The sequence below is a fragment of the Lachnospira intestinalis genome (assembly GCF_040095895.1).
Classification (GTDB): domain Bacteria; phylum Bacillota; class Clostridia; order Lachnospirales; family Lachnospiraceae; genus Lachnospira; species Lachnospira intestinalis.
This window is the reverse complement of sequence record NZ_JBBMFS010000008.1, coordinates 1-57,671: the sequence shown is the minus strand read 5'-3', so window position 1 is coordinate 57,671 and position 57,671 is coordinate 1. Positions and strand designations below refer to the sequence as shown.

52 protein-coding genes (1 of these 52 running past the window's edge) are annotated in these 57,671 nt (G+C 37.1%); 44 read left to right on the top strand and 8 right to left on the bottom strand.

Annotation, left to right across the window (positions count from 1 at the left end; genetic code table 11):
* The 11 genes from WMO37_RS10025 to WMO37_RS09975 all read left to right on the top strand — a co-directional run.
* Positions 1 to 901, top strand: partial view of a hypothetical protein gene (locus tag WMO37_RS10025; RefSeq protein WP_349154927.1) — the 3' end only. Its footprint begins 1,799 nt before the window's first position; 901 of the gene's 2,700 nt are visible here — the last part of the coding sequence; the start codon falls outside the window, past its left edge; it ends in the stop codon at positions 899 to 901.
* Positions 902 to 918: 17 nt separating this feature from the next.
* Positions 919 to 1,716, top strand: coding sequence for a glycosyltransferase family 2 protein (locus WMO37_RS10020; protein ID WP_349154926.1), 798 nt, complete (start codon positions 919 to 921; stop codon positions 1,714 to 1,716).
* Positions 1,717 to 1,748: 32 nt separating this feature from the next.
* Positions 1,749 to 2,891 (top strand): glycosyltransferase family 4 protein, encoded by a 1,143-nt coding sequence (locus tag WMO37_RS10015; protein WP_349154925.1) that lies wholly within the window; start codon positions 1,749 to 1,751, stop codon positions 2,889 to 2,891.
* Between the two features lie 2 nt (positions 2,892 to 2,893).
* A complete protein-coding gene (locus tag WMO37_RS10010) occupies positions 2,894 to 3,832 on the top strand; it encodes a glycosyltransferase family 2 protein (protein WP_349154924.1) in 939 nt (312 codons plus the stop codon).
* Positions 3,833 to 3,968: 136 nt separating this feature from the next.
* Complete coding sequence (locus WMO37_RS10005; RefSeq protein ID WP_022433124.1) at positions 3,969 to 4,748, top strand: ABC transporter permease; 780 nt, start codon at positions 3,969 to 3,971, stop codon at positions 4,746 to 4,748.
* Entirely contained in the window at positions 4,748 to 6,010 is a 1,263-nt protein-coding gene (locus WMO37_RS10000) for an ABC transporter ATP-binding protein (RefSeq protein WP_349154923.1), read from the top strand. The genes WMO37_RS10005 and WMO37_RS10000 overlap by 1 nt, the downstream gene beginning before the upstream one ends.
* Before the next feature lie 178 nt (positions 6,011 to 6,188).
* Positions 6,189 to 7,286, top strand: coding sequence for a UDP-galactopyranose mutase (gene glf / locus WMO37_RS09995; RefSeq protein WP_022433122.1), 1,098 nt, complete (start codon positions 6,189 to 6,191; stop codon positions 7,284 to 7,286).
* Between the two features lie 70 nt (positions 7,287 to 7,356).
* Positions 7,357 to 9,222 (top strand): glycosyltransferase, encoded by a 1,866-nt coding sequence (locus WMO37_RS09990; protein WP_349154922.1) that lies wholly within the window; start codon positions 7,357 to 7,359, stop codon positions 9,220 to 9,222.
* 26 nt (positions 9,223 to 9,248) lie between these two features.
* Entirely contained in the window at positions 9,249 to 11,012 is a 1,764-nt protein-coding gene (locus WMO37_RS09985) for a right-handed parallel beta-helix repeat-containing protein (RefSeq protein WP_349154921.1), read from the top strand.
* Positions 11,013 to 11,086: 74 nt separating this feature from the next.
* Positions 11,087 to 12,643 (top strand): glycoside hydrolase family 25 protein, encoded by a 1,557-nt coding sequence (locus tag WMO37_RS09980; protein WP_349154920.1) that lies wholly within the window; start codon positions 11,087 to 11,089, stop codon positions 12,641 to 12,643.
* Positions 12,644 to 12,645: 2 nt separating this feature from the next.
* Positions 12,646 to 13,662, top strand: coding sequence for an acyltransferase family protein (locus tag WMO37_RS09975; protein ID WP_349154919.1), 1,017 nt, complete (start codon positions 12,646 to 12,648; stop codon positions 13,660 to 13,662).
* 86 nt (positions 13,663 to 13,748) lie between these two features.
* On the opposite strand, the gene WMO37_RS09970 is transcribed toward WMO37_RS09975, so the two are convergent.
* Both WMO37_RS09970 and WMO37_RS09965 read right to left on the bottom strand, forming a co-directional pair.
* Entirely contained in the window at positions 13,749 to 17,174 is a 3,426-nt protein-coding gene (locus WMO37_RS09970) for an RICIN domain-containing protein (RefSeq protein WP_349154918.1), read from the bottom strand.
* Positions 17,175 to 17,217: 43 nt separating this feature from the next.
* Positions 17,218 to 19,278 carry an acyltransferase family protein gene (locus tag WMO37_RS09965; protein ID WP_349154917.1) on the bottom strand — a complete coding sequence of 687 codons (2,061 nt, stop codon included), beginning with the start codon at positions 19,276 to 19,278 and terminating at the stop codon, positions 17,218 to 17,220.
* Positions 19,279 to 19,522: 244 nt separating this feature from the next.
* On the opposite strand from WMO37_RS09965, the gene WMO37_RS09960 reads away from it, so the two are divergent.
* The 22 genes from WMO37_RS09960 to WMO37_RS09855 all read left to right on the top strand — a co-directional run bounded on the left by WMO37_RS09960 (position 19,523) and on the right by WMO37_RS09855 (position 42,890).
* Complete coding sequence (locus WMO37_RS09960; RefSeq protein ID WP_349154916.1) at positions 19,523 to 20,860, top strand: SGNH/GDSL hydrolase family protein; 1,338 nt, start codon at positions 19,523 to 19,525, stop codon at positions 20,858 to 20,860.
* A gap of 121 nt (positions 20,861 to 20,981) precedes the next feature.
* Positions 20,982 to 21,932 carry a magnesium transporter CorA family protein gene (locus WMO37_RS09955; protein WP_349154915.1) on the top strand — a complete coding sequence of 317 codons (951 nt, stop codon included), beginning with the start codon at positions 20,982 to 20,984 and terminating at the stop codon, positions 21,930 to 21,932.
* Between the two features lie 233 nt (positions 21,933 to 22,165).
* On the top strand, positions 22,166 to 23,575 hold the full coding sequence (locus WMO37_RS09950; RefSeq protein WP_349154914.1) for a sugar transferase: 1,410 nt from the start codon (positions 22,166 to 22,168) through the stop codon (positions 23,573 to 23,575).
* 61 nt (positions 23,576 to 23,636) lie between these two features.
* On the top strand, positions 23,637 to 25,445 hold the full coding sequence (locus WMO37_RS09945) for an aminotransferase class I/II-fold pyridoxal phosphate-dependent enzyme (protein ID WP_349154913.1): 1,809 nt from the start codon (positions 23,637 to 23,639) through the stop codon (positions 25,443 to 25,445).
* Between the two features lie 34 nt (positions 25,446 to 25,479).
* Positions 25,480 to 26,328, top strand: a complete 849-nt coding sequence (locus WMO37_RS09940; RefSeq protein WP_349154912.1) for an NAD-dependent epimerase/dehydratase family protein — start codon at positions 25,480 to 25,482, stop codon at positions 26,326 to 26,328.
* Positions 26,325 to 27,311 (top strand): WaaS/CpsH family glycosyltransferase, encoded by a 987-nt coding sequence (locus tag WMO37_RS09935; RefSeq protein WP_349154911.1) that lies wholly within the window; start codon positions 26,325 to 26,327, stop codon positions 27,309 to 27,311. The genes WMO37_RS09940 and WMO37_RS09935 overlap by 4 nt, the downstream gene beginning before the upstream one ends.
* A gap of 21 nt (positions 27,312 to 27,332) precedes the next feature.
* Positions 27,333 to 28,379 carry an acyltransferase family protein gene (locus tag WMO37_RS09930; RefSeq protein WP_349154910.1) on the top strand — a complete coding sequence of 349 codons (1,047 nt, stop codon included), beginning with the start codon at positions 27,333 to 27,335 and terminating at the stop codon, positions 28,377 to 28,379.
* Positions 28,380 to 28,383: 4 nt separating this feature from the next.
* A complete protein-coding gene (locus WMO37_RS09925) occupies positions 28,384 to 29,229 on the top strand; it encodes a glycosyltransferase family 2 protein (RefSeq protein WP_349154909.1) in 846 nt (281 codons plus the stop codon).
* Between the two features lie 21 nt (positions 29,230 to 29,250).
* On the top strand, positions 29,251 to 30,405 hold the full coding sequence (locus WMO37_RS09920) for a CDP-glycerol glycerophosphotransferase family protein (protein ID WP_349154908.1): 1,155 nt from the start codon (positions 29,251 to 29,253) through the stop codon (positions 30,403 to 30,405).
* A gap of 13 nt (positions 30,406 to 30,418) precedes the next feature.
* Positions 30,419 to 31,375 carry a glycosyltransferase gene (locus WMO37_RS09915; RefSeq protein WP_349154907.1) on the top strand — a complete coding sequence of 319 codons (957 nt, stop codon included), beginning with the start codon at positions 30,419 to 30,421 and terminating at the stop codon, positions 31,373 to 31,375.
* Between the two features lie 51 nt (positions 31,376 to 31,426).
* Positions 31,427 to 32,332 (top strand): glycosyltransferase domain-containing protein, encoded by a 906-nt coding sequence (locus tag WMO37_RS09910; protein WP_349154906.1) that lies wholly within the window; start codon positions 31,427 to 31,429, stop codon positions 32,330 to 32,332.
* Positions 32,333 to 32,340: 8 nt separating this feature from the next.
* Positions 32,341 to 33,858, top strand: a complete 1,518-nt coding sequence (locus tag WMO37_RS09905) for a lipopolysaccharide biosynthesis protein (RefSeq protein ID WP_349154905.1) — start codon at positions 32,341 to 32,343, stop codon at positions 33,856 to 33,858.
* A 21-nt stretch (positions 33,859 to 33,879) separates the two neighbouring features.
* The gene (locus tag WMO37_RS09900) at positions 33,880 to 35,094 is read left to right on the top strand and encodes an O-antigen ligase family protein (RefSeq protein ID WP_349154904.1); all 1,215 of its coding nucleotides are present in this window, start codon (positions 33,880 to 33,882) and stop codon (positions 35,092 to 35,094) included.
* Between the two features lie 17 nt (positions 35,095 to 35,111).
* The gene (locus WMO37_RS09895) at positions 35,112 to 36,101 is read left to right on the top strand and encodes an acyltransferase family protein (RefSeq protein WP_349154903.1); all 990 of its coding nucleotides are present in this window, start codon (positions 35,112 to 35,114) and stop codon (positions 36,099 to 36,101) included.
* A gap of 46 nt (positions 36,102 to 36,147) precedes the next feature.
* Positions 36,148 to 37,212, top strand: coding sequence for an acyltransferase (locus WMO37_RS09890; protein WP_349154902.1), 1,065 nt, complete (start codon positions 36,148 to 36,150; stop codon positions 37,210 to 37,212).
* A gap of 45 nt (positions 37,213 to 37,257) precedes the next feature.
* Positions 37,258 to 38,382, top strand: coding sequence for a GHMP family kinase ATP-binding protein (locus WMO37_RS09885; protein WP_347996581.1), 1,125 nt, complete (start codon positions 37,258 to 37,260; stop codon positions 38,380 to 38,382).
* 15 nt (positions 38,383 to 38,397) lie between these two features.
* Positions 38,398 to 39,120, top strand: coding sequence for a nucleotidyltransferase family protein (locus WMO37_RS09880; RefSeq protein ID WP_347996582.1), 723 nt, complete (start codon positions 38,398 to 38,400; stop codon positions 39,118 to 39,120).
* Positions 39,121 to 39,157: 37 nt separating this feature from the next.
* Positions 39,158 to 39,637: a hypothetical protein gene (locus WMO37_RS09875; RefSeq protein ID WP_349154901.1), complete on the top strand. Its 480-nt coding sequence runs from the start codon at positions 39,158 to 39,160 to the stop codon at positions 39,635 to 39,637.
* A 26-nt stretch (positions 39,638 to 39,663) separates the two neighbouring features.
* Positions 39,664 to 40,833 (top strand): hypothetical protein, encoded by a 1,170-nt coding sequence (locus WMO37_RS09870; RefSeq protein ID WP_349154900.1) that lies wholly within the window; start codon positions 39,664 to 39,666, stop codon positions 40,831 to 40,833.
* Positions 40,833 to 41,360: an RICIN domain-containing protein gene (locus WMO37_RS09865; RefSeq protein WP_349154899.1), complete on the top strand. Its 528-nt coding sequence runs from the start codon at positions 40,833 to 40,835 to the stop codon at positions 41,358 to 41,360. The genes WMO37_RS09870 and WMO37_RS09865 overlap by 1 nt, the downstream gene beginning before the upstream one ends.
* 184 nt (positions 41,361 to 41,544) lie before the next feature.
* Positions 41,545 to 41,790 (top strand): IS66 family insertion sequence element accessory protein TnpA, encoded by a 246-nt coding sequence (gene tnpA, locus WMO37_RS09860; protein WP_349154898.1) that lies wholly within the window; start codon positions 41,545 to 41,547, stop codon positions 41,788 to 41,790.
* Between the two features lie 128 nt (positions 41,791 to 41,918).
* Positions 41,919 to 42,890 (top strand): hypothetical protein, encoded by a 972-nt coding sequence (locus WMO37_RS09855; RefSeq protein ID WP_349154897.1) that lies wholly within the window; start codon positions 41,919 to 41,921, stop codon positions 42,888 to 42,890.
* A gap of 124 nt (positions 42,891 to 43,014) precedes the next feature.
* On the opposite strand, the gene WMO37_RS09850 is transcribed toward WMO37_RS09855, so the two are convergent.
* Both WMO37_RS09850 and WMO37_RS09845 read right to left on the bottom strand, forming a co-directional pair.
* Entirely contained in the window at positions 43,015 to 44,313 is a 1,299-nt protein-coding gene (locus WMO37_RS09850; protein ID WP_055164152.1) for a tyrosine-type recombinase/integrase, read from the bottom strand.
* An 83-nt stretch (positions 44,314 to 44,396) separates the two neighbouring features.
* The gene (locus WMO37_RS09845) at positions 44,397 to 45,020 is read right to left on the bottom strand and encodes a helix-turn-helix domain-containing protein (RefSeq protein WP_008396996.1); all 624 of its coding nucleotides are present in this window, start codon (positions 45,018 to 45,020) and stop codon (positions 44,397 to 44,399) included.
* Positions 45,021 to 45,257: 237 nt separating this feature from the next.
* Here WMO37_RS09845 and WMO37_RS09840 point away from each other — a divergent pair, with 237 nt between their 5' ends.
* Both WMO37_RS09840 and WMO37_RS09835 read left to right on the top strand, forming a co-directional pair.
* Positions 45,258 to 45,491: a helix-turn-helix domain-containing protein gene (locus tag WMO37_RS09840; RefSeq protein WP_008396997.1), complete on the top strand. Its 234-nt coding sequence runs from the start codon at positions 45,258 to 45,260 to the stop codon at positions 45,489 to 45,491.
* Positions 45,492 to 46,545: 1,054 nt separating this feature from the next.
* A complete protein-coding gene (locus WMO37_RS09835) occupies positions 46,546 to 48,111 on the top strand; it encodes a MobA/MobL family protein (protein ID WP_015559481.1) in 1,566 nt (521 codons plus the stop codon).
* A gap of 74 nt (positions 48,112 to 48,185) precedes the next feature.
* On the opposite strand, the gene WMO37_RS09830 is transcribed toward WMO37_RS09835, so the two are convergent.
* Genes WMO37_RS09830 through WMO37_RS09820 form a run of 3 tightly spaced genes read right to left on the bottom strand, consistent with a single transcriptional unit; the run spans position 48,186 to position 50,832 of the window.
* Positions 48,186 to 48,752 carry an accessory gene regulator B family protein gene (locus tag WMO37_RS09830; protein WP_008397001.1) on the bottom strand — a complete coding sequence of 189 codons (567 nt, stop codon included), beginning with the start codon at positions 48,750 to 48,752 and terminating at the stop codon, positions 48,186 to 48,188.
* The gene (locus WMO37_RS09825; protein WP_015559482.1) at positions 48,749 to 49,483 is read right to left on the bottom strand and encodes a LytR/AlgR family response regulator transcription factor; all 735 of its coding nucleotides are present in this window, start codon (positions 49,481 to 49,483) and stop codon (positions 48,749 to 48,751) included. The genes WMO37_RS09830 and WMO37_RS09825 overlap by 4 nt, the downstream gene beginning before the upstream one ends.
* Complete coding sequence (locus tag WMO37_RS09820) at positions 49,480 to 50,832, bottom strand: ATP-binding protein (protein ID WP_008397004.1); 1,353 nt, start codon at positions 50,830 to 50,832, stop codon at positions 49,480 to 49,482. The genes WMO37_RS09825 and WMO37_RS09820 overlap by 4 nt, the downstream gene beginning before the upstream one ends.
* A 337-nt stretch (positions 50,833 to 51,169) precedes the next feature.
* Between WMO37_RS09820 and WMO37_RS09815 the strand changes: the two genes are divergently transcribed.
* The 9 genes from WMO37_RS09815 (at position 51,170) to WMO37_RS09775 (ending at position 56,698) form a co-directional block, all read left to right on the top strand.
* Positions 51,170 to 51,691 (top strand): matrixin family metalloprotease, encoded by a 522-nt coding sequence (locus tag WMO37_RS09815; protein ID WP_008397006.1) that lies wholly within the window; start codon positions 51,170 to 51,172, stop codon positions 51,689 to 51,691.
* Positions 51,692 to 51,706: 15 nt separating this feature from the next.
* Positions 51,707 to 52,378: a hypothetical protein gene (locus WMO37_RS09810; protein ID WP_008397007.1), complete on the top strand. Its 672-nt coding sequence runs from the start codon at positions 51,707 to 51,709 to the stop codon at positions 52,376 to 52,378.
* A gap of 229 nt (positions 52,379 to 52,607) precedes the next feature.
* Positions 52,608 to 52,754, top strand: a complete 147-nt coding sequence (locus WMO37_RS09805; protein WP_015568874.1) for a cyclic lactone autoinducer peptide — start codon at positions 52,608 to 52,610, stop codon at positions 52,752 to 52,754.
* A gap of 18 nt (positions 52,755 to 52,772) precedes the next feature.
* The gene (locus WMO37_RS09800) at positions 52,773 to 53,192 is read left to right on the top strand and encodes a hypothetical protein (protein WP_008397010.1); all 420 of its coding nucleotides are present in this window, start codon (positions 52,773 to 52,775) and stop codon (positions 53,190 to 53,192) included.
* 54 nt (positions 53,193 to 53,246) lie between these two features.
* Entirely contained in the window at positions 53,247 to 54,077 is an 831-nt protein-coding gene (locus tag WMO37_RS09795) for an ABC transporter permease subunit (RefSeq protein ID WP_008397012.1), read from the top strand.
* Positions 54,064 to 54,864, top strand: coding sequence for a hypothetical protein (locus WMO37_RS09790; RefSeq protein WP_008397014.1), 801 nt, complete (start codon positions 54,064 to 54,066; stop codon positions 54,862 to 54,864). The genes WMO37_RS09795 and WMO37_RS09790 overlap by 14 nt, the downstream gene beginning before the upstream one ends.
* Before the next feature lie 14 nt (positions 54,865 to 54,878).
* Entirely contained in the window at positions 54,879 to 55,514 is a 636-nt protein-coding gene (locus tag WMO37_RS09785) for an ABC transporter ATP-binding protein (protein WP_015559483.1), read from the top strand.
* Complete coding sequence (locus WMO37_RS09780) at positions 55,514 to 56,197, top strand: hypothetical protein (RefSeq protein ID WP_008397017.1); 684 nt, start codon at positions 55,514 to 55,516, stop codon at positions 56,195 to 56,197. Before WMO37_RS09785 ends, WMO37_RS09780 begins: the two co-directional genes overlap by 1 nt.
* Before the next feature lie 138 nt (positions 56,198 to 56,335).
* Entirely contained in the window at positions 56,336 to 56,698 is a 363-nt protein-coding gene (locus WMO37_RS09775; RefSeq protein WP_008397018.1) for a hypothetical protein, read from the top strand.
* Between the two features lie 180 nt (positions 56,699 to 56,878).
* On the opposite strand, the gene WMO37_RS09770 is transcribed toward WMO37_RS09775, so the two are convergent.
* On the bottom strand, positions 56,879 to 57,121 hold the full coding sequence (locus WMO37_RS09770) for a DUF6061 family protein (protein ID WP_008397019.1): 243 nt from the start codon (positions 57,119 to 57,121) through the stop codon (positions 56,879 to 56,881).
* Between the last annotated feature and the right edge of the window lie 550 nt (positions 57,122 to 57,671).

The window sequence follows — 57,671 nt, the reverse complement described above, 5'->3', positions numbered from 1 at the left end:
GAAAGAGCAGAATCGGTTCAAGAATACCTGCTGGCGGATTTTTGTATGGGTATTTGCAGCGGCAGGACTCGCAGCATGCCTGCTGGTAATGAAAAAAAGTGCGTATCCGTCAGCCTATATGACAAGCTATGCGTATCTGTTAAGCAGTGGTATAATACTCATGCCGGTGATTTTTATCGCGGCCTTTTTACGTCCGTCATGGTTTAAAAAGAAGGATTCTATTGTACTTTTGACGGCAATGTTTTATTATTGTGTTATCATTTATTCAGCCGTATTTAAGAAAGAAATACTACATTATTATTACTATGGAAGATATATTGTGCCATATATAGCAGTAATCGTTGTACTGGGGGCGTATATATTGTCACGGACGGCGGAAAGTATGGCTCATATCCGGCTTTTAAGGGACGGATACGGTATGCTCTGTGCCGCGGCGGCGCTTGCGGTGGCAGCAGTTCTGATTCCGTATGCGGGGATTGTAGTGAACGGTCAGGATCAGACCCAGCTGCAGTGGAAAATTCTTACAGAGCTTGCAGAAACCGTAGATGAAAAAGACAGTGTGGTGGTACTTGGGGAAGAAGTCGTTCCACAGCTGATGGTTTCGTTAAAATATATGACAGACTGTCCGGTATATCCGTTAAAGGAAGATAAAGAAGCGGCAGCAGTGCAGTGTGCAAGGTTAAAAGACCGTTACAGCCATGTCTATGTAATCAGCGGAGAACCTGAATCCGGAGCGGTAGCGGATAGCGGGATGGACACCGTTTATCATAAAGATAATAAAATACAGATGGATGTAAAGATGCCGGAAGAACTGGACGGTATTGCAGCGTGGATTCCGTATGCACAGGAATTTGTAAGCAGCATACAGCCGGTGGCGGTATATGAATATATATCTGAATAACAGGGTATTGGAGAAGTATGTATCAGTTAAGGGGAAAATTATCAATTGTCATGCCGGCCTATAATGAGGAGGCACTGATTTATAACAGTATTATGCAGACACTATCCATCGTGGAGCAGTTTGCACCGGATTTGGAGATTATTGCCGTCAATGACGGCAGTAAGGATAAGACAAAGCAGGAAATTGAGCGTGCCATACGCGATGATGCGAAACAGCCGCACCCGGTTGTGCCGGGCATGCGGGTGTCCGGTACACGCATAAAGCTGGTGACATCCAATAAAAACCGTGGCAAGGGCAATGCCATTATTTCAGGAATCAGTCAGGCAGAGGGCAATTATATTGCGTTTGTGGATGCGGATTTAGAGTTAAATCCCGCACAGCTTGAGGGCTATTTAAAGAAAATGCAGGAAAGCGGAAGCGATGTTGTGATTGGATGTAAGTTCCACAAGGATTCTGAACTTCACTATCCGTTTGTACGCAAGGTGATAAGCCTTGGCTACTATATGATGCTTCTTGTGCTGTTTCATCTGAATGTGCGTGATACGCAGACCGGATTAAAGGTTTTTAAGGCAGAGGCTGTAAAGCCGGTGGCACATCTGGTGCGGACGTCCGGTTTTGCATACGATATTGAACTTTTAGTAGCGGTTCACCGCAGAGGGTTTAAAATCGAGCAGATGCCGGTGAAGGTTGTCTATGTGCGGGATAAGAATACCCGAAGAATCGGGATGTCCGATATTGTAAAGGCATTCCGGGATACGTGGGCGATTTTCTACAGGGTATATTTTAAACATTATTACGATGAGCCGTCCGAATAAACGGCATTAAAAATATGAATGTGGTGAGAATGATGAAAGAGGATGAACAGAAAAAAATACTGCTTAATTATATATATTTGAGCCGTCAGCATGCCGGGGGAAAAGACCAGGTTGCGATAAATCTGCTGGAAGGCATTTGTAAAAATAAAGACATGGGTGCGTGCGTTGTGCTGTGCTATGACTATGCAAAGGCTTATCTGGAGCAGATTGCACCCGGAGTGACGGTGATCACGGTAAAACCGCCGAAAAAAGAGTCGGAGCTTGTACGTCTGCTGGATATTGAACGGGTAAATACATGGATTGTGCCGAAAGTCATCCGTAAATACAATATCGGGGTTGTCTTTCATGCCAGCTGTACCAACGGACTGAGAAAACTGAAGGTACCGACCGTCATGATTCCACACGATATTAAAGCGGTATCGCACCGGGTAATGGGCAGTGTGAAGGTGGCATGGTATAAATATCTGTTATACAAAGTCATGTATGCAGTGGATTTTAAGCACGCAGATAAAATTATTGCTATCAGTAAAGCAGACCGCTCAGAAATCCAGAATTATTATGCGCGGTATAAAGATAAGATTGTGCAGATTTATAATCCGATTAAGGTACATGTCAATGACGTGATTCCGCCGACGCCAAAAAAAGGTGATATTGTTGCAATTAATCTGCAGTTTCACCATAAAAATATTATTACGCTGATTAAAGCATTTGAAATGATTGCAGACTGCATTGACAGGAATCTGGTGCTGGTGGGCAATGTGCCAAAGCGCGTAGCGTATTTAAAGGAGTATGTAGAGCAGCATAACCTGTCCGGGCGTGTCATTTTTACGGGTTTTGTGGACGGAAAGAAAAAAAGAGAGCTTCTGGTAAACAGCTGCCTGTATATTAATCCATCCCTGTTTGAGGGCTTTGGCATGACGGCGGTGGAAGCGATGATTTTAAAGGTGCCGACATTGCTGTCCAGAGTATCCGCAAATTATGAGGTGACAAAGGGACTGTGCCATTATTATGAACCGGCGGATGATGTGGAAGCACTTGCCACAGCGATTCTGGCTTTTTTTAAAGAACCGGAGAACGGTGAGGCGCTTGAAGATAAAAGCAAGGAAATGCTGAAAATGTATGATTACCAGAAAATCGCGGCGCAGTATATGGAATTATTCAGGGAGTGTCTGTAAATATGAATGAAATCAAAGTAAGCATTATTACTCCGTTATATAAAGGAACAGACTATATTCCGGGTCTGATGGCGATGATACGAAAAAATGCAGAGCTGCTTCCGGCTGCGCAAAAAGGTAAAAATGTGCCGAAGGCAAAACTGGAATTTATTCTGGTCAATGACAGTCCGGCAGACGGCCTTTTGAAGGAAGAAGAACTGATACGAAATTATGTACCTGACCAGGCTTTTGAATTGACTGCCGTCAACCACACGGAAAATCAAGGGATTCATGCGGCAAGACTGACAGGGCTTTCAAAAGCACAGGGAGAGTACATTTTATTTTTAGACCAGGACGATGCCATTTCAGACAGTGCGGTACGGACATTACTTACAGCGGCAGAGCAGACCCACGCAGATGTTGTGGCGGGCAATGGCTGCCGCTTATTTTTTACGCCGGAGCATATTTTAGAAAAACAGATTCCGATTTATGCCAAAAAGGCGGTACTAAAAGAAGTGGGGCATGAAAAAATGTATCTGTATGGCACAGATATGATATTTTCACCGGGACAGTGCCTGATCCGTAAAGCTGTGATACCCAGGGACTGGTGCAAACGCCGTCTTACCGTAAACGGCTGTGACGATTTTCTGCTGTGGCTACTGATGTTTCACGAAAAAAGAAGCTTCTGTGCCATAGAGGATAAAATCTATATCCACAATGATACCGTAAACAGTTATTCATCATCGTATGAGGCAATGGAGCGTTCTTTTTATGCCGTCTGCGAATTTCTGGAACAGACAGAAGGATATGATAAAAAGAAAATACAGATTCTGCGCCGCCGCTATGCGTTAAAATCAAAGCTAAAACAAAATGGAAGTAAACGGCAAAAAATAAGTGTAGTACTGATGAATCTGGACATTCTTTATTATACTTTAAAATACAAAATAAAGGGATACTATTAAAAATAAAGAGATATCCTATAAAAATGCAAAGGGTTATCAAAGATTTGTATTGTGTAGATATTACAAATGTGTTACGATTAGGAATGGTTTATTACAAAGAATTAAAATTCTTGCAATATGAAAGGATAGAATCTTCATGAAAGAACGAATCAAAGACATTATTTCCTACAGCGATATGATAGGAAGTCTTGTGAAAAAGGATTTAAGAGGGAAATATAAGGGTTCCGTATTAGGATTTTTATGGACGTTTATCAATCCGCTTTGTCAGATTATAGTATATACAATTGTGTTTTCAGTGATTGTCCGAAGCAACCTGGACAAGTTTTATGTTTACATGATTGTGGGCATGATTCCGTGGCTGTTTTTTGATATGTCACTCCGGCAGGGGTCCGGCTGTGTACGGTATCAGGGGGATATGATTAAAAAAATCTATTTTCCGAGGGAAGTCCTTCCGGTTTCCTGTGTGACCTCTAATTTTATCAATATGCTGTTTTGTTTTGTCATTGTATTTGCCGTATTATTTATTTCAGGAATCGGTGTGCGCATAGAGGCACTGCTTTACCTGCCGCTTATTATGGCAATCGAATATCTGCTGTCACTGGGCTTTGCCCTGATTGTATCGGCAGGAACCGTATTTTTTAAGGATTTGGAACACATTACAACCGTTGTTTTAATGGCATGGATTTACGGAACACCGATTATGTATTCCCTGGAGATGATTCCGGCGAATATCAAGTGGCTGTTTAAGGTGAATCCGATGACTGCGGTTATTGAGTCTTATCACAGAATTTTATACTGGAAAGAGCTTCCATTAGGAAAAGATATATTATATTCAGCCGTATTTGCGATTGTCATGGTGATTATCGGAGAACTCGTATTTGCCAAGCTGGATGATAATTTTGCGGAGGAATTATAATGAGTGAAATACAGTATTCCGTAGAAGTAAAAGATGTTGAAAAGCATTTTAAGGTTTATATGGACAAGGGAAGCACGCTCAAGGAACGTGCAATATTCCACAACAGAAACCGCCACGAAAACAGACAGATTCTAGACGGCATTTCCTTTGAGATTCCAAAGGGACAGGCAGTGGGACTGATTGGGCGTAACGGCTGCGGCAAAAGTACAACATTAAAGCTGCTCACAAAGATTTTAAAGCCGAATTCCGGCACGGTAAAGGTCGAAGGCAGGGTATCGAGCCTGATTGAGCTGGGTGCGGGATTTCACCCGGATATGTCCGGCAGGGAAAACATTTATATCAACGCGACTATTTTCGGTCTGAAAAAAGAAGAAATTGACGAGCGGCTTGAAGAAATTATCCGCTTTTCGGAGCTTGAAGAATATATTGACAATCCGGTGCGTACCTATTCGTCCGGTATGTATATGCGTCTTGCATTCGCTGTTGCAATTAACGTCAATGCCGATGTACTGCTGATTGATGAAATCCTTGCCGTTGGTGACGTCAGCTTCCAGAAGAAGTGTTTTGAACGCTTAAAAGAGATTAAAGAGCAGGGAACGACCATTGTTATTGTATCACATTCCATGGAGCAGTTATACAGCATCTGTGACCGTTTAATCTGGCTGGAGGAAGGCAAAATCAAAGAGGACGGCAGTCCGAAGCTGATTGGCATGCATTATCTGGATTCGATGGAAGATGAGCGTATTGCAAGGCTGGCAGAGGAGAGCAAAGAAAAGCTTTCCGATGAAAGAGGACGCTCGATTCTTGAACTGACACAGAATGTCCACCCGGAAGCGCGCCGGGACGGAAGCCATGAGGTGCGGTTTACCAAAGTGGATTTATACGACAAAGACGGAAATCCATGCCAGACCTTTAGTACAGGCGATAAGGTTGTTTTAAAGTTTTCATATGCGACAGCCTTAAAAGGCATTGCCGTCAATTTCAATATGGATTTTGTCCGCGATAACTGGCAGTACTGCTACGGCAGCTGCTTTGCAAAGCCGGGAGATAATCTTCCGGTATTGGAGAAAGAGGGAACCGTTACATTTACGATTGAAAAGCTGATGCTGCTTCCGGGCAAGTATTATCTGGATATCGGTATCAACGGCGAACACGGAGAACTCTACGACAATGTCCGCAACATTATGCAGATTACGGTACGCGATTATGTCCACAATGAATTTGGACCGTGTACATTTGAACACGATTGGGAAATAGTGTAAAAAAACAAAGTGCTATGATGGCAGATGGAAAATAGGAGGTAAAATCCGCTGCTCCTGCCTGGGGCAGAATGTGAGTAAACTCACATGGCATTTTGCTTCGCAAAACAAGGAGGTAAAATCCTCTGCTCCTGCTTGGGGGCAGTCGCATTTTGCTTCGCAAAACAAGGAGGATTAAAAAATGAAGTATGATTATTTAGTAGTAGGTGCAGGTCTTTACGGTGCAGTTTTTGCATATGAAGCCAAAAAGAAGGGAAAGACCTGTCTGGTGATTGATAAGAGAGACCATATTGCAGGTAACATTTACTGTGAGAATGTATCCGGCATTAATGTGCATAAATACGGTGCGCATATTTTCCATACATCTGATAAGAAAATCTGGGAATATGTCAATCAGTTTGCGGAATTTAACAACTATATCAACTCACCGGTAGCAAGATATAAGAATGAACTCTACAATCTGCCGTTTAACATGAATACCTTCAGCAAAATGTGGAATATTGCAACACCACAGGAAGCAAAGGACATTATTGCATCACAGATTGCAGACTTAAATATTACAGAGCCAAAGAACCTTGAAGAACAGGCACTTTCCTTAGTCGGAAAAGACGTTTACGAAAAGCTGATTAAGGGTTACACCGAAAAGCAGTGGGGACGTGACTGCAAGGATTTACCGTCCTTTATCATCAAGCGTCTTCCGCTTCGTTTTATCTATGATAACAACTACTTCAACGATAGATATCAGGGTATCCCGATTGGCGGTTACACAAAGATTGTAGAAAAGATGTTAGACGGCATTGAAGTCCGTTTAAATACGAATTACCTTGACAACAGAGAAGAATTTGATGCAATGGCAGATAAGATTGTATACACCGGTATGATTGACCAGTTCTATGATTATAAGCTGGGTGTACTTGAATACCGTTCCGTACGTTTTGAAACAGAAGAACTGCCGATGGAAAACTATCAGGGAAATGCCGTTGTCAACTACACAGAAAGAGAAGTGCCGTATACAAGAATTATTGAGCATAAGCACTTTGAATTCGGCAAGCAGCCGACAACCATTATTTCAAGAGAGTACTCAAGCGAATGGAAGAAGGGCGACGAGCCGTACTATCCGGTCAATAATGACAAGAACAACGCCCTGTATCAGCAGTACAAGGAGCTTGCCGACAAGGAACACAAGGTCATCTTCGGCGGACGTCTTGGCGGATACAAGTATTACGATATGGATAAGGTGATTGCCGCAGCACTTGAAATGTGCGAAAAAGAACTGTAAAACAGGGAAAGATAAAGATAAATACTCCAAAAGCGGAGTGGATTAGATAGAATGGGAGAAATGAATTAAGATGAAGCTTCAGAAAATACTTTGGCCGACAGAGGGATTATGCACCGAGGAAAAATTATATCTGCACACCAATGTGATTGATGATGATTTTAACATCAACAGAGATGAGAATCATTTAAAAAGCGATTTAAACTTTATCAACCGCAGCAAAGTCTATATGATGCCGGGCGGAGGCTTTTCGCTGGATAAAGGCGGTAAAGTGGAATTTGATACTTATTTTAACGGATTTTCCATTGAAAAGTGGAGAAAGTACACACAGGTTAAAGAAGTATCCGTCAATCTGGAATTACAGGGTGATGTACTGGTGACACTTTCAAGCAAGCTGTTTCTTCACGGAGAAGTTTTAAAGAAAGAGCTTGTAAGACAGGAAGTGCATACGACAGAAAGAAGCTCCTATTCATTCCCATTCGGCAATGAAGAAAAAGGCATGCTGTACTTTGAAGTAACCGCACTGTCAGACGGCGCTGTGCTTTACGGCGGCTATTATGAGGATACAGCGATTGAAAAGCCGGTAAGACAGCCTAAAATCGGGATTGATATCTGTACCTTTAAGCGTGAACGTTATATTGAAAAGAATATCGGACTGTTAAATGCGCATGTATTTAACAATCCGGACAGCCCGTTACAGGAGCATCTCGAGGTCTTCATATCCGATAACGGACAGACATTGGATATTGACAAGCTTGGCAGTGACAAAATTCATATCGTACGCAACAAAAATACCGGCGGTGCAGGCGGATTTACAAGAGGTCTTATGGAAATCTTAAAGAACGGCAATCCGCATGGCATTACCCATGCGCTGTTAATGGATGATGATATTACAATCGATACAGAATCCATTGAAAAGACCTATACGATTCTTTCGCTGTTAAAGGATGAATATGCCGATGCGTTTATCGGCGGTGCAATGCTTCGTATTGATAAGCCGAATATACAGGTGGAATCCGGTGCATCATGGAATGCCGGGAATTTGATTTCCAATAAGTCCAACTTAAACATGAATGTGACATGGGACTGCCTCTTTAATGAAATTGAAGAATATACGGAATTTAATGCATGGTGGTACTGCTGTTTCCCAATGGACGTCGTAACAGAGGAAAATCTGCCGCTGCCAATTTTTATCCGTGGCGATGACCTTGAATACGGCCTGCGCAACATGAAGCATCTGATTTTGATGAACGGTATCTGCGTATGGCATGAGCCTTTTGAAAATAAATATTCTTCGTTTTTGGAATATTACATTATCCGTAACAGACTGGTGGACAATACATTCCACTTCCCGGACTGGGGCAAGGCACAGTTAAAGAAGGCAGTCTGGGGACAGTGGCGCAGAGAGTGTAAGTTCTACCGTTATAAGAATGTAGATTTACATACCAGAGGTGTAAAGGATTTCTTAAAGGGTGTGGATTTCTTCTTAAATACAGACGGTGAAAAACTGCACAAGGAAATTATGGCAGCAGGCTATAAGGCAGTGCCGATGGACCAGATCAGTGTGCCGTTCCACTATAAGACATACGAGGCATCCAGAACGACAAAGTTAAGCATACTGCACAATACCCTGCGTAAGCTGACCTTAAACGGTTATCTGCTTCCGGCGAAGCATATCCGTATTGTATCCATGGCACAGGTAACATTCCCGGCAGTATGGAGAGCAAAAAAGATTGTATTTTACGATGTAACAGCCAATAAAGCATTTGAATGTGAAAGAAGCTGGGGTCAGGCTGTTGCAAAGTTTTTCCAGGTACTGGGACTCACCATTCAGATTGACTTTAAATACAATAAAGCGAAAGAAGATTTCTTAAAGCGTGGAAATGAGATCAAAAACATTCAGTTCTGGAGTAAATATCTCGGACTGGATAAGCAGTAAAATGTCTGCGGTATGGAGGAGCAACATTGAAGAAGCGAAGAAATAAAAAGAGGATAATTATTGCGGCGGTGATTGTATACCTTGCGGTTATCGGCATTGTGGCAGTCTGGGAATCCGGCAGACAAAAGCCGGCAAATCCCGATACCGCGGCGGCACAGGAGGAAGCTTATAACCGTAAGAAAGCAGTGATTGATGCACAGGAGGCAGCAGAGCAGCAGGCTTATGATAAAGCGGTACAACTGCTGGACTATGACGTGGACGGTGCAGCAATGAAAATATCACCGTCAGACTGTTACAGCATTATGACAGCCAACAAGCTTCCGGCATTATCGAGAATGGCAGCAGAAGATTCAAAAAAATATATGGGGAATCTTCAGGTGTTACAAAAGATTGAAAAGCTCGGTATTGATACGGCGTCCTTTGAAACACCGGAACTCAACTGGAAAAATGTATACAACCGGGTTTCAGACACAATGCAGAAAGAAAATACATTTTCAGATAAAATTTCCTTTACAGGAAGCACAGCTTCCCAGTTAAATACCCTGATTGCACAGAGTACGGATGCATATATTACAATTGAGAGCAGTACGGTACGGATGGATGAACCAATCAGCATGAAATCCGGTATTGCGCTGGATGCAGCAGGAGTTACATTTACAGGAAGCACGGATGACCGCGTGGCACAGGCAGTAATTGCAGAAGACTGTACGAATTTTGCACTGTATAACCTGAATCTGACAGCGGGCTGTTATGAGTACGGTATTTATATTATCAGAAGCAATACATTTACAATCGAAAATTGTACCATTTCCAATGCTCTTTATAAGGGACTGGTTATGATGGGTGAAAACAAGAATTTCACAATCAGAAACAATACGGTTTCGTATAATGGTAACGGCGCAGTTTTTCTGAATGGAAATATCAGTAATGGTATTATTGCAGGAAATGATGTCGTTGATAATTACGGCACCAGAAACCTGACAGCCGGGATTGTCATGACTTCGATGGAAATTGACGATTACTACACGGCATACAATGAATTTAAAGATGAGCATTTATACAATCTGTTAGATACGCCGCATGATATTGTGTTATATCAGAATAATGTAAAACATAATAATTCATCAGGTATTTATTCCGATGGGGCATATCAGATTTATATTGTTGAAAATATTATTTATCAGAATGATAAAGAGGGTATGTGTCTGGATTACGGTACATTCGGTGCGTATGTCAGCAACAATATTGTCAAAGAAAACGGCGGACGTCTAAGACAGTCCGATGAAGATTTAGAAGCGGACTTTGTAACGACGTTTGGACGTCTCTCAGACGGTTCGTCACCGGCAAAGCTTCCGGGCATTTCGATTGATAATTCGGCATATAATACGATTGTCAATAACAATGTTACGCAGAATTACGGAAGCGGTGTGAAGATGGTGCGTTCCGCATACCGCAATATTATTATGGAAAATTCTGTATCAGATAATAATAAAGGAAAAAGTGATGATTTCCATTTCTTTGGAATTGAAATTGGACATGAAAGTACGCCGGATGAACCGGTTAAAGGACTGGACTTTACAGCTTCCTATGAAAATATTGTATGCAGAAATATAGTGACGGGAAGCAATTATGCCGGTGTGTTTTTAGCAGTGGAATCTTATTGTAATGACGTATTTGACAATACGATTCTTGGCAGTGAGTGGTATGCAATTGAGTGCCACAGTAATATGTTTAACAGTATGCCAAACAATATTATGGACCAGGAGATCCTCAATTTGTATGCACGCTGATTACATAAAGGGAAAATGTAGATAGTGTTTGACGGGCATGGAAATTGCGATATTTCATGCGGAAAAGAGGTAAGATGAAAAAGACATTCGTAGGCGCAGTGGCTGCACTGTTGTTTATGTTTTGCTTTAGTTTGCATCCGGTAAGCGCGCAGGCGGCAGAACATATGCTCCAGATGGAAAATGATGAATGGGTATGTTATACCGCTGGACAGCGTGATAATTCTTATACCGGGATGGCTGTTAATGAATATGGCTGGTGGTATCTGACAGATGGTGAAATTGACTGGGATTATACCGGAATGGCATGTAATGAATACGGCTGGTGGTATATGAACAATGGTGCATTGGATTTATCTTATACGGGTATTGCTGATGTAAACGGTGAACCGTGGTATGTAGTCAATGGCACAATTGATTTCAGTTACAATGGCATGGTAAATGCAAGCGGCAGCTGGTGGTATCTGAATCAGAATAAAGTAGATACAGATTTTACCGGTCTTGCATTAAATGAATACGGCTGGTGGTATATAAATGCTGGTGAAATTGATTTTTCATATACCGGACTTGGATATAATGAGTATGGCTGGTGGTATGTTGATAACGGTACTGTAGATTTATCGTATACAGGCATGGCACAGTTAGGATATGACTGGTGGTATGTGACAAATGGTGTCTTAGACAGAGATTATACCGGAATGACTGTTTATGATGGAAACTGGTACTATCTGATAAATGGTTTCCTTGACAGAAGCTATGAAGGCCTTGCAGATAACGAGTATGGCTGGTGGTATATTTCGAACGGAACAATTGACTTTACATATAATGGAATGGCAGCAAATGAGTATGGCTGGTGGTATGTAAGCAGCGGCGGAGTCGATGGCACTTTTACGGGTGTTGCTTCAAACAGCTATGGTTCATGGTATTTTGAAAACGGTACAATTAATTATAATTATGACGGTGAATATACCTATGTAGGAATTACATATATTGTTAAAAATGGTCTGGCAACGCCGCTTCAGAAGTCATCCGTCGGAATTGATGTATCAAAGCACAATGGAGAAATTGACTGGGATGCCGTAAAAGCAGATGGGATTAAATTTGCCATTATCCGTGTCGGTTACGGTAATGATGATACAGATCAGGATGATGTATGGGCAGTACGCAATATGCAGGAATGCGAACGCGTAGGTATTCCGTATGGCGTATATCTGTATTCGTATGCAGTCAATGAAGATGAGGCAAACAGCGAAGCAAATCATATTTTAAGAATGTTACAGGGATTTAATCCGGTATTGGGTGTGTATATTGATATCGAAGATACAGAATATTATAACAAATATAATATTGATCCGTACAGCTCAGAGGGCAGGGAACTGATTACCCGTATAGCAGTCACTGTAATGGACAGAGTCAGCCGCGCAGGTTATACTGCCGGTGTGTATGCTAACTGGAATTATTTCCAGAATGTATTGATCCAGAGTGAGATTCAGGCTTATAAGTGGCTCGCATGGTATCAAGAAGATACATCTGAGGTTCCGGAAGGTGACTGGATTATGTGGCAGTATACAAGCACCGGACATGTAAACGGTATAGAAGGTAATGTTGATATGAACTTCTGGTATGGATTTTAAAGATGGAAAAAACAAAACAAAGAATAAGCTGGATTGATGTTACAAAAGGAATTGCCATATATCTGGTGATTCTCGGACATTCGCTGATTGGCCTGAAGGTAAATGATTATATTTTTGCGTTTCATATGCCATTATTTTTCATTGCTTCAGGACTGTTATTCCGCGAAAAGAGTATCAAAAAAACCATTGCAGGCAATATTAAAAAGCTGCTTGTCCCATATTACATTACGAGTATATGTGTAATTCTTGGAAGGGCAGTCAGTGCGTACTTACAGGGCTGGACGGTTCAGAATATCCGGAATTTGTGCTTAAATACGATGATTGGTGCAGTTTTTGGATATGGTGTAGATGGAAGTAAATGGTTCTTTACAGTCTGGATGATCGGTGCAATCTGGTTTTTATGGGCGTTTTTCTGGAGTGACATTATTATACATGTAGTATTTCGTTATACAAAGAACTGGCAGGAATGGCAGAGAGCGTTTTTAATCATAGGAATCTCGGCAGTTTCTTATATTGTAGGACAGTATATCTGGATTCCAACGAATTTAGATGTGGGCGGATTTGCAATTTTATTTGTTTATATCGGCTATCTGCTCCAAAAAATCCGGATATGGGAGCAGGGAAAGCTTCCGTGGATTTGCTGGATTCTTTGTGTAATTGTATGGGTCTATGCTTCCCATACGGGCGGGATTAATATGGTAATCCGTGCCGTGCCAAACTTCGTCGTTTTATTCGGTGCAGTTGCAGGAAGTGTCATGACGATGAAGCTTGCCATACAACTGGATAAAATTCCGGGAATCAGCAGATGCCTTTCCTGGTTTGGAAAGAACAGCATGAAAATCTTATGTGTGCATTTATTTGAAATATTGATTCTTTCGTGGGATTTTATAGAAGTGAAATGCCATGTGCCGGTTACAAGACTGACAACCATTATTTTAAGGACAATATTTATTGTGGTTGTTGTTTTATGTATCAACGGAGTGCAGGGCATATATAAGAAACAAAAGAAACAGAAGTAAAAAAAGGGGCAGCGGCTTTACAATTATTGTAGAGCCGCTGCCTTTTTTAGGTGCGCCCGATAATAAGCGCTGTGTTTGAATGGGAGCTAGTTTAAAGTAATATTGTTTTTTACAGTACTGCTCATAGATGAGAAATCTGCAGCGCCAAATGTATAGGCTGATGAGAACTTATTGTACATAATGACATTTTCACAAGAAGAACCACCGTTATTTGCAGTATCATCATCGGCAATAAATACACCGAAATCGTGTGAACCTGTTACGGTATTATTTAAAACAACATTCCAGTTGCTTCCTAAACCATCAATATAACCGAGGTTTTCGGTTTCAACAGCAAGCGGTTCAATATCAATACCGGAACTCTTTGCACCCATCTGGTTGTATGCATTATCCGTACAGATATTGTTTACGATAATATTACCCAGACCGGTACGAACCAGTTTAATACCACTGCAGCTGTTGTTATAGACGTTATTGCTGTCAACAATATTGTAAATACCATTATCAATAGATACACCCGGGAGTCCGCCTGCAATACCGTTGTTTACAACTTCATTGTGGGCAAAGTAGTTGCCGATACAGCCGCTGTCAAGGCATACGCCTTCAAGGATACTGTCACGCAGTGTATTATAAGTGATATATGTCTTATAAGAACCGATGCAGTATAAAGCTTCACCGCTGCAGCCTGAAATAACATTTCCGGTTACAATGATATCATGAGGACCGGTTGTTTCGTTATCAACACGGATCTGCTGACCGTTCTGCAGACAGCTGATTGCAATACCTGCAAAACCTTTTGCACCTGAAATACGGTTGCTGTCAATCAAAAGGTTTGAATGATTGCCATAAACGGCAATAGCGTCATCGCCGACATTGTTAATGGTGTTGCCGCGGATGATTCCGTTTACGGTTGAACCGTATTCGTCAGAAATCATGATACCGCTCTTAGTAGCATTATTTAATGTATTGTTTTCAAGCAGAATATTGTCAGCACTGAATACATTAATGCTGTTTACATAAGGAATGTCGGTAGATAAATTCTTTACGCCGCAGTTTGTGGATGGAATTACACCATTTTTATACACATATAATACAACACCGACATCAGGGGCTTCAGTATAACCGGCTTTCATAACAAGGCTGTGACCGTTTCCGTCTAAAATTGTATCAGATGGAACCATGATAATACCAAAAGAACCATTGGTGTTCTTATACACCTGAATGTCCTGTGTAAGCTGTACAATCTTTCCGGTGTTGTTTTGTAAGAACTGATTTAAATCGTCTACGTCAGTTCCGGTATACTGTACAGTCTGTGTAGGTAATCCGCTTAATGCACTCTGAATATTTGTATTCAATGAAGTCATATTGGCTTCCGGGTTCATAAGGTCAGAACGGGAAAGTCCTAATGTGTGTAATCTTGAAATAACCTGGATGCCGTTTAAGGAATCCAGCGCATTCAGTGCAGATAAATCGTATTTCACGCTGTAATCCGTTACAGAAGCATTCAGATCAGAAATTGAAATATTTTCTGCGTTGCTGCTTAAGCCTGCATCAGATGTCATATAAGTCTGATGTGCGGCAGACTGGAAAACATATCCGTCAGAAGTCTTTGTTACCAGCCATTTTGCTTCCGCAGCGTCAGAAGATGCCGCAAAATACATAGAACCATTACCGTTTGCTGCACAGAATCCGTTCTGTGTTAATGAATATACGGTATAAACGCCGTTTCCTAAAGAAGAAATACGGTAATTGTTATTACCGAAAGAGTAAATACCGGTTGTTAAAGATTCCTGACCAAAGGATTTTGGTGTCAGAACAAAACGCTGGGCAGAAGTATCATGTCCGATGGCCTGCTGCAGTGAAGTTCCAAAAGCAGCTGCACCGCTTAAAGTTAAGTACTGATAGCTGTTTGCGGAAATAAAACTGTAAGTGCCGTTTGTGTTTTTCTGGATATACCATGTCTGGTCAATATTATCAGTACCCTGCGCCTGCATTACGGCAGTGCCGATAGAAATAGAACCCTTTGTATACACAAAACGCTGTGAATTGGCATTTTTAATTTTATAAAGACCCTTTGAAGAATCAATACAGTTGATATAGAATAACTGTTCAGAACCTTCAGAAGCGTCAGCCAGTGTAATCGGTGTATCGTCTTTTACAGAAGCATCCTTTGCAGAAAGCATCGCAGCTGTGTTATCAGAAGCAGCGATGGTATAAGCACCGTCAGCAAGAATCTGTGTATACGGAGATACAAAGTTAAAGGTCTGTGTTCCTGCATTAGACCATAAAGCGGTTCCTACATTGGAATTATCCTCGCTGGTCATGTAGAAGGTATAATCCGTACGCGCAATAGCAATCGTATATACACCTGCAGAAGTTTCAGTAACCGTCCAGTTCTTTGTTCCGTTTACGGAATCAGAAGTAACCTGTACATTGTCTGTAAAAGCATTGGTTCCCCAGCCGTGGTTGTAAGAATTAATCAGCCACTTGTGTGATGCATCATCTCCGTTGGCATCAATATAAGCAAGGGACATGAAACAGTAGGTTGAGCTGGCTTCATCTTTAACAACAAGGAATTTCTGGCTGTTCGCGCCGGTAATCTTAGACATTACCAGATTGTAGCCGCCTTCTGCAGTAGCGGATTCCTCTACTGTTAGGGCATAGTTTGGATTGCTGTTGCTGCGGATCATATACACGCCGCCGGTGAGTTCTCCTGTAGCAGCATTGCCGACACGGAAAATGTCTTCACGCGGAACGGCAAAACCGCCGGTAACATCATAAGTCATACCGTTAAAAGTGAATTCGCCGTTGAAATTAAAATCAATTACGCCGTTATTGTAGTACCAGTAACCGTATGCGTTACTGCCGATGCCGTGGAAACTTAAATCCAATGCACCGTTGGTGATATACCACCATCCAAAATCATTGGCAGCCATACCGGTGTAGTTCCAGTTTAAGGCACCGTTAGTCATATACCACCATCCAAAATCGTTGGCAGCCATACCGGTGTAATTCCAGTCTAAGGCACCGTTAGTGATGTACCACCATCCAAAATCGTTGGCAGCCATACCGGTGTAATTCCAGTCTAAGGCACCGTTAGTCATATACCACCATCCGAAATCATTGGCAGCCATACCGGTGTAATTCCAGTCTAATACACCGTTGGTGATATACCACCATCCAAAATCGTTGGCAGCCATGCCGGTATAATTCCAGTCAATTGTACCACCGGAAACATACCACCATCCGAATTCGTTGGCAGCCATACCGGTATAATTCCAGTCAATTGTACCGTTGGATACGTACCACCAGCCAAAGTCATTCTGGGCAAGACCGGTGTAGGATGTATCAACGACACCGTCTACATAGTAGTACCAGGTATTGTCCACAGGATTCAGGTACAGCCAGCCGCCGCCGGCAGCCTGTGCAGTATTTGGTTTTGCAAAAAGGCAAAGCGCAAATACAAATGCAGCAATAAAAGCTGCACACATTTTTTGTACTGCTTTCTTCATAGAAATCCTCCTTTAGTAAATAAATTTATATTTTAAAAAACCGTCACCTGGCAGTTTTTAAAATAACAGATTGAAAAAATGTTTTTATGGCAATCCACAATACCAGCGTAGCACAAATACAGATCATACGCATTAAAAACTGCATAAAAACATCTGCATTCAAAAGAAGTCCTTCCCAGTGGATAAATTGTGCTTCAATACAGTGAATGCCTAAAACAGCAAGGCTGTTTCTGCCAAAAAACTTCAAAACCGCCGTCGGTATCGTGTAACGGCTGAGCATCTGACAGCACAGGCATAAAATGACCGTTCCGCATACAGCACCGGCAAGACTCAGTGGAAAAAGCGGGTAGGAACGTATGGATAATTCAATTCCGCCTTTTTGTATCTGCAAAAGCCAGATACAGCCGGTCAGCACAATGCTTAAAGGATAGCGTTTTAAATATTGCCAGACAGAATATTTGTTTAAAAGATATCCGGCATAAATGAACGCAGCTGCGGTCATGGAAACATCAAAACTTTCCGGTAAAAATGCAACATGCGTGCCGATATACCAGCCGGTGATGGTGACGGCAGCCACCAGAATGCATGTAAGTGCTTCTTTTTCGCGTGAAAGCTTTAAAATGGCAATAAAAAGCATCCGGGCAAAGAAAAGGCAGATTACAAACCAGATAACAAATACACTGCCAATGTCCGTAAAAACAGAAGACGAGTAACTCATGCCAAACAGTGCAATCTTTGCCTGCATGCGTAACAGTGAAACGGTTGTATCCATGCTGATTCCGACATAAAGCCATTGGCGCCATACACGGACAAATGCAACCAGTACTTCAATGCCAAAGTAAGGCAGAAGAAGCCCTTTCCATGTGCTTTTAAAAAAGTGCTTCCAGGAACAGTTTTTGGTAAAATAGCCGCTTAACAGCATAAAAGCCGGCATATGGAAAGAAAATATAATCTGGCGGATATTGCTGTCAATTGGCATATGTGCATAAAGCATAAGCAGAATACAGGTGCCTTTTGCCATATCAACCCATTCTACGCGTTTGCTTACCGGAGCTGCACCGGATTCTGTGGTCAGTGTATTTTTCCCGTGTCCGGCAGGATGCAGCCGCCGGAGTAAAAGGTATATCAGCAGTCCGCCGGTTATCAGCAGGATATGGATTACAAAAAACAGTACAGACTGTACATAAGTATTTGTTATCCGGTGTTCATTGAAGCAGATCAGTAAAGAACTCCATGGAAAACAGTTCAGTTCGGTTAAATGCAGACAAAAAATAAGCATAAAGTGCGAACCAATCCGGTTTCCGAGGGCGGTTAACCGTGGACAGTGCTGCTCAATAAGCATTGCTGCATAAAAAAGAAAAATGCAGGCACAAAAAGCAGCCAGCCAGTCCCAGATGCCATAGCCGTAATTGTTATTTACCATGAATAACCTGCCGCCGCCTTTGGCGATGTATACCGCAGAAAGAACAAAACAGACAGCCGGAATAAAAGGTGCTTCTTTTAATCTGGCAAGGATATTCTTTTCGCGGAGCATAAAGCCGCAGAATACGAAAATGGTTCCTGTCATAGCAGTCTGGATACTATAAGGAAGCCAGAAAATCCGGCTGGTAGCAAAACCGGCAAGTGCAGTCAGTACAATGCCGATGACGGCATACCGGGTACGCAGGCACAAATGTGTAATATTAACGGCAAAAAATAATGCCGGAAGAAAACACAGCGAGCCGATCATGCGGATATATGCAGGTGTAAAGTAATCCACACCGGAGCCGTAAAAGGCTGCCCATACCCATAACAGCAGCTCATGAAAAGACTCTGTAAAACCGGATCCTGTAAAAAAAATACGGACTGCCATAATAGCAATAATGACCGCACAGGTAATAAAATACGGAATCATCAAAGTGCGGAAAGTATAAAGCAGTGTCTGCCGGGTGCTTTTAATTTCTAAAAAATATCCACTGATAATAAATAAGACCGGAATATGAAAAGTGAAAATAATCCGGGTTATAATATCAGGACATAAATACCATTGACTGCCTACGATAATACATAAAATTGTAATGCCAGACACAATGTTAAAAAGTGGTTTTGAATCAAGCTTATCCATTGTAAATTTTCCTTTGCAGATATACTAAAATAATATTTATATTGTTATGTACAGTATACCGTAAAAACAAGGAATTCTCAAGAAAATTAACAGGTATTTACAGCGGATATTGAACCGTAAACCGCGTTGTGTTATCATTTGCAGAATACGAAAGCTTTACGGGGAAGGAATTCGTATATTAATAAGAAGGCAGATTTTTGCAAATGCCTAAGCAGGGATTTAAAGAAGAAAGGAAAAGATACAAGTGAAAAAAATATTTCGAAAAAAGAAGGCAGTTGTATGGATTGCCGCAATAGCAGGGATGATAGCAGCATTTGGCTGTTTTACAGAAAAAGCGCAGGCAGCGGGATTTTCCGGCATGACCTTTTATCACCGCTTTTTGATTAACTGCTGGGGTGACTCGATGACAGCGGGACAGGGCGGAAACGGTGTAACTTATCCGCGGGTATTAAAAGAATTGACGGGATTTCCGGTCAATAATTTTGGTGTCAGCGGGGAAAACACTTATGAAATCGTAGACCGTAGTGCAGAATACGGAGATCAGTCCGGTAACATCATGATTATCGAGATGGGGGATAACGGAACATGGGAGAATATGGATGATTTAATTGAGCAGTATCAGAATATGCTTGATGAGGCAGACTGTTCTAATTATATCATCATCAGCTCGACAGATGATCCCAATGATACCGACCAGATATGGGGAGAGAGCGGTTATGAACCGGGTATGCAGGATACATGGTATGAGGCAGCATTAAAAGATGCATTTGGGGAACACGTGGTTACGGCAAGAAAGTATCTGATTGAAAACGGGCTTTCAATTAACGGACTGGATGAAACAGACGAGGACAGGGAACGTGCCGAAAAGGGGCTGATTTCGTTACAGTTAAGAAATTACTGGATTGATAACACTCATCTGAACGGATATGGATACCGTGCGCAGGCTTATGCCGTATATGAAAAAGGCATAGAACTGGGATACTGGTTTGCGAATGGCGGAGATGTTACTTCTGACAGCTGGGTAGTTGTAGAGGATGATGTCATTCAGGCAGATTACACAGGAATGGCATCCAATGAATACGGCTGGTGGTATTTTAACGATGGAACACTTGATGAAAGTTATACGGGAATGGCAGCAAATGAATACGGCTGGTGGTATATGACCAATGGCGCCTTGGATTTAAGTTATACGGGAATGGCGTCCAATGAATACGGCTGGTGGTACATGACCAACGGCGCCTTGGATTTAAGTTATACAGGAATGGCACTAAATGAATACGGCTGGTGGTACATGACCAACGGCGCACTGGATTTAAGTTATACGGGAATGGCATTAAATGAATACGGCTGGTGGTACATGACCAACGGCGCACTGGATTTAAGTTATACAGGAATGGCATTAAATGAATACGGCTGGTGGTACTTTAACAATGGGCTGCTTGACTTAAATTATACAGGAATCGCATCCAATGAGTATGGCAGCTGGTATTACAGAAACGGAATCATTGCTTATGATTATTCGGGAACCGTAGCGGATAATGGAAAGACATATACCGTACAGAACGGATTTGTTATCGCTTAAAAAGCGCAGAATTAGAGTTGTAAAGGCGGCAGTACCATGCACGGTATTTGCCGTCTTTTTGCGGTTAAAACACCGGAAAAGGGGAAATACTGTTGCTGTATGATACAGGAGCTTAGGGAGTATGAGTTTCAGGGGAATGGAGACCAGTATGCAGGATGGCGTGTTTTATCAGATTGTATCGTCCGGTCTGAAAACGGTTTGTGAAGATGAATTCTGGGAACAAAAAGATACAATTGCAGTAATCGATGCGCATAAACTGGAAAACAGCCAGTCATTTGGACAGTTTTGCTGTGGATGCAGCGGAGGGGAATATATCCGCGGGTGTAGGGTGATACAGGATAAAAGCCATACGCTGATAGAATGGCATGTGCCGGAAAAAACAAAAAAGAATGTGTCGTGGCATTTTGCAGTTTTTATAACAGCAGAAAAAATTGTCTGTATACAATATACAGGCTCAGCCGGAAAAGTGCAGGAACTTATAAATACGTTTCTTCATAAAGAAGCCTATACCAAAGAACGTTTTTTGTATGAGCTGTTTGGTGCAATGACCGCAGATGATCTGCAGTATATGGAAAAACTGGAAAGGACGTTATCCGTATTAGAAGAAGAAGTGTTTCGTGCGGGCGGAATGGATTTTAACAGCAGTATGTTACAGGTAAAAAAGAAAATTTTTCAGTTTTACCGTTATTACAGCCAGTTCATTGAAATCGCAGCTGCGCTGGAAGAAAATGAAAATGCTGTTCTGGATGCACAACACACGGCTTATTTTGCAAGAATCAAAGAAAAAGCACAGCGGCTTGCCGCAGAAACACAGGTGCTTAGGGAGTATGCGGTGCAGGTACAGGAGGTTTATCAGTCGGAACTGGGAATCCGCCAGAATCACATTATGAAAATACTGACGACAGTAACAACGGTGTGCCTGCCGCTGTCACTGATTGCCGGCTGGTACGGCATGAATTTTTCTTATATGCCGGAATTATCGTGGCGGTACGGTTATCCGATGGCAGCAGGAATCAGCGCGCTGGTACTGGTTTTGCTGCTGTGGCTATTCCGCCGGAAGGGGTTTTGGTAGGGGAAAAAGATATTGTACATCATCTATCTGAAATAAATTGTATCAAAAAAAATGCAGGGGGGGGGGGTATAAGTATGCCCACCCCTTTGCATTTTGGGAAAATCAGATGAAAACAGCCGCAAAATTGTTGCAGACAAGGCAGTTTATACAATTGACAAGAATAAAGAGTTGGGATAATATAGAAAAGATAGGAAAAATACCTACAGATTAGAAAAATTAGTTGAGGATAAAAGATGAATCAGGGAGAAGAAAAAGTTCAAAACGCCCTTCTGTTTATCACAGATATCATCGGATTAATTGCAAGTTATTATATCGCCGGGTATCTTTGGCTGGCACTGTGGAAAAATGTATCAATACCGGTCTATTTTTCTCAGATGGGGGACAGTCTGGTATCAGTAGTGGTATCCTATATGCTTGCGTTTTTATTCTATTCAAAGAATAATGATTTTTTACAGAGGGGAAAATTTGAAGAACTAAAAGCGGTAGTACATCTGAACGTTATAATGGCATGTATTATTGCCATTTATGAATTATTAAAAAGAACAAACCAGCAGTTTCCGAGAGGGGTCTACGTGCTGGTGGTTGTGTTTAATGTTATATTGGCATTTATTATTAGAAGAATCGTGAGAAAATCCATTTTAAGCCATGCAAAGCTTGGAAAATCCGTAAACCGGGTGGTGGCAATTACGACAAGTGACCGTGTGGATGGATTAAAAGAAATTGAAAAATGGAATACAACAAAGCAGATTTCAGGCATTATTATTGTTGACCGGGATATGCGTGGAACGGAAATAAACGGCATACCGGTTGTAGCAGATGTACATGACATGATTCAATACATAAAAGGCGGGATAGTAGACGAGGTGTATATTGATCTGAACACTGCCCGGATGGAAAAAATCACATCCCTTGTGATGGAACTGGAAGAAATGGGTGTGGTTGTTCATCTGCACTTAAATACGCTTGAAAATTATAAGGACTTTGATATGAGCCTTGGAAAGCTCGGCAATATTCCGGTTGCGACATTTGCCAACCGTTTCTATGATTATAAGGAACTGGCATTTAAACGGGCGATTGATATTGTCGGTTCGCTCGTTGGACTCTGCATTATGGCAGTTGCCATGATTTTTGTTGTCCCGGCAATCAAGCTGGAATCTAAGGGACCGGTATTTTTTAAGCAGAAACGTGTCGGAAAGAACGGACGGTATTTTTATGTATACAAGTTCCGCTCCATGTATATGGACGCAGAAGAACGTAAAAAAGAACTGATGGCACAGAATGAAATGCAGGGACTGATGTTCAAGATGAAAGACGACCCGCGTATTACAAAGGTCGGAAAGTTTATCAGAAAGACCAGTATTGATGAACTGCCGCAGTTTATTAATGTATTAAAGGGCGATATGAGCCTTGTGGGTACACGTCCACCAACGGTGAATGAATTTAAGCAGTATCAGGGACACCACAAGCGCAGACTGTCCATGAAACCGGGCATTACCGGCATGTGGCAGGCGTATGGCAGAAGTACGGTAAAAGATTTTGAACAAATTGTAAAAATGGATTTGGATTACATCGACCACTGGAGCCTCGGACTGGATATGAAGATACTTTGCAGAACGGTTGTGGCAGTGTTTCAGGGGGGATGAGAAACGAGTGCTTATAATCAATAATTTATAGTGGTAGATTGTTAAAAGTAAGGAGAAAATAATGCAGGCAATTATTTTAGCTGCCGGAATGGGCAAAAGATTAAAGGAATTAACAAGTAATGCGACAAAGTGCATGGTTGAAGTAAATGGTGAGATGATGATTCATAAGACTTTGATGCACCTTGAAAAGTTAAATTTAAACAAAATTGTGCTTGTTGTAGGATATGAAGGACAGCAACTGATGGACTATGTTAATTCACTGGGATTAAAGACACCGGTAGAGTATGTTGTCAATGACGTATATGATAAGACCAATAACATTTATTCTTTATATCTGGCAAAGGAATACCTGTTACAGGATGATACATTATTACTGGAATCCGATCTTGTATATGAAGAAGCAGTTATCAGAAAGCTTGTAGACACGCCGTATCCGTCACTGGTGCTGGTAGATAAGTTTGAAAGCTGGATGGACGGAACCTGTATTACGGTTGATGAAGACGACAATATTACGTCATTTGTCAGCAAACGTGAATTTGATTTTACAAAGACAGATGAATATTACAAGACAGTAAATCTTTATAAGTTCAGCAAAAATTTCTCGGAAAAATATTACGTACCGTTTTTGGAAGCATACTGTAATGCAATGGGACTGAACGAATACTATGAACAGGTATTAAAAGTAATCACATTTTTAGGTGATTTGGAAATTAAAGCGGTTAAGTTAAACGGTGAAAAGTGGTATGAAATTGATGATGTGCAGGATTTAGATATTGCAGAATCCCTGCTTGCCGGAAAAGAAGAAAAGCTGGAGAAAATGCAGAAACGTTTTGGCGGTTACTGGAGATATCCGAAGCTGATAGACTTCTGTTATCTGGTAAATCCGTATTTTCCGAATAAAAAGCTGGTTTCTGAAATGCAGACCAATTTTGAACGCCTGCTGGGTGAATATCCGTCAGGAATGGGTGTAAACAGTCTGATTGCCGCAAAGATTTTCGGACTGCATGCAAGTCAGGTGATTGTTGGAAATGGCGCAGCAGAACTGATCAAGTCCCTGATGGAGCGTTTTACAGGCAGACTTGGCATGGCATTTCCTACATTTCAGGAGTATCCGAACAGAAAGGCAGAAAAAGATGTTGTTCCGTATTTTGTAACCAATGACGAATTCCGTTATACTGCTAAAAATCTGATGGATTTCTATGAGGATAAGGATATTGAGGTGCTGGCACTGATTAATCCGGACAATCCATCAGGAAATTATATCAGACGGGAAGATGTTTTAAAGCTGTCTGAGTGGTGTGAAAAGAAAAATATTCGTTTTGTTGTTGATGAATCCTTTGTGGATTTTGTCGATGAAGAAGAAACGACGACATTATTAGATGCAGAAATTTTAAAAGCAAATCCGAATCTGATTGTGGTAAAGAGTATTTCAAAATCTTATGGTGTGCCGGGACTGCGTCTGGGTGTACTTGCAAGCAGCGATGAGGAACTGATTGCAGAGATGAAAAAAGATGTTGCCATCTGGAATATCAATTCTTTTGCAGAATTTTATCTTCAGATTTATGAAAAATATGCAAAGGACTATGCCAAGGCAATTGAAAAATTCAAGCAGACAAGAGCTGCATACATCAAGGATTTACAGGCATTGTCCGGTTTAAGAGTGCTGCCGACACAGGCAAATTACGTACTGTGCGAAGTGACTTCCGGTGTTACAAGCCGTAAACTGGCAGAAGACCTTTTAGAGGAGAATATTCTGATTAAAGATTTATCCACAAAGAAGGGATTTGACGGGAAAAATTATATCCGTCTGGCAGTCCGTGATGAAAAAGACAATGCAATTTTAGTTGAAGCATTAAAGAGATACTTATAAAATAGTTTAGTGGAGTGAATAAGGAGATAGTTCAATGCGTGTTTTGGTTACAGGTGCAAATGGATATTTAGGGCAGGGAGTTGTTAAGCAACTGCTTGATGACGGAGTAGAAGTTGTTGCAACAGATTTCAAGGCGGATTATATTGACGAAAGAGCAGATATCAGATGTGCAAATTTATTTGAAATTGATGAGCCATATGAATATTTTGGAAAACCGGACATTGTACTGCACATGGCATGGAGAGATGGTTTTGTTCATAATTCAATGAATCATATTAATGATTTACCAAAACATGTTGACTTTATTAATAAAATTTCTAAAAGTGGTATTCAACGGATTGTTGTAATGGGAAGTATGCACGAAGTGGGATTTCATGAAGGCAGTGTGAATGAAGAAACCGTGTGCAGACCGTTAAGCTATTATGGAATTAGTAAGGATGCCCTGAGAAATATTGTAAAACTTATTGCAAAAGAAAATCATATAAACTATCAGTGGTTACGAGGATTCTATATTGTAGGAAATTCAGAATGTGGAAGTTCTATTTTTTCTAAAATTACACAGGCGGCGCATGCGGGTAAAAAGGAATTTCCTTTTACATTGGGGCAGAACCAATTTGATTTTATTAATTATGATGATTTCTGTCTTCAGGTTGCAGCAGCAGTGGAACAGGAAGAAATATGCGGAATTATTAATATCTGTAAAGGCTGGCCTGAAAAACTGGCAGACAGGGTTGAACGATATATTCAGGAGAATGGATACGATATTCATTTGAATTATGGGGCATTTCCTGACAGACCATATGATTCAAAAGCAATATGGGGAGATGCGGGAAAGATAACAATGATATTAAATAATAGAAAAAGAAGAACGGAGTATAAATGAGAGTATTAGTAATTTCTCCAAATTTTTTTGATTATCCTCAGGTTATTTGTGAGCAGCTTGGTAAAATGGGAATTGAAGCGGACTGGTTTGATGACAGACCAAGCTCAAATAGTTTTGTGAAAGCAATTATTCGAATCAATAAGAATTTTATTTCTAAATTTATTGAAAAGTATTTTCAAAATGTGATGCAGATAATTGGAGGTAAAAAATATGATAAAGTGCTGATTATATCAGGACAATCATTTTCTTTTAGCGAAGAAATGGTACAACAACTAAAAGAAAAACAGTCACAGGCAGAATTTATACTTTATCAGTGGGATTCGCTTGAGAACTTTCCGTATATTGAAAGAATGCACAAATTTTTTGACCGTTGTTATTCTTTCGATAGAAAAGATGTGCAGAAGGATACCTATATTCAGTTTCTGCCGCTGTTTTATAGCGAGAGGTATGAACGAATAGCTACACAACATAAAAAAGAATATAAATATGATTTAAGCTTTGTGGGAACGGCTCATCCTAAAAAGTATAAATATGTAAAAGAGATGGCTTTAGAATTAAAAGGTGTTTTTCCAAAACAATTTATATATTTCTTTTTCCCATCAAAACTTGTATATATTTATAGGAAAATTAAAAATGTAGAATTTAAAAATGCAAAGTATTCAGAATTCAATTTTAAAGCATTAAATGGTGCTCAGATGGATGAAATTGTTACAAATTCAAAGTGCGTTTTAGATTCTGCACAAGCGAATCAAAATGGATTGACTATTCGTGTAATTGAGATGCTGGGGGCAAAAAAGAAAATAATTACAACAAATGAAGATGTTGTGAATTATGATTTTTACCGACCGGAAAATGTTTATGTATATAATGGCGGATTTGATTCAAATAATGTATTTTTCAAAAGCCCTTATCAGGAAATTGAAGATGAAATATACAAGAAATACTCATTGGAAAGCTGGCTGAAAACGTTACTCAATCTATAAAATGTAAAAAGGAGATTATAAATGAGCAGCAAAAGCGGCAAAATACAGTCAATAGAATTTTTAAGATTTTTAGCATTATTAGGAGTTTTTTTAGTACATTATCTTAACGAATACAGTAATAATAATGTTAAAATTGACATACCAATTGTATCTGGCGGAGTTGGTGTGGCATTTTTTTTTGCTATTAGTGCATATCTGCTGGTTAAGACAACAAAAAAGGAAACGGGACTGCTGCGCTCTATATTAAAAAAAATTGTTGTATTGCTGCCAGCGTATGAATTTCTTATTGTTTTAATATTTTTGGCATGGATAGCTGCGCCATCATTATTTAAAACATTTGACATCAATAGTAAATCACTATTGATGAGTATGTTTTTAATTCCATACAAAACACAAGGAATTCCATTTTGCTGCCCTATTTTACCGGTAGGCTGGACTTTAGAAATTCAGATGGCAGTTTTTATTGTATATTACATATTGTTTTATATATTTAAATCTCAAAAGAAAACAGTTTATGGAATGTCAATCGTAATAGGCGCTGTTATGTGTTGGAATTATATTGGCAGAGGTGACAATATAATAACATTTGCCTATGGACAGTTTTATATGGTGTATTTTGTAATTGGCTTTTTGGTTGCGTTATATGATGATAAAATTAGAAGTCTGATACATGCAAAACGTTTTGATAATAATGAGAAAAAGACAAATTTATTGTTTTTGTGCATATGTGTTGCTGTATTTATTACATTCTCTTGTATCTATAAGGAAAATATTATATGTGCAGCAATAATTGCATTTACTTTTATAGCGGCAGTTACACTGTTTGAAAAAAGAACTTTTCCTAAGAGTATACTCTTTATGGGAAAAATCAGCTATTCCTTTTATTTGATACATTATCTGGTTGTTAAGTTTTATTTAAGAGTAGTATATTTTGGAACCAATAGTTTGTTAATTATTCTAGGACTGTTAGTGTGCTTTATGGTTACGGTTGGTTTATCATGGATATATTGGAATATTTTTCAAAAGAGAATTCCAAGCCGGTTATTAATGTTTATAAGTGGGAGATGAAAATATGGCAGATATAACAGCAATTATATTGACAAAAAACGAAGAGGTAAATATTGGTGATTGTATTAAATCTATTCGCGGAATTGTAAAGAGAATCGTAGTAGTTGATAGTTTCAGTACGGACAGAACAGTTGAGATCGCAAAAGCGGAAGGAGTAGAAGTATATCAGCATAAATTTTATAATTATGCAAAACAGTATATGTATGGTGTCGAAGTTGCCAAAGCAGATACAGTTTGGACTTTACGAATAGATGCAGATGAACGGCTTACGGAAGAATCAGCAAAAGAACTTGAAAAATTATGTGATCAGAATAATCATACAGATGTGTCAGGAATTGTTTTACGTTATAAGAAGAATTTCCTTGGAAAGGATTTATATCATGGCGGAGTGTATCCGTGGAAAAAAATGAACTGTTATAAAACGACAGATGGTGAAATTGAAGACCGTTCAATGGATGAACACATTGTATTATCAAAGGGCAGTGTTATAGAGATGAAAGAAGACAGTCTGCATTTTGATTTTAAAAATTTAGAGTGGTGGATTGGAAAACATAACTGGTATTCTTCAAGAGAAACGGTTGATTATTTTGAAAATATTTCGGTGAAAAAGAAAGCGGGAAATATTCGTACATGGATAAAAATGAATATTTATTATAAGCTGCCAATGGGAATGAGGGCCCACCTGTATTATTTATATAGGTATTACATAAGGCTGGGCTTTTTAGACGGAAAAGAAGGTAAAATATATGCGTTTTTACAGGCATACTGGTATCGTTATTTAATTGATGCTAAGATATATGAGTGTAAGGTAATGAATACAAAATACGACGGAATTGGTGAGTTGAAATAGGAAAGGGAATGTAGAGAAGGCATGAGTTTTAAATCTATAAAAAAAATGTTGGAAATTAGAATATTGAGAGTATTCATGACAGTATTGCACATTTTTCCAATAAAACAGAACAGAATCATATTGAATAGTTATACGGGAACACAATATTCATGTAATCCTAAATATATAACAGAAGCAATTTTGAAAAGATTTCCGGATAAATATGAAATAATATGGACATTTAAAGAACCGGATAAGTTTCAGTTCTTAGAAGAAAAAGGAATCAAAGTGGTGAAATATGCCTCAATAAAGAGATTCTATTATGAGGCGACTGCGAAAGTCAGCATTAATAATATAGGCTCATATTCCTGGCAGCCAATTCGTAAAGGACAGCAGCATGTTAATACATGGCATAGTGCATTGGATTTGAATAATTGTGCTTTAATGGAAAGTGCAAATGACAAAATAATGAAAAAAACGATATTTATGAATGCGAAGGAAACAAGTTTATTTTTATCAGCGAACAGATTCTTTACAGAGTTTTGTATACCAAAAGAATTTGGATATAATGGGAAAATACTTGAGTATGGTCTGCCAAGAAATGATGATTATATAAATGGTAATGCTGAAAAGATAAAAAAAGAAGTACGTAAAAAATTAAATATTGCAGAAGATGCAGTTGTTGTTATGTATGCGCCAACATGGAGATACGGAAAAGCGAAGGATGCTCCGAAAATTGATTTAGAATTATTGAATCGTGCAATGCAAAAAAGATTTGGGCAGAATTATCTTATTCTGTTCAGAGCGCATCATTTTGCAGGTAATATCAGTGTTGAAAAGCTGGAACATGTTAAAAATATGACAGAGTATCCGAGTATTCAGGAATTAATAATGGCAACGAACATTTTAATTACAGATTATTCATCCGTAATGTGGGATGCCGCTTTAATGGGTGAATATGTACTGCTTTTTGCGCCGGATTTAGAAAAATATTCCAAAGAAAGAGGGTTATATATTCCAATAAATGAATGGTGTTTTCCGGTAAGCTTAAATAATAAAGATTTGGCTGCGGAAATTGAAAAAGTCGATTTGGAAAAGGGCATCGAAATATCAAAGAAACATCTTGAAAAGTTTGGAAACTTAGAAACAGGAAGGGCAGCAGAAGAATTTTGTAACTGGCTTGAGGCGATAGAATAAGTGAGGTATGAGTGTGCAAAAAAAAGTCAATATTATAATGAGTACATATAATGGTGAGCATTTTTTAGTAGAGCAGCTGGACAGTTTATGTAATCAGACATATGAAAATATAGATATTTATATAAGAGATGATGGTTCAACAGATAATACTCGAGAAATCTTAAAAAAATATATTGCAGAAAATGAGTCATCAAAGCGTATTATATATGTCGATGATGAAAATGGGCTGAGATATCCGAAATGTTTTATTAAATTATTGCTGGAATCAGAAAAAGCCGATTATTATGCTTTTTGTGACCAGGACGATGTGTGGAATTCTGACAAAATCGAGAAGGGTGTAAAAGAATTAGAAAAATTCGAGAATGAAAACAATAAACCGCTTCTGTATTATACAGCAGTTGATTATTATGATGAAAAACTGAATTTTGTACGGCATTCGAAATTTGCATCTCATTTAATAAAAGATACACAGGACTTAAATCTTCAGGATTTTCTGTTTGGTGGGGAACCGCTGGGAATGACGTACATGTTTAATAATCCTGTTCGGGAAGCATTACGGAAATTATACAATCAGGGTGACACTGAAAAAAAAGATATATTTATCAAGATTTTTGCCGCAGCAACGGGACACGTGATTTATAATAAAGAACCAAGTGCTAAATACCGTAGACATTCTGGGGCAACAACAAATGATTCAAATCCAAGTAATCTTATTTCAAGGTATTTTTCGATGTTCAAAATGTTGTTTTTAGAGAAAAATACTTTCGATGAAATGAAAGATATTATTAACTACATAAATAAAGAGTATAGTGCCTGTATGAATGAACAGGAAAGAAAGCTGATTGCTCTTTTTTCAGGTAAAAGTGGATTAAAAAAAAGAATGCAAAAGGTATTTTGGCACGGAAGATTTCGAATGGTTTTTATGGAAGAAATCGGATATAGGATGTTGTTTTTAATTGGAAGGATATAGAATATTATGTATTATCGGAACAATATAGATGAAACATTATATGCGGAACATATGGATTTGCTAAAAAAAATGAATAAAGAATATATAGAAATCCGCAGAGGACAAGAATATAAAATCGGTATGTACATTATCAAATTAAAACAGGAATTAAAACATTTGAATTTATCGGAAATAAAAAAGAATGTTGAAAAGCATAGAAATATCAAAAGAGCGGGAAAATTAGAAAGTCATATAAAAATGGTTTCTGAACAGGATAAAGCGCGCAGTTCCAATTATTTCAGTACAGAACGGGTGGCAGTTTACACTTGTATTTTTGGAAATTATGACGGTGTGAATGAACCTGTTTGCTGTCCGGATAATTGTGACTACTATATTATTTCGGATACGGTGAAAGCACAGAAAAATTCAAAATGGAAAATCGTAGACATCACAGAATTTGCAGGTGCTTTAGAAGGCTTGAGCAATACAGAAAAAAACCGATATTTTAAAATGCATCCTGACAAGGTGTTTAAAAACTATAAATATTCTATATATATTGATGGAAATGTAAAAGTAATCACAGATTTAACGGAAATGGTAAATAAAATAGGATCTTGTGGAGTGGCGATTCATAAACACGGAAAAAGAGATTGTGTGTATGATGAGGTCAATACTATTTTAGCCATGAAAAAAGATACAAAGGAAAATTTAGAAAAACATATTGAATTTTTAAAAAAGATAGGTTTTCCAAAGCATTATGGATTATTGGAATGTAATATAATTGCGCGGGAACATTTTAATCCGACTTGCCAGAAACTAATGGATATGTGGTGGCAGGATTTTATGACATTGTCTAAGAGAGATCAGATGTCTCTGCCATCGGTACTATTTAGAAATGATATTCCGGTATCGGAAGTCGGAGTGTTAGGAACTGGAGTGGAAAACGATTATGCAATTAGAGTAGAAGGACATAGATAAGGATTTATATGGGAAGAACAAGAAGAGCATTTGTAAATATTATATGGGGCTTTATCGAAAAAATGATTACATTGATTTGCCCATTTATTATCAGAACAATTATGATATATAAATTGGGAAATGAATATCTGGGATTAAATGGTTTATTTACATCTATATTGCAGGTATTGAGTCTGGCTGAATTGGGCTTTGGAGATGCCATTGTATTCAGTATGTATAAGCCAATTATTGAAAATGATAATAAAATGCTGTCGGCACTTTTAAATCTATATAAAAAAGTATATAGAATAATTGGTATGGTTATATTATGTGTCGGTCTTCTGATTCTTCCTTTTATCACAAAATTTGTAAAAGGCGGATATCCTAGTGAGGTAAATATTTATGTACTATACTGTATTTATTTATTTAATACAGTTATAAGCTATTTTTTATTTGCATATAAAGAATCCTTGTTGAAAGCACATCAGAGAAATGATGTAAACAGCAGGATACTATCCGGTTGTAATATTGTTATGTACGTATTACAGATTATAGTTTTACTATTGTTTAGTAACTATTATTTGTATATTGTTATAATGCCGGTTACAACGATTGTTTTAAATTGCGTACGTTCACTCTTTGTTAAAAAGATGTATCCTCAGATTGTATGTGAAGGTCATATCGAAAAAGATGCTGTAATAGGGTTGTCAAAAAGAATAATTGGTCTCACATTAAATAAGCTGGCGCAGGTTTGTAGAAATTCATTTGACAGTATTATTATTTCGTCGTTTTTAGGATTAGTAATATTGGCAAGATATCAGAATTACTATTATATTATCAGTGCCTTGACAGTAATGGTATCGATAATTACAACTGCAGTGGGGGCAGGAATAGGGAACAGCATTGCGGCAGAAACAGTAGAAAAAAATTACAGCGATTATAAAGAATTTTTATTTATTTATAACTGGATTGCATGTTTTTGTACGGTGTGTATGTTGTGCCTGTATCAGCCGTTTATCGAATTGTGGGTAGGTAAAAGCAATGTGCTTCCGTTGTCAACAGTAATTTTATGCTGCATATATTTCTATACAATGAAATTGGGAGATATTGCGGCAGTATACAGACAGGCGGCCGGAATCTGGTGGGAAGATAAATTCCGCCCCATTGTAGAATCGGTGGTAAATCTGGCAGTTAATATTGTACTTGTAAAATATATAGGTGTTGATGGAGTATTAGTGTCAACGATTATTTCAATTGTGTGTATTAATATTCCGTGGGCAACGTATGTATTATTTAAGGTATATTTTAAAATGTCGATAAAAGAGGTGTTTTTTAAATATATAAGATATTTTATTGAAACAACAGTATTGTGTGCAGTTGTGTATGGAATTTGCAGCCGGATAAATGGAAATCTTCTAGTTGTGCTTGTTGTGAGGACAATTATTTGTATAGGCCTGGTCAATGCGGGGCTATATATTATTAGTTATACAAAACCGGAATTTGTATCTGCAAAGAATAGAGTTTTTAGAAGAAAAAAGCGTATGTAGAATGGTATATGGGTGATAAAAATGAATTATAAATTGAAAATAGAAAGAAAAGACAGCGTAGAGTGGATGTTTATAATTAGTTCAATTATGGCGGTTATTGCACCTAGTACAATATGGGGATATACAGGTATTATGCTATTTTTGTCATTAATAGCATTAAAAGTAATGATTAATAGAAAATATGCATATTCTGTATATTTTTTATTTGAAGCAGCATTTATTGTTTATGCAGTTTTTCAATATCTTTATATAGGAGTATTGTCATCACAGTACCATTTTGTGTATATAAAAACCATGACGATTACACTGGTATTTAATATAGGGCTATTTTTATTTATACAATTATATGGATATGTCAAGGCAATTTTAGATTACTGTGTAGGTATTTCCATAGGTTTTTTAGTTTTAATTGTTCTATGTACAAAATCGATTTTTCGAGGTGGTCTGGCAGCAGTAGAATATCAGCATTTCTATATTTTTAAGATAGGTGGTGTTACATCCGTATATTTAGGCTGGATTGCTGCAATTGGATTTATACTGGTGTATTTTTTATATTTAGAAGAAAAGAATACGTTTCGGTTTATTTTAAGTCTTTTCTTAGCAATAACAGTTATACTGACCGGCAGAAGAAAGATTTTATTGTTTTTGGCAGTTGCTGTAATAGGTGGAAAGTATTTTAGAGATGCGCAAATGAGTGCGGCAAAAAAAATCAGATGGATATTTGTAACAATATTAACGGTGTTAATTGGGTATTATTGTTTAACGAAAATTCCGGTGCTGTACAATTTTATAGGTAAAAGATTAATTGATGCAGTACAATATATTTTTGATGATTCAATAACAATAACGGACTCATCATTAAGGACAAGAGCAACGCTGTTGACACGTGCAGAAAAATTATGGAGAAAGAATAAGGTATGGGGACAGGGGTTTGGTAGTTTTATATTACTAAATAAAGATATTGGATATTATTCACATAATAATTATTGGGAGTTATTAGTAGGTAATGGTATTGTAGGGCTTGTCCTGTATTATATTAAATATATATATTTGTTATTTGTATGCTTTAAGAAGAATAGAAAACATACGAATTGGCGCTATAAGTATCTGTTTGTGATGGTAGCTGTTTTTATGGTGCTGGAGTATTGGCAGATAACATTTATGTATCGACATTTAACGGTATTTCTAATAGTTGTATTAGGTATTCTGATGCAAAAAGAGAATAGTAAAAAATAAAGCGTGGATGAAATTTTATGAAAAGAAATAGACAGATAGATGGGTTGAGATGTATAGCATTAGTAATGATTATAGCATTCCATTATTTTTATAGATATAATCAAATATATAATGCAGGCAATGGAGAAATTCAGATATTTAAATATTTTGGAGTATTTGGTGTCAATATTTTCCTGTTGATTTCTGCATGTTTTATGTATATTCCACTGAAGACGAATGTGGATGTTGATTTAAAAAATTATTATAAAAAGAAATTATTAAGATTGTGGCCGGTATATTTGTGCAGTATTGTAATGATATGTATAGTACTGTATATTATTCCGCTGCCGGGTCGAATGGTAAGTGGAAAAGATTTTATATATAATGTTTTTATGATTAATGGATATATTGGGACACCGTATGTTGATGGTGCACATTGGTATCTTACAACATTAGTTACATTTTATTTTATACAGGGTATTTTATTAAAAGCGAGAAAATTAGAGAATATTTATTGTCTGGCGATATGGCTTCTGCTGGATATTTTATGTAATATTTTAAATGTTCCTGTTTTTAAAGTGGTAATGGGAAATACATATGCAGGTGCAGTGATTATAGGAATATTAGCAGGCAAGGCTGTCTATAAGCGGTCAAAATTATCAAAAGCAGAATGGATTATTTGTTGTATAGCGGTTGCTGAAAGATTGCATTTTGGCGGGATTGTAAGTTGCATAACTTTGTTGGTAGCAGCAGGGCTTGTTTGGTGTTGTATAGCTGGAAAAATTCCATTTCTAGAAAAGAAAGCTTTTATTTTAGGCGCTGAGATATCCTATTGCTTGTATTTAATTCATCAAAATATTTCATATTCGATAATGTATAACCTTGAAAAATATCATGGCAGTAGTATTATTAATGTAATGGTTGCTTTTGGAGTGGTGCTCCTTATGGCGGTTTTATTACATAAGTTTATTGAAAAACCAGTGCAAGCGAAATTAAAAAATATTAAATATATAGTCAGTGTGAGATAATATCGATAATTAGATATAAAATGTATAACTCAAGGAGAAAGTAGAAATGGACCAGTATAAAAAAAGAGATGCTAATATCGAATTAATTAGAGATATTGGAATGTTATCGGTAATAATGTTACATTGTTTATGTATATTTCCCAATCAATATCCAATAAAAGGAGTTTTAAAAGCGTTTTTATTGAACGGGGTACCATTGTTTTGGATTATAATGGGGTATTTTTTATTTATAAATTGTAATTTTAAGAATAAAATGATAAAAACCATAAAAAATATTCTAATTCCAGCAATAATTACAATGTTAATTGCACAAATATTTAATGAGTGGATTAATTCTACGCAGAATTTTTTTCAATGTTTGCTTAATTTAAATATTGATTGGAATAATTTGCTTTCAAATATCTTTTCATGGAATGCAGGAATGTATCATTGCAGTCATTTGTGGTATATTTTTAGTTATGTAAAAATTGTAATGTGTTTTCCCGTCTTAAAATTACTATGTGAAGATGAGAATGAAAAAAATGAGGCTAGAAAATATTTTATTATATTAACTATTATTGCTATGTTGGCAAGTGATTTGCAACATATATTTAGTGTTAAATTCAATTTTCAACCGATAGTAATATTTACACCTTTTACAAGTAATGTTTTATATGTTTTATTGGGATATGAGCTTAGTAAAAAAGATACTATAAAAATCATACATGGAAGAGGAAAATTGTTGCTTATTTATATGTTTTGTAATTTAGCAAATGGCTTATTAGCAATGATTGATTTGAAAATTAACGGAAATAGTGATTATTTTTATCATACAAATTCAGTTTTAATTATTATTTCATCAGTTGTATTATTTAGTATTTTTAAACAATTAGATATAGAAAAAATGTGGGGGAAAAATATAATATATTTCTTTGGTAAAAGATCTTTCTATATTTATTTAATTCATATGTTAGTTTTGGATAAAGTAGTTTCCACGCCATTGTTTTATCAGTTGACATTGAATACTCCAGTGATAGTGCAATATATTATTTTGAGTGTAATTGTTTTATCTATATCAACGGTTTTGGCAAGTTGTATTTTATTTATTAAGAAAATTATGAATAGAACATAAAAGTATATTTTTAAAAAGTAAAGCGATGAGAAAGGGTGGGGTTGCATGGAGATATTTACACCATATCGGGTCTGCCCGTTGGGAGCACATGTAGATCATCAGCATGGTGTTGTTACGGGTTTTGCCTTGGATAAAGGCGTGAAATTTGAATTTGAAAAAACACAAGATGGTTCTTGTTTTGTAAAAAGTAAAAATTTTCCTGGAACAGTTATGTTTAATATTGATGATATTCCGGATCGCACATATACGTGGGGAGATTTTATTCAGGGAGCAGTTGTTGCCTTATTGCGAAAATATGAGTTGCATTATGGTGTAAAAGGAGTAGTGGAGGGACAGCTTCCATCAGGAGGATTATCATCGTCCGCAGCGGTTATTCTTACATACCTTCTTGCAATTTGTAAAGTGAATGATATTACATTAACAAAACCAGAGCTTATTAATATGGCTATTTGGGAAGAACGGAATTATATTGGTGTTAATGTTGGAAAATTAGACCAGAGTTGTGAAGTTTATTGCAAAAAGGATGCGATACTGTTTTTAGATACACAGGATGATTCTAGTGAAATTATTCCGATAAATCCTAAAATGCCGGACTTTGAAATTATGATATTGTTTTCGGGACTAGAACGAAAATTGGCAGGAACAGCATATAATACACGTGTAGACGAATGCAAGGCTGCATCATATGCTTTAAAAGCATATAGTGGAATGGACTATGGAAAATACGATATAAGTGTTTTGCGTGATGTGCCGTATGGTATTTTTTTAGATTATAAAGCGCTATTGCCTGATACATGGAGAAAAAGAGCCGAACATTATTATGAAGAAAATAGAAGAGTAAAAGAGGGAATTAAAGCATGGAAAAATGGCAATATCGAAAAGTTTGGACAGTTGATTTTTGAGTCTGGAAGAAGTTCTATATATAAATATGAAACTGGTTCAGAAGAATTAAAAGTATTGCAGGAAATTATGCAGTCAACTGATGGTATATATGGAGGAAGATTTTCAGGAGCGGGGTTTAATGGCAGCAGTATGGCAATTATTGACCCGGGTAAAAAAGAAGAAATTGAAAATTTTGTAAGGACAAAATATTTGACAAAATTTCCGGATTTAGAGGATAAATTCTCAATACATTTTTGTAAAACAGCAAATGGAGTTACTATAGATTAAAGGAGTATTAAGTATATGAAGTGTATTATTTTGGCTGGCGGATATGCAACGAGATTATACCCATTAACAGAAAACTTTCCAAAGCCATTATTACCGGTAAAGCAAACAACAATTCTTGACAGATTAGTTGATGATGTATCAGAAATAGAAAATATAGATGAGATAGTTGTCGTATCTAATCATAAATTTATTAACATTTTTCAAAAATGGAAAAATCAAAAGGTATGTGATACTTTGATAACACTCTTAGATGATGGTTCAACGGAGAATGACAATCGTTTGGGTGCAGTTAAGGATATTGCATTTGCAATTCGAAAAAGAGATATCAGAGATGACATTTTAGTTTTAGCTGGTGATAATTTATTGGATTTTTCACTGAAGGAATTTGTCAGATATTTTGAAAAAAAACACAAAACCTGCGTGATGATTCATCGTGAAACTTCGTTCGAAAAACTAAGAAAAACAGGTGTTGCACAAATAGATGATGACTTTAAAATTATTGATATGCAGGAAAAGCCGGAAGAACCAAAAAGTGAATGGGCTGTTCCTCCATTTTATATATATCCGACAGAAACGTTAGACACAATATTGAACTGCGTTGACAATAAAAAGTGTAATTTAGATGCACCTGGAGATTTCATTGCATGGTTTTGTGAAAAAAAAGAAGTATACGCATGGGAAATGCAGGGAACCAGATATGATGTTGGAACATTAGAGAGTTATAATAGAGTCAGGTAATAGAAATTTAAGAATATAAAGAAAAGCAGGAATGAATATGCATAAGAATTTAGTGATTAAAAACATTATTTTTATCGTTGGAATATTGTTGGCATTTGGCATGTTTTCACAATTTGTCATTCCAAATCATATTGAACGGACCGAAGAACAAAGGGAACAGTCAGATATAGAAATGATAGAAACGATGCAAAGAGCAGTAAACACAGCGTTAGAATCAGAAGATGTCAGAGATGCAACAGGAAGTTTGATTAATAGTTATGGAAAATGTGAAATATGGCTGGGGAAAACAACAAGTATAAGATTTGAACTTTTAAAAAAGACACTTCCAGAACTATATGATGCCACATATAAGCAGCTTGAGCAATATACGAAATGCGTATCATTAGCCGCACTTTCATCAGAGTATGGATTGAGAATGGTAATCGATGATGATTACAATGTATTGATAAGTATAGAGAGCAGTTATGGACAGGTAACACAGTGTAAATATATAAAAGATCAATTTAAAAGAGTATAAACAAAGTAAATATTGGAGAACATGAGATGAAAGTAAATGAATTGGTGGCAAATCAAATTCGTAAATATATGAGTTATATTTACTTAATTTTATTTGCCGGAATAACAATACGGTATTATCTGTATTCAACGGTATTGGAGTATAAGTATCCCTATGCGTTGTATTTAGGATTAAGATATGCGTTGATGGCATATGTACTGGTAAGTATTGCGCTTGTGGTATGGCAGAAGCAGTATAGTACCGTATTAGAACCTGTTTTTATGGTGCTGATACTTGTGAGTGCCGGTATTGTAACGTATGTGGTTAAAGATAATGCAGTGTTTGATTTTGCGCTGCTTTTAGTAGGAGCAAAAAATGTTCCTTGGAAAAGGATTGCCTATGTTTATCTGTGCGCAGCGGTCGTGATTCAGGGGATTGCTTACTATGCGGCAACAACAGGTATTATTGCGGATATTACCTTGCAGGCAGATGAGGGAATCCGTCATTCATTGGGAATTAATTATCCAACGGATATGGCAGCCCATATGCTTTTTATCATGCTGGTATATGCAGCGATGCGCGAAAAGAAGCTGACCTTCGTTGAGATTACCTTGATGGGTGTTGTAAGTTACTGGGTGTATACAAAGACATTTGCAAGAAATGACTTTATCTGTGCCATGGTCATGTGTGTGCTGTTAGTGATTGTAAAAGTGCTGTGGCTGTGTAATATCCAGCTGTCAAAGTATAAGGGATTAAAGATTGGCGGCATTTTGATGCTGCTGTTTGTAGTGGGCTGTATCACGGCAGTTACATTTTATGACCCTGCAAATGCGATGTATCAGAAGATGGATACCGTATTTTCACAGAGATTTTCACTGGGGTATCAGGGACTGGCACAGTATGGCATTACAGCATTTGGCTCATTTGTAGAAGAAAATCAGGCAACGCTTGGCTACTATTTCTTTTTGGATAACTCCTTTATCCGTATTGCAATTAAGTACGGCTGGGTATTTTTATCTGTGATTACATACATTTATTATCTGTGCTTTAATAAAGCAGTGGATTGTAAAAAAGACGACATGATTGTGGCGTTGATAGTGATGCTGTTGTTCGGTATTTCAGAACATCATCTGATTGATATTGCATTTTGTCCGCTTTGGTTTATGCTTTTTAGCAGTATGAAAAAGGAAAGAAGAACCGGAAGGGGGCAGAATTGATGAAGAGGTATTGGATAAAGCTTGCAGGCTGCGCGGCAACGGCGGTGGTCATTCTTCTGGTTGTATTGGGCATGGTGGATTTGCATACGGACGGTCTTCTTGTACGGGATGGCTGTTATGTCATTCGTCCGGATGAAATGAAGACCTACAGGATGGATGTGTATGGGAATTCCGGGATTGTAGGAACATGGGTGAATCTTGTTCGCGATGTTGATGGAGCAAGTCAGATTTTTGCGATTCATTATACCGGAGAAGATCAATATATGATTGAATATGGAGATCAGGGATACTGTATTGCAGTTGCATCAGATAAAGAAACGGTTGTTATGCAGGATTATGATGCGGAAAATGAATATAATAAGTGGTATATTTCAAGAATCGGTACGACGCAAAATTATTTATTTACAAATGTGGCAACCGGCAATACTCTTTGCTATGAATATTCATCAGATTTTTCAGCATATAGACTTTATGTAAAAACATACGACGAAACATCCGGAAATTTTGCATTCTTTTTAGGTCAGTAGAAATAAAGTAAGCGCTACATAATCCACCGTAGTGGCAATTGACTGTTTCTGCCGTAAGATTAGGATAGTTGGAGTAAATTACTCTAAGTTCTAATCTTGAACGACAAAAGTTGTAGCATTTCACTGCTATTTATATCAAACTTTTGAATCATTTTACTCCAAATATTTTTTGGAGGATTTATCAATGACAAAAGCTCAAAAAGATAAATACTGGATGGACTGCATCCAGCAATGTCGCGTTAGTGGCTTATCAGACCATGCATGGTGCCATCAGAATGGCATATCTACCAGCTCTTTTTATTACAACATCAAAAGGCTGCGCATGAAAGCATCTGATGTACCTGTACCCGTTTCAAAAGTTGCAGTGAAACAGGAAGTTGTACCAATTCACTACAATGAACTGCCTGAAACAAAAGCAGTTAATCCGTAAGCGCTACATAAAATAGCGCTTACGAACTTTGTGTCGAAAATAGGAATAATGCAGTAAATTAAAAGATTGTTCACAAATATAGTGTAAGTAGTTAAAATATTGAGATAAAATGAAATGAGATGTACTTTATGGATTTACAAAACATTATAAATGAAAATGATAAAGAGATAAATTCTGAAAATGAGAAATTAAAGAAAATATTAGGAAAATGTTTGAAATATGGAGGATTGATAATTGCAGCAGGTACATTGTGTGTTTCTTTGCTGGCAATCTTTTTCAAAGTGATGTGGTATTATTACCAATTGGGATGTTTTTCTGCATATAAAATAGATAAATCATATATTGATGTTTCAGAGAATTCAGTTATATATATATTCAGAATTCTTGGTATGGCATTATTGTTAGCCTTTTCAAATTGGGTATTTTACATGCTTTGTAGAAAAAAGAATGTTGTAAAAATACAAACAGTAATAAATGGAATTGTTTTATTATGTATTGAAGGTCTAATACTAATTGGAATTGTTTTTTTAATTACAGACACAAATATATTTATTGCAGTTTATCAAGTGTATAAGCGTAGATATTGGTGGAAATGTTTGGAATATATTGGCTATATATTTATAATGCTGTTTGTATTTAATATGTTCGGATTATATATGGGGGTTATAAATAGTATATTGGAAAAAAAGCAACATTTAAAGAAGAGAAAAAGTATAATAAAAGAAATAATAAATGTGGTGGGGATAGTATGTACATTAGCTGTAAGTTTACCTTTTGCATTTTATACATATGGGTTGAATATAATGCGTGATAATGTTGAGTTTAAAATAATAATTGAAAATCAAGTAAGTGATGAAGAAAACTATATAAGGAATGTTTTAAACGGAAATAACCAATATATATTTCAATCTACAGTAACTAAAGATAAATATAATGTATTTGCAGTTGTTTATGAAGATTCTAATGAATATGTAGTGGCAACTATTAAAAATAGTGGAAAAATCGATTTCGATTTACAAAAAACTATATCCAAAAGTAATGTGCAGACATATTATATAGATGATTATATGAAAATAAAAGAAAAATTCAAGTTTGTATAACTAAAATCTCAACTTTCCTTATTTTATGCGACTTGGCGGTATGCCTTGCCACTCTATATGTATCCTTTTCCCTTGTTTTTGCCCTTATGAGGTATCTACAAGGGAAAGTTTTTCTTATTCGATTTTATTCTCCAACCACCTTATCAAGTAGTCGGGCTGAGTTTCGCTTACCTTCTCGGTTAGCGTGTGCATAGACATTCATAGTGGTACTTACATCCGAGTGTCCAAGTAATTCCTGTACATCCTTTGGTGCTGCTCCATTTGAGAGCAGGTTTGTGGTATAAGTGTGTCGCAGGGTGTGGAAGTGGAAATTATCATCAAGCTCCGACAATCGTTTCCTTGCTGTCCTTAAAGCTGTCTCAACCGTTGCAGGGGCTTCGTATGCTCCGTCCGGTCTGATACATACAAGGTTAATCTCGTTGTAATCAAGCGGAATGTCCTCTGTGCCATCCAAATGATAAAGCTCATAGTAGATACGATTCTTTTCCTTAACTTCCCTGTAGTAGTTCCTCTGATAGAGTTCTCCGTAACTGAATACCTGCTTTCTCTGTTCCTTTTTCGCTTTCTTTAAGATGTCAGCGAGCGTATCACAGAAATCCACGATACGGACTTTCTTTCGCTTTGTCGGACCAATCTCGGTCTTGTGCCTTGCTCCGTTGTAACGGACACTTCTTCGTACTGTCAGATACTGTTCCTCAAAGTTAATGTCACTCCAAGACAGTCCGCATACCTCTCCAAGTCTAAGACCTGTGTAGTACGCTATCTGTACCGGCAGGACAGCAGGCTTGTTTCTTTCTTCCAGATACTCCATAAGCGTTTGATACTGCTCTGGTGTAATCGGGTTGATAACCTCTGCATCCTCATCATTATCAGAAAACAAATCCACATCTTCCTCGGCTTTCCTACGCATTACCACATACTGCATTGGATTGAATGTGATGTACTGCTTTGGAAAGACTGCAAATCGGAAGGACTGTTGCAGGACTGCGTGGAAAGAACGGATATAGTCGATGGTGTAACCCTTTGACTTAAAATTTCCTTCCTCACCGCCAAATGCAAGTAAATCCATAAACTTCTGCAAATGCTCCGAAGTGACTGTCTTTAGTTTTCTGTTTCCGATTGGGTGTTGTTTAATCCTGTTTACTGCCTGTAAATAGTTACCGACTGTACCGTTGCTAAGTGAACCCGTTTTCAAATCTTCCTCTGCCCATACATCTAGCATCTGTCCGAGTGTGAGGTTGTCCGCTTTGGCTAGAAATTTCTTTGCGTCATAATCCTCCATAGCCTTGCGTAACATTTTCTCTGTCTCTGATTTGCTCTCCGTACCTGCAAATTCTTTCTGAACCAAGTTACCACTTGCATCCTCCACATAAAAGCGGTAGTACCATTTCTTGCCTTTCTTCCTTACAGAACCTTTTGCCATAATCGTTTCTCCTTTCGATATCGGCAATCGGAACTGGTGAAATGCTTCTTGCGTGTAAGTATATCATAGCTCCGTCTGCCTATCTATACCGAATCGGGATCTTTTTCTGATAAAAGATTGGCTAGTCGATTTTTCGCTGTCTCAGGATTCTTAGAATACAGTCTTACAATATCGCCCATATCGTTCAATGCGTTGACGGTGTGGGTGATTTCTCTAAGGAACATAATCTCATTGTATTCCTTATTGGATTCAAACCCCATTGTCTGGGCGAGCATTTTGTTATCTGTATTTCCTTTGAAATTCTTACAAGCGAACTGGAACGAATCCACGAACAGCTCGTATTCCCGTAACATCAGTAGTAGCAGGTCTTTGGAAAAATCACTTTCGGACTGTTCCATATCATAAGGGAGCTTATTCAGAATGGAAGTCATCACATCACGAATCTGTAATTCTCTTTTATCCGTAATGTCTGTTTCGTATTCGTCCGTCTCACCTTTCAGCCATTCCACAGATACATGAAGTGCATCTGCCAGACCTTCTAAGGTCATTTTCTTGGTGTTATCAATCGTTCCTGCTTCGTATCTCTGAATGGTTGAGGCTGTCACGCCCATTTTTTCAGCGACATAAGGCTGGTTCAATCCTAACTCCTGTCTACGGCTTTTTGCTCTGCTACCGATTGTCTTTCGCAATTCTTTATCTTTTAACATACTTGCGAACCTCCTTTTTCGGTATGTCATTACTATACCACATAACACGATATATTGCAATACGCAATTCTATAAAAGATGATAGAATTTCGTAAGGCTTGACATAGCGTTATAAAAGATATATACTTTAATCAGAATTGCGTAACGCAAGTTTTAAAAAAGGCTAATCCTTTCTTCAAAAAGGAACATCCTCTGATATACAAGACTTGTAATCCTACGCAGGAATGAGGTGATCGAATGACAGAATTAAAGTTTGCTCTCTCCATTGAAGAAGCTGCCGACTATACAGGTATCGGAAGAAACACTCTTAGAAATCTTGTGGAATGGGAAAAGCTGCCTATCCTTAGAGTGGGAAGAAAAATCTTAATCCGCAGGGAACGATTAGACGAGTTTCTGATTCTCAATGAGGGGAAGGATTTACGAGACAGACACGCAGTAAAAGCGGTCAAGGGAACAATGAAAAATGAATAAGGGACAGTCCTAAGACCATCCCTCTGGTATGTATCTGACTAAAAGCCATGATATACCTACACGCAAATAGATTATATCACGGACAAGTCCTCAGATACAACCAGAACTTTTGGAAAATGAGGACAAGATGGATGTGAATGGGTGCAATCGTCCACCCAGTTATAGCTTGTTGGTAGGACAAGTCCACCCAAGATGCAAAAGGTGTTATGAATAGTCCACCCAAGCCAGAAAATGAAGTGGGTGCAACCATCCACCCAAGTGAAGCCGACTGGTAGGACAAGTCCACCCAACTTACAAAAAGTGCTGTGAGAAGTCATACCAAGTGTAGCTATGAAAAAAGCTGTCCGACCTATGACAAAAAGTGTACGCTACTATGATTTTGAGTGTCCAATCTATGGGGTACATTTTCAAAGAGTTAATAGTAAAAAGCTCTATTAAAATCAAAATGTAATAAAACAATGCACTATTAAAAATGAAATTTAATAGGAACTTTTACTACCACTTCCTTGCCAGACACAGTTTAAAAGTAAGCGAAGTAACACAATGCTATTGTCAGGGCAAAAATGCTAACGAATCGTGCTATTGTTTTTTCGATTTTAATAGCAGACTTCTACTGTTTCTACGGTTTTTGCTAAAAAGTCTGAATAATAGAACAATGCTATTGTTAAGGCAAAAGTGCTAACGGATTCGTCTATTGTTTCGCTGATTTTCATAGCAATCTTCTAGCATTTCTGTTAAGAAAAGGGAGTGCCGGATACGGCACATAAAAAGTGTGCCATTAAAGGCACAAAATTAGGTGCTGAGGGAACAGTTACAGCTAAAAGTGAACTTCATAAGCAAGCCCTCGGCGTTTGAGAGCGAAATACACCCATCGCACAAAACTTCGTTTTGTACTCTGTGTATTTCGCTCTGCGAGGCTTAGCCGCCACAAGGCGGATGTGTTCGCAAGACGAGTGCCTATGCACTCGCTCACAGGGAAAGTTTACTACTCACATCTCATCTATCTTATCTGTCCTCTTTTCCAAAATCAAAACTGGGAAAGGAGGAAATCGCTATGCCAAGAAATTCATTTGTGCAGATGTCAAAGCTCCATAATGTTCGTGGAAGAATCTATTATATCTCCAGTGACAAAAAACAGGAAAATCTCTATGCGGTATATGAAACCACAGACCGAAAATTTTGGACAGAACTTGCCAAGTGCAATCAGGCAGAATTTAAGAAAAGCGGTACAGAGGGAAAATGTATCGAAGCAAGAGAATTTATCATTGCCCTGCCGGAATCCTTTGTGGATTATCCGCCAGACGGACTATTAAAATATATGACGGATAAATTCAAAAGTCGGTATGGTGTTGATTGTATTGCAGCACTCCATCATAACAAACGAAAGACGAATTATCATATCCATCTTATCTTTGCAGAACGAAATTATCTTGACGAACCGATAGAAAAGATTGCCACCAGAAATATGTTCTATGATGAGAAAGGTAATCATGTTCGTACCAAGAAAGAAATCCTAGACGAGAATGGAACTATCCGTAAAAGGTGTAAGGTGATCAAGAAAGGTGAGGTCTACGAAAGACAGATGTTTACCATCAAGGACGCTCGCTTTAAGCAGGAACATTTCTTAGATGAGGTCAAGGTATTTTATACCGATGTCATCAACGGACTTGTCAAAGATGAGAAAGAAAAGCTGTCTGCATTCAAGCGTGGGGATGTCTATCTTGCCACTAAGAAAATCGGTAAGAACAATCCAAAGGCAGATAAGATTACACTCAATAATAAGGTCATACAGGACTGGAATCGTACTGTGGATCACGCTTTGGTATCGGGGATGGAGCGAAAGGAAATCTTAAAGGTAAAGCAGGAACAGATTTCAACTCCGATTAAGGAATCCATTCACAAGTATGGCAATCATCCGGAGCTTTTGTTTATGATTATCTTTCGGGCAATCGAGCTGTTAAAAGAACTCATAAAGTTGCTGATACAGAAACAGGAACAACAGAAAGCCAGAATCTCCGACCTTATGGAGCGAAGAAATGAAAAACAAGAGAAACAACCAGCTCCATCCGTTACACAGACAGACAATCAGACAATTCCTGCTGTGACCCAACCATTCAAAGCACCTGCTACTACTACCGCAGAAAAGACCGTTATTCCGCCAAGACCAAGAATGTCTGAGCTGGCACACGATTATGAGATGCGACTTGAAGAGATTATGGAGAAACTTAAACGACAAAACAGAGCCATTCATACGCAGGAAGTGAAAAAAGACCTTATTGACGAGGATTTGAAGAACTGTACAGGATTATTCCAAGGAAAGAAACGAAAGGAATTGCAGGCACAGTCTAACAAATACGCAGAAACGATTAAGATTATGAAGCAGGGATTATCCCATATCGTGCAGGATTACAAATATCCAACGGTAGATGCGTTCCTGCAAGTCTATAAACAAGGCAAGTCCGAGTATGAATCCTATGTCAAAGCAAACAAGGAATGGAACTCCAAGTATGGAGAAAACTCAATCCATCGAAAGCTGGCAGAAAAACAGGCAGAAGTTCAGAAACGGGAACAGGACAGAGATTTTAACTATCGTTCGCCATCAGACAGAGGAGCTAGATAATCTAATTAAATTCAAAAAAGATAAAGACCATCAAATTCTTTATCTTTTTTGAATATTTATGAAAAGTCATCCTGCTATTTAAAGTGTCTCATTAGATTTTTAATTGTTTCGACTATCATAAGAATGATTACGCAGAAAAAGGAATAAAACAATGTGGTATTCATCTTCGTGTTTCCAATTTTATAAAACAGCAGAAATCCAATGCTAACAATTATCACAGAAATAAGTTTATGTATCCATTTTTGTTTGGTGGTTAAACATATTTTATGGTTACTTATAGGTGCAAATAATATACACATAAGGACAAGTATCAAATATCCTAGTACAGTTGGCTTTAAATAGATTATAGCCCACTTATCAAGACAACCGAGAAAAAAGCTGCCTAAGATACATGTTAACTGCGTTGGAGCATGGGCACCTCCGGTATAATGTCGTAACAATGAAAAGGTAATTACCCAAATTAGGGTATAGCCGAGTGTATGTGATAAAACTCCCCATACGAACAATAACACTATGGTTATAAAAGTATTCAAAAAACATTCTAAGCCATATATGTATATTTCTAATTGATCCGCAGAAACATCCTCCCCGGATAGTTCTGCTAACTTATTAGCAATAGATGTAGCCCACTTCGTAATCATTCAAAATCCCCGCTTGTATCAAATCTTGTTGTATATTTGGCAAAAGCACTTATCACGTCTTTGGAATAAGAACGTGCGATTTGTGTAGTTAGATGATTTGACAATTCAATCGTTCCTGATGTAATACGATAGATATGTGCCATATTTACAATATAAGAACGATGGGTTCGGATAAATTCACTTGGCAAATGGACAATAATCTTATTTAGGGTAGACATTTGTTCATAGCATTTGCCGTCTACGGTCAATATATCCACATAATGTAATCTGCTCGAAAATGTCAATATATCTGCATAGGGAATACTTACAATTTCCTGCTTGTTTCGGTATATGTAGGTATTATTAGATAACTCCTTCGCGATTTCATCCAAACACAGAAAAAGAGTATTTTCCTTGACGGGTTTTAGCAAGTAGTTTAAAGCTCTGACTTCATATCCTCGGAATACATATTCTCTAAAAGCTGTTAAAAATACAATAATACCTTGATAACCAGATTCACGAAGGCGTTTAGCAACCTCAATTCCATTCATTTGCCCCATTTGTATGTCAAGGAAAAATGCTGAAGCCTGTATAGTTGTGCCTTCAGAATTTTTTGAAAAATATTCTTCGCCCGATTCGTATTCGTCAATTTCAATATCCCAATCATATTGCTGCCCGTATTTTCTTATTCCATTTTTCAGCCGTTCTGATTCGATCACAGAATCTTCAAGTATGGTTATTTTCATTTTCATAGTAGTTTGTTATTCTCCTTATCCGGTATCATAATATGTACGGAAAAAATTTTGTTATCAGATGTAATCTGCAATACGCCATCTGCCTTTTCTACAAGCTCTTTTACTCGTCTTATCCCAAGTCCATGTTCTTTTCCTTGTTTAACACTCAAAATGTCTCCATCAATGCTACCTTTTATCACACCATCATAATTATTTTCAATGTGAATCAGTATCATATTCTGGTAAGGTTTAATATAAAAATAAATGTATGGATGCTCGGTTGGATCAGAGATTATAAGTCTTTCTCCTGCTTCAATGGAATTATTCCATATATTTCCAAGTATGGATGAAAGCTCAACAGAATCAAGCGGAAAATTTTCAGGAGCCATAATAGAATATTCTGTCTTAATTCCGTGTTTTTCAGCATAATCAAGTTTTGCGGTAAGTATGCAGTCAATAGCAATATTTCCCGTTGCTATGGCACTTTGCGTAGTTGCAAGAGTGTTATGGTATTGCTCTGTATATGCTATAAGTTCATCCCATTTCTTGTCTTTTGCTAATACGTTGATTGCATCCACATAAATCTGCATATCATGTTTCATTTTTCGTAATCGTTCAGTTGTCTCAGATAAGCTATTGAACTCAGTCCTTTCCAGCTCATAAATCTTTTGTTCTTCCAGTAATCGTATGTTTTCTTCTTTTGAATAACCTAGCTGGTATATGTATAGCATCAATACTAAAAATAAAATAATAAAAAACAAGTCAACCAATGATAGCCTAGCTGAAAAGGATGAATCACCAAATTTATCAACAGATTCCAAAGTCAGCCTTAATATGTAGTGCCCGATTGCAAGTCCAGAAATTGCGATGAAAATATATGCAACTTTTTGGAACGGTGAAAGAGATATGTCTTTGTTTCCAATAGAATGAAATAACAAGACAAAAACAGCTATCATTGCCAAATATAACATGGTATATGGCTTCCGTAATGTTCCACCTAATAATAGCTCCAGAGACGCTCCTTTATAAAGAGTAACGGGAATAAAGAACGAAATCTGTTCTGCAACTAAGCAAATGATGGAATACGAAAAGCCCCAAAAGATACGGCGAATTATACTATCACGATAGAACAATACTGCATATCCAATGTCCAAAACACAAGATGACATCAAAGTGCTGTAGGATGATATTCCCATTTTATTCAGCGTGCATAACACAGCAAACTGAAATGATACGAAAAGAAACATCAAAACTGCTTGATGTTTATAATTTGCTCGAATACGCAATTTTTTATGGATAAATATTATAAACAATGCCAGTTCTAAGAAATTAACAATATATTCCCATATTGAGTCAATATATAGCATAGCTACCACTTCCTTTAATCATTCTCCGTCATATTTTATCATCAATAAAGTAGGTACACAACATAATATGCTACCGTTTGTGCATAGTGAGCTACCATTCATGCATAGAGGTATTGAAAAGTATAAAGATTTTGTTATATTCAAGGTATACTACTACATCTTAAGTATTCTGAGAATCTATAATATGGAGTGGAGATGATAAGATGTCGTACTTTAGGAATATTAACAGGATATATAATGTGTACTAGTATGTGTTGCGTTTCAATTTTCATAAAGATAACCTTTAAGAATAATTGAAGATAACCGTTGTTACATGATTGAAAAGGAGTGAAGGAGTATGCATTTTAAAAAATCTGTTTTAAAAAATCATTTATTGTATAGCATTATAACTTTAATGGCTATAGCAATGCTATTTCCTATTACGGCATTTGCACAAGCTTATGTACAAACATGGGATCTTGTTGATTCTGGCAAACATCTAGACTATGACGGAAACAGCACTTACATGAGTTATATTAACACTGGGGCTGCCACATGGAATGCATATAAATCTGGAGTAATCAGAAAAGACAGTGCTTTTGTTGTAGAAGATGTATACGTAAGCGATGTCAATGCTTCGAATGGATGGGCAGGCATGACATATTCTAGTGGTAAAATTGAACTCAATACCTATTATATGAGCGGTTATAGTAATAGTAAAAAACAGAATGTAGCGACACATGAATTGGGACATGCATTAGGGTTGGATCACAGTACTTCAACAGATGTTATGGATGCAGCAATTACGGGACATACTAGTACGCAGGCATTATCTCAAAATGATAAAGATTCATATGATGCCGCATATAATAATTATTAGGGGAGGGAGAACGCTATGAAAAAATCAAGTATCTATGGTATTTTGTCTATTGTTCTTATCGTAGGAATGTTTTTTACAGGATGTGCATCCAAAAATAATGCAAGTCAACTGAATACAAATGTATCTAACTTGCCAATCCACCAGATGCACGCATCTTTTGTATATGATACTGATAACATTCGCGAAGCTGTTGGTATCTGTGATTACGTATTTGTAGCAAAGGTTGTCAGTTGCGATGGAACCGAGTATCGAAATGTTATAACGACTGAAGATGAAAAAGGAAATCCTAAGGAGGTCGGTTCGCCTTACACTAATTATACTATTCAGGTTCTCGAAAATATAAAAGGTGAACTTATTACAGATAAACCTATTCCTATTGTTAAACAAGGCGGAATTTCAGAAAAACAAGATGCTATTTATCTGTTTGAGAATGATTCACTGCCTTCCGAAAATTCCATTTATATCTTTTTGGCATATGCACAAGAGGATGGTTCGTTACTAATTTCTGGTCCAAATTCAAATGTAATGTGTAACGATTCGAATATGTATTCTATTAATTCTGTCTCAGAGGAAAAATCAGTTACAGAATACGATGAGTTTATTACATATAAAGATGCTAATGATAATGAGATTATTCCAGTTGATCGAGAGCGTTATAAATCTATATATGAGACTGACAATAATTAATCATTATTTCTGAAATATATAGATTAAAGATGGCAGGTAGGTGCTTAACCTATCTGCCATCTTTTCGGTTTTATACCTATATGTAGAACAGTTCGTGCATGTTGGGCTACCATTCGTGCATAGAGGGATTGAAAAAAATTAAATACTCTGTTATATTAAGCACATACCATGGTAAACAAATAAAGTTGTCTGTAATTGTCAGACAATTAAGGAGGGGGGGGTGAAAACGATGGACAATAAGCAAGTAAACAAGGCACCCCAGAAAAGTGCCCGTCTCGTACTTCAGGCAGTGACTGCTATTGCTCGAAGTAATGCAAATTCATTGTGCCGTGGTTTGTTGTATGAACCAAAAGTACCAACGCAGTTAAAAAAATAAGATTGGGAGGAATTGACTATGATGTTAAAAAGTTTAAAACAGAAGATTGCAAAAGTAGGTATTGGTTTGTTTTGTGCAGGATGTGTATTTCTTTCTTCAGCAGCATATTCTCAGGCGGCATCTTACACCGCTTATGCACTTAAACTGAATAAGACTAATAACTTTACCTCTATGCATGCAAAAACAACATCCGATGATTACATCACAAATGAGGTAACAGCAATTACCAATACCTCTTACGCAAATTTCTGGGCTGTCAATAACAGCAAGAGTAAAATATCTAATAAGTATAAGCAGGGTGTTGGAACAGGATCTTGTAATTTAATCTTTACCAAGAGCGGTTATAATTCTACTAACACACAGGTCGGTATGGGAATGGAAAATTATCAATCTCAATTATCAACTGCATTTGTAAGTGGAAATGTAGATTTTAGATAACAGAAGGGATGGGCATAAACCTCTTCGTGGGTTTATGCCCTTTTGGTAAAGATTATGAAAAAAATGGTTCTTATAGAAATCAAACATTGTATTGATCGTGCAGAATATAAAGTTGTTTTTATTGCTCTAATGATTTTAAATATTGCTTCGTATATTTTATGTGTAAAAAATGATATAGGAAAAAGTTATCAATTTATTCGTTCAGCAAATGAAAATTTCGTATTACAGGGCACTGAAGCGGCATATATTCCATATATAATGTATCTGTTATTGCCTGTTTATGCAACAATTATTGCATCACTTTCCTTAATAAGAGAAGAAAAAAGCAATAGTTCAATCCTACTTATTCAAAGAATCGGGAAAAAGAAATATTTAGCAGGAAAATTATTTGGCATTCTGATTGTAACCTTTTTGACAATAACAATACCAATGCTCATAAATTTATTATTATGCCACTTGACATATCCAATACATGGATATGACAGTGCTTGGGGAGAACCTGATTACGCTATAGGTTTGGTATCATATAACGCTGACAATTTTCTTGATATGGTGAGATTGCAACATCCAACTTTATATAATCTAATATACATTTTTAATTACGGAATTTTTGGCTCGGGATTAGCTATCTTAGCTTATGCTCTTTCATATTATAACAAAATGAAAGTTCTATATTTCGCAAAGATACCTGGTGCTTTGTTTATATTCTATATTGTTTTTAATTTGATTGTTTCTGTCTTTGGGCTAAATGAATTCTCTATACAAGGTTATATTATGCCTAATGTTCATGGAAATATAATAGGAGAAATTGTTCTGATATTGCTTATTTTTGGATTAAGTATTGGCATTATACAGAGAAAAATAAAAAATTATGAAGTTATATAAGAAAAAAATTTTGAATGTTAATGTTGGAAAATGCTTACTAGTATCACTTATAACATTTGTAATTAGATATTTTTATGCTAATGTGTACTTGGGGTTTCATAATAGTCTGGTTACAATAACAGAAGGAGTACGTTCACAAATATATTTTGGGGGAATACTAATAGATCATTCGTTTGACCTTATATCTTTATCATTTTTTGCGATTTTGTTTATCCTTGAGATTTGTTATCTTACAATGGACTTATTTAATGATGCAAATGATAACATGGTAATTCTACTTCCTCGTTATGGGAAAAAACACATAATTTATAAGGATATATTAATAAAAATGATATTACGTGACTGTATTGTAGTTGTTTCCGATTATTTGTTTTTTCTTTTTGTAGAGCATACCTCTAATGGCTTAGAAGATTTCAAAGTTATTTTTATGCTATTGATAGAGATTTTTCATTTGCAAATGATTAGTTATTTGTTTTCATTTTGGAAAGATTCAATTATAGGATACATCGTTGCATTTATTGTATTTTTTATTCCAGTAATGGTGTGTGGATTTTATTTTTCAATGGGAAATGTTATATGGAAAATTTGGCATTATTCCTTGCTACATATTCCTTTATTTAATTGGCATAACAAGCTTATTATATATTATGTCGAAGAAAATTACGAATGGACTACAAGCAATATAGATTTATTGAATTTTAAGTCAAGCTGTCTCATTTCAGTTATATCATCCGCTGTTTTGGTGTGGATAGGTAAATTTCTTTGCGAAAAAAAACAAATATTGTGAGGTGAATGATATCCATGAATTTATATGTAAAATCTATTTCAAAGTCAATTAAAGGTGAAAAAGTGCTTGATGATATCAGTTATACATTTGAATCTGGTAAAATATATGGAATATATGGTAAAAATGGTTCAGGTAAAACAATGCTACTCAGAGCCATTGCAGGTTTTATAAATACAGACAAAGGATACATAAAATATAATCACAAGGCATTACATAAAGATATGGATGTTTTACCAGATTTAGGAGCTGTTATTGAAAATATTTCTTTTTGGAGTATGTATTCAGGATTTGAAAATTTGAAAATGCTTTCCAATATAAAAGGAATTGTATCAGATGAAGAAATATATGAAATAATGATATACTTTGGTCTTGATCCCAAATCAAAGAAAAAAGTAAATAAATATTCATTAGGAATGCGTCAAAAACTAGCTCTTTGTCAAGCACTGATGGAACATCCAAAAATTTTGCTTTTGGATGAGCCAACTAACGCATTGGATCAGCATAGCATTGATTTATTTCGTGAACGTATATTGGAAGAAAAAAAGAATGATACCATTACTATACTGACAAGCCATAATAAAGAAGATATTGAAATATTAGCGGATGAGAAGATATGCATGGAATTTGGTAAAATTAAGGAGTTGATGTAATGAAGAAATTTGTATTAACTATCTGTGTTGTAATCATTTGTATGGTGACAGCCTTATTCTATGGAAAGACTGGGATAAAAACAACTACAGGGGTTCATGATCCTGATATTGCTTTATCAGAAAATACAGCTATGGAAATTTTCTATACAGGAGGGCAGAAAACTTCTTACTTTAACAATGAAAGTAATTACTCATTGGATGATATGGAAAAAGATTCTTCTTTAATAGCTCGTATAACTGTAACAAATTCTCGTGAAATGAGTTTACGATCAACAAAAACAATGGTAAAAATAGAGGAAATCTATAAGGATAATTCTGCTAATCTTTCAGTAGGTGACTGTATTTACATTATAGAACCTGTATCATTTGTTAGAGGTGAAGAATTTTACACTAACGGATGGCAATATCTGAAGACCGAAGATACTTATTTAATATTTTTAAAAAATCTAGGATGTATTGATGGGTATAAATACACCAAAGAGGAAGAAAATTCATTTATGCCTGTATCGGAAATATATTCAAAGAGAAATCTAACTCATGATGAAAGTTGTGTGGTTTTTGATTCGGCGGAAACTCTCTATTCAAGTATATCTATGTTTGCATTTTTGACCTCAGAAAAAACTATAGTAGATAATTATGAGAAAATATGGAAAAACATTACAAATTCAGGTAAGTATGAATGATTTAATTATTTATGAATGAATCTCTCCTATTCTATTTCCTGTGAGAAGCGTATCAATGTTAGAAATTCATGGAGATACTGAATTAAGCAATATGGAATCATTCAATCTTAAAGAAACTAAAAATGGAGATAATAGAAATTGAATAAAAAGAAATTGGCAAAGAGTGTTGTAGGCATTGCTTTAATTGTAAGTGTAGCTATACTTATCGTTGTATGTGTTGGAAAAATAAAGCACATTCAGAATAAAAAAAATATTATTGGTACATGGAAGAATGCAAATGCAGAGGAAGTGTTTACCTTTCAAGAAAATGGAGGACTTGTTGTAAACAAAGATATGCCCGAATTGGGTATTACCTGTGGCAATGCATTATATAGCATATCTTCCTCAAATATGATTTTTGTGGAACAGAGAGATAATAGCGTGAATTTTGAGATAGAAGTAGATCAAAACGAATTAACAATCTTCTTTATGGGTCATAAATATTGGGAATTAACAAAATAGCAATTGCATATAAAGCGATACTCATGATATCCATAACCATAAAATATAGAGCCGATGAATCACTCGTTATTTCGATTGTGAGTTATCGGCTCTATTTCATTATTTATGGAAGGGCTAAAGAAATATCGTATTTTATAGAAATACTTTTGACAGATTTCTTCTCATTTTTATGTTCTTTTATCAAGTGCTATACCATTCCATATTCATCGCATTCACCCAATCTTGCATTTCTGAATCAAGATACAAACGGGCATATTCTAGTGGATTGTCAATCGCCAGTGCATCCAACATTCGTTGAGAGTTAGGAGTAGTAATCAATCCATCTTCTGCCTTGCCACAGTCAATCCGAAGTATGTAGCCATTGTAATAATTGATGTCTATGATGTTGTGATATTTATTATATTCTGCATGAACGATATTCATATTGCAAAGTCCTTTCTCTTATCTGTTTCAGTTGTAGAAGCATCTTGACCAGTTCCAGCCGATTATGTGATTTATATAATGTTATTAGCTGTTACCGGATTTTGCTTCCCTTGTTTTTGCCCTTATGAGGTGTCGTAACACAAGGGAAAAGGATATAACATAAGGGAAAGTCTAAGGGAAAGCTCACTTGCCAAAACTGTAGTAAAATCAAGGCATTGCGGATTTTATCGTAACACTTTATAATACCAGTTAGGTGTTAAAGAATTGTAGGTATCAAAATTCCAATTTGAATAATGATTATTATGGTGCGGCGGGTTCTTCCGCAAACTTCCGTAGTCATCAAGATTTACCTTTTTGTAGCATCTGTAAAATCTGGAGTTCCAGAAGTGAAGATACATAAAATACGGATATCAGCGGAAGAACCAAAGGGTGCCGGTATAATCATCAAAAGAGTGTATTCTATCTGGGTATGCATGAACATGGAAGAAAACAGTTTAAGCCACATTCATCTGGTAAAAGATGATCTGGTTGGATACCATGACTGGCGTGG

Coding starts and splice junctions, on each gene's coding strand:
- WMO37_RS10020 (WP_349154926.1), top strand. CDS start 919: ATGTATCAGTTAAGGGGAAAATTATCAATTGTCATGCCGGCCTATAAT.
- WMO37_RS10015 (WP_349154925.1), top strand. CDS start 1,749: ATGAAAGAGGATGAACAGAAAAAAATACTGCTTAATTATATATATTTG.
- WMO37_RS10010 (WP_349154924.1), top strand. CDS start 2,894: ATGAATGAAATCAAAGTAAGCATTATTACTCCGTTATATAAAGGAACA.
- WMO37_RS10005 (WP_022433124.1), top strand. CDS start 3,969: ATGAAAGAACGAATCAAAGACATTATTTCCTACAGCGATATGATAGGA.
- WMO37_RS10000 (WP_349154923.1), top strand. CDS start 4,748: ATGAGTGAAATACAGTATTCCGTAGAAGTAAAAGATGTTGAAAAGCAT.
- glf (WP_022433122.1), top strand. CDS start 6,189: ATGAAGTATGATTATTTAGTAGTAGGTGCAGGTCTTTACGGTGCAGTT.
- WMO37_RS09990 (WP_349154922.1), top strand. CDS start 7,357: ATGAAGCTTCAGAAAATACTTTGGCCGACAGAGGGATTATGCACCGAG.
- WMO37_RS09980 (WP_349154920.1), top strand. CDS start 11,087: ATGAAAAAGACATTCGTAGGCGCAGTGGCTGCACTGTTGTTTATGTTT.
- WMO37_RS09975 (WP_349154919.1), top strand. CDS start 12,646: ATGGAAAAAACAAAACAAAGAATAAGCTGGATTGATGTTACAAAAGGA.
- WMO37_RS09970 (WP_349154918.1), bottom strand. CDS start 17,174: ATGAAGAAAGCAGTACAAAAAATGTGTGCAGCTTTTATTGCTGCATTT.
- WMO37_RS09965 (WP_349154917.1), bottom strand. CDS start 19,278: ATGGATAAGCTTGATTCAAAACCACTTTTTAACATTGTGTCTGGCATT.
- WMO37_RS09955 (WP_349154915.1), top strand. CDS start 20,982: ATGAGTTTCAGGGGAATGGAGACCAGTATGCAGGATGGCGTGTTTTAT.
- WMO37_RS09950 (WP_349154914.1), top strand. CDS start 22,166: ATGAATCAGGGAGAAGAAAAAGTTCAAAACGCCCTTCTGTTTATCACA.
- WMO37_RS09945 (WP_349154913.1), top strand. CDS start 23,637: ATGCAGGCAATTATTTTAGCTGCCGGAATGGGCAAAAGATTAAAGGAA.
- WMO37_RS09940 (WP_349154912.1), top strand. CDS start 25,480: ATGCGTGTTTTGGTTACAGGTGCAAATGGATATTTAGGGCAGGGAGTT.
- WMO37_RS09935 (WP_349154911.1), top strand. CDS start 26,325: ATGAGAGTATTAGTAATTTCTCCAAATTTTTTTGATTATCCTCAGGTT.
- WMO37_RS09930 (WP_349154910.1), top strand. CDS start 27,333: ATGAGCAGCAAAAGCGGCAAAATACAGTCAATAGAATTTTTAAGATTT.
- WMO37_RS09925 (WP_349154909.1), top strand. CDS start 28,384: ATGGCAGATATAACAGCAATTATATTGACAAAAAACGAAGAGGTAAAT.
- WMO37_RS09920 (WP_349154908.1), top strand. CDS start 29,251: ATGAGTTTTAAATCTATAAAAAAAATGTTGGAAATTAGAATATTGAGA.
- WMO37_RS09910 (WP_349154906.1), top strand. CDS start 31,427: ATGGATTTGCTAAAAAAAATGAATAAAGAATATATAGAAATCCGCAGA.
- WMO37_RS09905 (WP_349154905.1), top strand. CDS start 32,341: ATGGGAAGAACAAGAAGAGCATTTGTAAATATTATATGGGGCTTTATC.
- WMO37_RS09900 (WP_349154904.1), top strand. CDS start 33,880: ATGAATTATAAATTGAAAATAGAAAGAAAAGACAGCGTAGAGTGGATG.
- WMO37_RS09895 (WP_349154903.1), top strand. CDS start 35,112: ATGAAAAGAAATAGACAGATAGATGGGTTGAGATGTATAGCATTAGTA.
- WMO37_RS09890 (WP_349154902.1), top strand. CDS start 36,148: ATGGACCAGTATAAAAAAAGAGATGCTAATATCGAATTAATTAGAGAT.
- WMO37_RS09885 (WP_347996581.1), top strand. CDS start 37,258: ATGGAGATATTTACACCATATCGGGTCTGCCCGTTGGGAGCACATGTA.
- WMO37_RS09880 (WP_347996582.1), top strand. CDS start 38,398: ATGAAGTGTATTATTTTGGCTGGCGGATATGCAACGAGATTATACCCA.
- WMO37_RS09875 (WP_349154901.1), top strand. CDS start 39,158: ATGCATAAGAATTTAGTGATTAAAAACATTATTTTTATCGTTGGAATA.
- WMO37_RS09870 (WP_349154900.1), top strand. CDS start 39,664: ATGAAAGTAAATGAATTGGTGGCAAATCAAATTCGTAAATATATGAGT.
- WMO37_RS09865 (WP_349154899.1), top strand. CDS start 40,833: ATGAAGAGGTATTGGATAAAGCTTGCAGGCTGCGCGGCAACGGCGGTG.
- tnpA (WP_349154898.1), top strand. CDS start 41,545: ATGACAAAAGCTCAAAAAGATAAATACTGGATGGACTGCATCCAGCAA.
- WMO37_RS09855 (WP_349154897.1), top strand. CDS start 41,919: ATGGATTTACAAAACATTATAAATGAAAATGATAAAGAGATAAATTCT.
- WMO37_RS09850 (WP_055164152.1), bottom strand. CDS start 44,313: ATGGCAAAAGGTTCTGTAAGGAAGAAAGGCAAGAAATGGTACTACCGC.
- WMO37_RS09845 (WP_008396996.1), bottom strand. CDS start 45,020: ATGTTAAAAGATAAAGAATTGCGAAAGACAATCGGTAGCAGAGCAAAA.
- WMO37_RS09840 (WP_008396997.1), top strand. CDS start 45,258: ATGACAGAATTAAAGTTTGCTCTCTCCATTGAAGAAGCTGCCGACTAT.
- WMO37_RS09835 (WP_015559481.1), top strand. CDS start 46,546: ATGCCAAGAAATTCATTTGTGCAGATGTCAAAGCTCCATAATGTTCGT.
- WMO37_RS09830 (WP_008397001.1), bottom strand. CDS start 48,752: ATGATTACGAAGTGGGCTACATCTATTGCTAATAAGTTAGCAGAACTA.
- WMO37_RS09825 (WP_015559482.1), bottom strand. CDS start 49,483: ATGAAAATGAAAATAACCATACTTGAAGATTCTGTGATCGAATCAGAA.
- WMO37_RS09820 (WP_008397004.1), bottom strand. CDS start 50,832: ATGCTATATATTGACTCAATATGGGAATATATTGTTAATTTCTTAGAA.
- WMO37_RS09815 (WP_008397006.1), top strand. CDS start 51,170: ATGCATTTTAAAAAATCTGTTTTAAAAAATCATTTATTGTATAGCATT.
- WMO37_RS09810 (WP_008397007.1), top strand. CDS start 51,707: ATGAAAAAATCAAGTATCTATGGTATTTTGTCTATTGTTCTTATCGTA.
- WMO37_RS09805 (WP_015568874.1), top strand. CDS start 52,608: ATGGACAATAAGCAAGTAAACAAGGCACCCCAGAAAAGTGCCCGTCTC.
- WMO37_RS09800 (WP_008397010.1), top strand. CDS start 52,773: ATGATGTTAAAAAGTTTAAAACAGAAGATTGCAAAAGTAGGTATTGGT.
- WMO37_RS09795 (WP_008397012.1), top strand. CDS start 53,247: ATGAAAAAAATGGTTCTTATAGAAATCAAACATTGTATTGATCGTGCA.
- WMO37_RS09790 (WP_008397014.1), top strand. CDS start 54,064: ATGAAGTTATATAAGAAAAAAATTTTGAATGTTAATGTTGGAAAATGC.
- WMO37_RS09785 (WP_015559483.1), top strand. CDS start 54,879: ATGAATTTATATGTAAAATCTATTTCAAAGTCAATTAAAGGTGAAAAA.
- WMO37_RS09780 (WP_008397017.1), top strand. CDS start 55,514: ATGAAGAAATTTGTATTAACTATCTGTGTTGTAATCATTTGTATGGTG.
- WMO37_RS09770 (WP_008397019.1), bottom strand. CDS start 57,121: ATGAATATCGTTCATGCAGAATATAATAAATATCACAACATCATAGAC.